General features: G+C 69.5%; 51 protein-coding genes and 1 tRNA gene (1 of these 52 cut by a window edge). 25 read left to right on the forward strand and 27 right to left on the reverse strand.

Annotated features, from left to right (window positions below; all coding sequences use genetic code 11):
- Window positions 1–34: 34 nt before the first annotated feature.
- Window positions 35–1,270 carry a hypothetical protein gene (locus C5B99_RS05515; protein WP_104240794.1) on the forward strand — a complete coding sequence of 412 codons (1,236 nt, stop codon included), beginning with the start codon at window positions 35–37 and terminating at the stop codon, window positions 1,268–1,270.
- Entirely contained in the window at window positions 1,267–4,017 is a 2,751-nt protein-coding gene (locus C5B99_RS05520; protein WP_104240795.1) for a fibronectin type III domain-containing protein, read from the forward strand. The genes C5B99_RS05515 and C5B99_RS05520 overlap by 4 nt, the downstream gene beginning before the upstream one ends.
- 943 nt (window positions 4,018–4,960) lie before the next feature.
- Here the strand turns inward: C5B99_RS05520 and C5B99_RS05530 are convergent.
- From C5B99_RS05530 to C5B99_RS05540, 3 genes are all read right to left on the reverse strand, one after another.
- On the reverse strand, window positions 4,961–5,608 hold the full coding sequence (locus C5B99_RS05530; protein ID WP_104240797.1) for a heme oxygenase (biliverdin-producing): 648 nt from the start codon (window positions 5,606–5,608) through the stop codon (window positions 4,961–4,963).
- Between the two features lie 117 nt (window positions 5,609–5,725).
- On the reverse strand, window positions 5,726–6,661 hold the full coding sequence (locus tag C5B99_RS05535; protein ID WP_104240798.1) for a patatin-like phospholipase family protein: 936 nt from the start codon (window positions 6,659–6,661) through the stop codon (window positions 5,726–5,728).
- 194 nt (window positions 6,662–6,855) lie between these two features.
- Window positions 6,856–7,140 (reverse strand): hypothetical protein, encoded by a 285-nt coding sequence (locus tag C5B99_RS05540; protein WP_104240799.1) that lies wholly within the window; start codon window positions 7,138–7,140, stop codon window positions 6,856–6,858.
- Between the two features lie 116 nt (window positions 7,141–7,256).
- Between C5B99_RS05540 and C5B99_RS05545 the strand changes: the two genes are divergently transcribed.
- A complete protein-coding gene (locus tag C5B99_RS05545; protein ID WP_146081319.1) occupies window positions 7,257–7,763 on the forward strand; it encodes a hypothetical protein in 507 nt (168 codons plus the stop codon).
- Window positions 7,764–7,785: 22 nt separating this feature from the next.
- Here the strand turns inward: C5B99_RS05545 and C5B99_RS05550 are convergent, their stop codons facing one another.
- The 12 genes from C5B99_RS05550 to C5B99_RS05605 all read right to left on the reverse strand — a co-directional run bounded on the left by C5B99_RS05550 (window position 7,786) and on the right by C5B99_RS05605 (window position 19,895).
- Entirely contained in the window at window positions 7,786–8,220 is a 435-nt protein-coding gene (locus C5B99_RS05550; RefSeq protein WP_104240801.1) for a hypothetical protein, read from the reverse strand.
- Window positions 8,217–8,624, reverse strand: a complete 408-nt coding sequence (locus tag C5B99_RS05555) for a hypothetical protein (protein WP_146081950.1) — start codon at window positions 8,622–8,624, stop codon at window positions 8,217–8,219. The genes C5B99_RS05550 and C5B99_RS05555 overlap by 4 nt, the downstream gene beginning before the upstream one ends.
- 39 nt (window positions 8,625–8,663) lie before the next feature.
- Window positions 8,664–9,011, reverse strand: coding sequence for a hypothetical protein (locus tag C5B99_RS05560; RefSeq protein ID WP_104240803.1), 348 nt, complete (start codon window positions 9,009–9,011; stop codon window positions 8,664–8,666).
- A gap of 191 nt (window positions 9,012–9,202) precedes the next feature.
- Window positions 9,203–9,721, reverse strand: coding sequence for a GNAT family N-acetyltransferase (locus C5B99_RS05565; RefSeq protein ID WP_104240804.1), 519 nt, complete (start codon window positions 9,719–9,721; stop codon window positions 9,203–9,205).
- A gap of 113 nt (window positions 9,722–9,834) precedes the next feature.
- Entirely contained in the window at window positions 9,835–10,932 is a 1,098-nt protein-coding gene (locus C5B99_RS05570; RefSeq protein WP_104240805.1) for a hypothetical protein, read from the reverse strand.
- Entirely contained in the window at window positions 10,929–11,255 is a 327-nt protein-coding gene (locus C5B99_RS05575; RefSeq protein WP_104240806.1) for a hypothetical protein, read from the reverse strand. The genes C5B99_RS05570 and C5B99_RS05575 overlap by 4 nt, the downstream gene beginning before the upstream one ends.
- A gap of 112 nt (window positions 11,256–11,367) precedes the next feature.
- The gene (locus C5B99_RS05580; RefSeq protein WP_104240807.1) at window positions 11,368–11,691 is read right to left on the reverse strand and encodes a hypothetical protein; all 324 of its coding nucleotides are present in this window, start codon (window positions 11,689–11,691) and stop codon (window positions 11,368–11,370) included.
- A gap of 178 nt (window positions 11,692–11,869) precedes the next feature.
- Window positions 11,870–13,960, reverse strand: coding sequence for a M3 family metallopeptidase (locus C5B99_RS05585; protein ID WP_104240808.1), 2,091 nt, complete (start codon window positions 13,958–13,960; stop codon window positions 11,870–11,872).
- A 220-nt stretch (window positions 13,961–14,180) separates the two neighbouring features.
- The gene (locus C5B99_RS05590; protein WP_104240809.1) at window positions 14,181–14,531 is read right to left on the reverse strand and encodes a hypothetical protein; all 351 of its coding nucleotides are present in this window, start codon (window positions 14,529–14,531) and stop codon (window positions 14,181–14,183) included.
- Window positions 14,532–14,533: 2 nt separating this feature from the next.
- Complete coding sequence (locus tag C5B99_RS05595) at window positions 14,534–15,061, reverse strand: hypothetical protein (protein WP_146080224.1); 528 nt, start codon at window positions 15,059–15,061, stop codon at window positions 14,534–14,536.
- A 67-nt stretch (window positions 15,062–15,128) separates the two neighbouring features.
- A complete protein-coding gene (valS, locus tag C5B99_RS05600) occupies window positions 15,129–17,756 on the reverse strand; it encodes a valine--tRNA ligase (protein WP_104240811.1) in 2,628 nt (875 codons plus the stop codon).
- Between the two features lie 264 nt (window positions 17,757–18,020).
- Window positions 18,021–19,895 (reverse strand): phosphoenolpyruvate carboxykinase (GTP), encoded by a 1,875-nt coding sequence (locus tag C5B99_RS05605; protein WP_104240910.1) that lies wholly within the window; start codon window positions 19,893–19,895, stop codon window positions 18,021–18,023.
- A 231-nt stretch (window positions 19,896–20,126) separates the two neighbouring features.
- Between C5B99_RS05605 and C5B99_RS05610 the strand changes: the two genes are divergently transcribed.
- Window positions 20,127–21,578: a helix-turn-helix transcriptional regulator gene (locus C5B99_RS05610; RefSeq protein WP_258063083.1), complete on the forward strand. Its 1,452-nt coding sequence runs from the start codon at window positions 20,127–20,129 to the stop codon at window positions 21,576–21,578.
- A 33-nt stretch (window positions 21,579–21,611) separates the two neighbouring features.
- Here the strand turns inward: C5B99_RS05610 and C5B99_RS05615 are convergent, their stop codons facing one another.
- Window positions 21,612–22,148: a metallophosphoesterase gene (locus C5B99_RS05615; protein WP_104240813.1), complete on the reverse strand. Its 537-nt coding sequence runs from the start codon at window positions 22,146–22,148 to the stop codon at window positions 21,612–21,614.
- Between the two features lie 129 nt (window positions 22,149–22,277).
- Between C5B99_RS05615 and C5B99_RS05620 the strand changes: the two genes are divergently transcribed.
- From C5B99_RS05620 to C5B99_RS05630, 3 genes are read left to right on the forward strand one after another with little or no spacing between them, the layout of a single operon-like run.
- Window positions 22,278–23,507, forward strand: a complete 1,230-nt coding sequence (locus C5B99_RS05620; protein WP_104240814.1) for a sensor histidine kinase — start codon at window positions 22,278–22,280, stop codon at window positions 23,505–23,507.
- Window positions 23,495–24,223: a response regulator transcription factor gene (locus C5B99_RS05625; protein WP_104240815.1), complete on the forward strand. Its 729-nt coding sequence runs from the start codon at window positions 23,495–23,497 to the stop codon at window positions 24,221–24,223. The genes C5B99_RS05620 and C5B99_RS05625 overlap by 13 nt, the downstream gene beginning before the upstream one ends.
- Entirely contained in the window at window positions 24,220–25,056 is an 837-nt protein-coding gene (locus C5B99_RS05630) for a hypothetical protein (protein ID WP_104240816.1), read from the forward strand. Before C5B99_RS05625 ends, C5B99_RS05630 begins: the two co-directional genes overlap by 4 nt.
- 30 nt (window positions 25,057–25,086) lie before the next feature.
- On the opposite strand, the gene nikE is transcribed toward C5B99_RS05630, so the two are convergent.
- From nikE to C5B99_RS05650, 4 genes are read right to left on the reverse strand one after another with little or no spacing between them, the layout of a single operon-like run.
- Window positions 25,087–26,706 carry an ABC transporter ATP-binding protein gene (gene nikE / locus C5B99_RS05635; RefSeq protein ID WP_104240817.1) on the reverse strand — a complete coding sequence of 540 codons (1,620 nt, stop codon included), beginning with the start codon at window positions 26,704–26,706 and terminating at the stop codon, window positions 25,087–25,089.
- Entirely contained in the window at window positions 26,703–27,599 is an 897-nt protein-coding gene (locus tag C5B99_RS05640; RefSeq protein ID WP_104240818.1) for an ABC transporter permease, read from the reverse strand. The genes nikE and C5B99_RS05640 overlap by 4 nt, the downstream gene beginning before the upstream one ends.
- Window positions 27,596–28,579, reverse strand: coding sequence for an ABC transporter permease (locus C5B99_RS05645; protein ID WP_104240819.1), 984 nt, complete (start codon window positions 28,577–28,579; stop codon window positions 27,596–27,598). The genes C5B99_RS05640 and C5B99_RS05645 overlap by 4 nt, the downstream gene beginning before the upstream one ends.
- Window positions 28,580–28,619: 40 nt before the next feature.
- Window positions 28,620–30,269 (reverse strand): ABC transporter substrate-binding protein, encoded by a 1,650-nt coding sequence (locus C5B99_RS05650; RefSeq protein ID WP_104240820.1) that lies wholly within the window; start codon window positions 30,267–30,269, stop codon window positions 28,620–28,622.
- Between the two features lie 49 nt (window positions 30,270–30,318).
- Between C5B99_RS05650 and C5B99_RS05655 the strand changes: the two genes are divergently transcribed.
- Both C5B99_RS05655 and C5B99_RS05660 read left to right on the forward strand, forming a co-directional pair.
- Complete coding sequence (locus tag C5B99_RS05655; RefSeq protein ID WP_104240821.1) at window positions 30,319–30,954, forward strand: TetR/AcrR family transcriptional regulator; 636 nt, start codon at window positions 30,319–30,321, stop codon at window positions 30,952–30,954.
- Between the two features lie 174 nt (window positions 30,955–31,128).
- Window positions 31,129–32,622 carry an HNH endonuclease signature motif containing protein gene (locus C5B99_RS05660; protein ID WP_104240822.1) on the forward strand — a complete coding sequence of 498 codons (1,494 nt, stop codon included), beginning with the start codon at window positions 31,129–31,131 and terminating at the stop codon, window positions 32,620–32,622.
- Between the two features lie 78 nt (window positions 32,623–32,700).
- Here C5B99_RS05660 and C5B99_RS05665 read toward each other — a convergent pair whose 3' ends face one another.
- Window positions 32,701–33,186, reverse strand: coding sequence for a hypothetical protein (locus C5B99_RS05665; protein WP_104240823.1), 486 nt, complete (start codon window positions 33,184–33,186; stop codon window positions 32,701–32,703).
- A 361-nt stretch (window positions 33,187–33,547) separates the two neighbouring features.
- Between C5B99_RS05665 and ileS the strand changes: the two genes are divergently transcribed.
- The 16 genes from ileS (at window position 33,548) to C5B99_RS05745 (ending at window position 50,105) form a co-directional block, all read left to right on the forward strand.
- On the forward strand, window positions 33,548–36,838 hold the full coding sequence (gene ileS, locus C5B99_RS05670) for an isoleucine--tRNA ligase (protein ID WP_104240824.1): 3,291 nt from the start codon (window positions 33,548–33,550) through the stop codon (window positions 36,836–36,838).
- The gene (locus tag C5B99_RS05675; protein ID WP_308471577.1) at window positions 36,835–38,397 is read left to right on the forward strand and encodes a folylpolyglutamate synthase/dihydrofolate synthase family protein; all 1,563 of its coding nucleotides are present in this window, start codon (window positions 36,835–36,837) and stop codon (window positions 38,395–38,397) included. The genes ileS and C5B99_RS05675 overlap by 4 nt, the downstream gene beginning before the upstream one ends.
- Window positions 38,394–38,846, forward strand: coding sequence for a DUF4233 domain-containing protein (locus C5B99_RS05680; protein ID WP_258063084.1), 453 nt, complete (start codon window positions 38,394–38,396; stop codon window positions 38,844–38,846). Before C5B99_RS05675 ends, C5B99_RS05680 begins: the two co-directional genes overlap by 4 nt.
- 74 nt (window positions 38,847–38,920) lie before the next feature.
- A complete protein-coding gene (ndk, locus tag C5B99_RS05685; protein WP_104240826.1) occupies window positions 38,921–39,343 on the forward strand; it encodes a nucleoside-diphosphate kinase in 423 nt (140 codons plus the stop codon).
- 105 nt (window positions 39,344–39,448) lie between these two features.
- Window positions 39,449–40,711: a M20 family metallopeptidase gene (locus tag C5B99_RS05690; RefSeq protein ID WP_104240827.1), complete on the forward strand. Its 1,263-nt coding sequence runs from the start codon at window positions 39,449–39,451 to the stop codon at window positions 40,709–40,711.
- Between the two features lie 287 nt (window positions 40,712–40,998).
- The gene (locus tag C5B99_RS19605; protein WP_308471578.1) at window positions 40,999–43,656 is read left to right on the forward strand and encodes an Rne/Rng family ribonuclease; all 2,658 of its coding nucleotides are present in this window, start codon (window positions 40,999–41,001) and stop codon (window positions 43,654–43,656) included.
- A 222-nt stretch (window positions 43,657–43,878) separates the two neighbouring features.
- A complete protein-coding gene (rplU, locus tag C5B99_RS05700; protein ID WP_068481311.1) occupies window positions 43,879–44,187 on the forward strand; it encodes a 50S ribosomal protein L21 in 309 nt (102 codons plus the stop codon).
- A gap of 18 nt (window positions 44,188–44,205) precedes the next feature.
- Window positions 44,206–44,460 (forward strand): 50S ribosomal protein L27, encoded by a 255-nt coding sequence (gene rpmA, locus C5B99_RS05705; RefSeq protein WP_068481308.1) that lies wholly within the window; start codon window positions 44,206–44,208, stop codon window positions 44,458–44,460.
- Window positions 44,461–44,565: 105 nt separating this feature from the next.
- Window positions 44,566–46,074, forward strand: a complete 1,509-nt coding sequence (gene obgE / locus C5B99_RS05710; protein ID WP_104240828.1) for a GTPase ObgE — start codon at window positions 44,566–44,568, stop codon at window positions 46,072–46,074.
- Window positions 46,075–46,102: 28 nt separating this feature from the next.
- Window positions 46,103–46,372 (forward strand): hypothetical protein, encoded by a 270-nt coding sequence (locus C5B99_RS05715; RefSeq protein ID WP_104240829.1) that lies wholly within the window; start codon window positions 46,103–46,105, stop codon window positions 46,370–46,372.
- Window positions 46,373–46,392: 20 nt separating this feature from the next.
- Window positions 46,393–47,022, forward strand: coding sequence for a nicotinate-nucleotide adenylyltransferase (nadD, locus tag C5B99_RS05720; protein WP_104240830.1), 630 nt, complete (start codon window positions 46,393–46,395; stop codon window positions 47,020–47,022).
- Window positions 47,019–47,849: a hypothetical protein gene (locus tag C5B99_RS05725; RefSeq protein ID WP_104240831.1), complete on the forward strand. Its 831-nt coding sequence runs from the start codon at window positions 47,019–47,021 to the stop codon at window positions 47,847–47,849. Before nadD ends, C5B99_RS05725 begins: the two co-directional genes overlap by 4 nt.
- 70 nt (window positions 47,850–47,919) lie before the next feature.
- On the forward strand, window positions 47,920–48,324 hold the full coding sequence (gene rsfS, locus C5B99_RS05730) for a ribosome silencing factor (protein WP_104240912.1): 405 nt from the start codon (window positions 47,920–47,922) through the stop codon (window positions 48,322–48,324).
- A gap of 5 nt (window positions 48,325–48,329) precedes the next feature.
- Window positions 48,330–49,115, forward strand: a complete 786-nt coding sequence (locus C5B99_RS05735; RefSeq protein ID WP_258063086.1) for a sulfite exporter TauE/SafE family protein — start codon at window positions 48,330–48,332, stop codon at window positions 49,113–49,115.
- Between the two features lie 76 nt (window positions 49,116–49,191).
- Window positions 49,192–49,267, forward strand: a tRNA-Ala gene (locus C5B99_RS05740).
- Between the two features lie 85 nt (window positions 49,268–49,352).
- Window positions 49,353–50,105 carry a DUF1345 domain-containing protein gene (locus C5B99_RS05745; RefSeq protein ID WP_181064949.1) on the forward strand — a complete coding sequence of 251 codons (753 nt, stop codon included), beginning with the start codon at window positions 49,353–49,355 and terminating at the stop codon, window positions 50,103–50,105.
- Between the two features lie 36 nt (window positions 50,106–50,141).
- On the opposite strand, the gene C5B99_RS05750 is transcribed toward C5B99_RS05745, so the two are convergent.
- The 6 genes from C5B99_RS05750 to C5B99_RS05775 form a co-directional block, all read right to left on the reverse strand.
- Entirely contained in the window at window positions 50,142–50,411 is a 270-nt protein-coding gene (locus C5B99_RS05750) for an acylphosphatase (RefSeq protein ID WP_160070539.1), read from the reverse strand.
- 140 nt (window positions 50,412–50,551) lie between these two features.
- A complete protein-coding gene (locus C5B99_RS05755; RefSeq protein ID WP_181064950.1) occupies window positions 50,552–51,316 on the reverse strand; it encodes a 4'-phosphopantetheinyl transferase superfamily protein in 765 nt (254 codons plus the stop codon).
- The gene (locus tag C5B99_RS05760; protein WP_104240835.1) at window positions 51,313–52,113 is read right to left on the reverse strand and encodes an ABC transporter permease; all 801 of its coding nucleotides are present in this window, start codon (window positions 52,111–52,113) and stop codon (window positions 51,313–51,315) included. Before C5B99_RS05760 ends, C5B99_RS05755 begins: the two co-directional genes overlap by 4 nt.
- Window positions 52,110–53,093: an ATP-binding cassette domain-containing protein gene (locus C5B99_RS05765; protein WP_104240836.1), complete on the reverse strand. Its 984-nt coding sequence runs from the start codon at window positions 53,091–53,093 to the stop codon at window positions 52,110–52,112. Before C5B99_RS05765 ends, C5B99_RS05760 begins: the two co-directional genes overlap by 4 nt.
- Entirely contained in the window at window positions 53,090–53,299 is a 210-nt protein-coding gene (locus tag C5B99_RS05770; RefSeq protein WP_104298996.1) for an MbtH family protein, read from the reverse strand. Before C5B99_RS05770 ends, C5B99_RS05765 begins: the two co-directional genes overlap by 4 nt.
- An 80-nt stretch (window positions 53,300–53,379) precedes the next feature.
- A protein-coding gene (locus C5B99_RS05775) for a non-ribosomal peptide synthetase (protein ID WP_104240837.1) crosses the window boundary here: on the reverse strand, window positions 53,380–56,737 show its final stretch. Its footprint extends 7,079 nt past the window's final position; 3,358 of the gene's 10,437 nt are visible here — the last part of the coding sequence; its start codon lies beyond the right edge, outside the window — the gene reads right to left on this strand; its stop codon occupies window positions 53,380–53,382.

Consider the following 56,737-nt stretch of genomic DNA (forward strand, 5'->3'; position numbering starts at 1 on the left):
CCCCCTCGACCCCCGCCGCAGAAGGGCAGAACGCATGACCGCCACCACCCCAACGGCCAGCCGCTTCTCCCGGGCGCGCTTGGCCGCCTCGATCGTCGCGGCCCTCGCCCTCGCCCTCGGTGCCCTGCTCGCCGGCGTCACCGCGTCGCCCGCACACGCCGCGGGCCAGGTGACCATCTCCGGACAGCCCGCGGCGGATGCGCAGAGCGAGATCCAGGTGTCGGGTTCCGGCTTCCAGTCGGTGCAGGGCGGGTTCGGCGGCATCTACGTGCTGTTCGGCTGGGTCGACGATCCGAACGGCGGCTCGTGGAAGCCGAGCGCCGGCGGCGTCACGGGGGAGGACTACCGGTACGTGTACGACGACGAGACGAACCCCGTCGGCTACCAGCTGTTCGCCGCCTTCCCTGGCGGGTCGACCTCCTACGCCGCGAACGGCGGCGAGGTCGCGGCCGACGGCACGTGGTCGGGAACGCTGCGCATTCCCGGCGCCGTCTTCCAGACGTACGACCGCGACCAGAATGCGACCTCGGTCGACTGCACCACCGTGCAATGCGGCATCATCACGATCGGGGCGCACGGCGTGAAGAACACGAACAACGAGTCGTTCACGCCGCTCACCTTCGCCGGCGGTGCGGCAGCCGTCGCCCCTCAGGCCGAGGCCAGCGCCCAGCAGCCGCAGGCGGCGGCCCCCGCGGCTCCCGCCGAGCAGCCTGGCGACGCGGCGCCTGTCGCGACCTCCGCCCCCGTCGGGATGACAACGCAGAGCACAGCCGCGTCGCAGGGCCTCGGCTCCGTCGGCGACGCGCTCGCCTGGCTCGTGGTGCTCGCGCCCGTCCTGCTGCTCGTCGGCCTCACGGTCGTCGCGCTCGCCGTCGGGATCGGCGCGTACCTCGCCGCGAAGAGCCTCCTCCTCGGCGTCAACCCGGCCGCACTCGAGAAGGTGCGCGGGCAGCGGGAGCGCAAGGCGCTGCAGGAGCGAGAGAAGCAGCGCAGGAAAACCGCGGCAGTCAGGCTCTCGCAAGAGCAGCGCGAGGCTCGCGCCCGGCGCAGGCTGGGCGCGGTCGGGGCCCAGCAGGCGCTCTCGCACGTTCCCGCCGGCCCCGCGCCGCTCGAGAACGACAAGCTCGTCGACTTCTTCGCCATGGACGCTCCCTCACCGCGCCACCCGAGTCCGCTCGACGACGCCCGCGGCGACGCGGGCGGCGAGGAGCGCGATGCGCCCACCCTCATCCTCTCGAGCGCGGCCGGACGCCGGGAGGACGCACGGTGACCTCAGCGACGCACCGCCTAGGCACCCCGCGCGGGCGCCGCCTGCCGGCCCCGGGGATCGGCACGCGCATCCTCGCCGGCATCGGCATCATGGGACTTCTCGCGGGAGTCGGGCTCCTGGCCGCGGACTCCGCCGAGGCGGCATCGACACCGGTCACGGGGGTCGGCCTCTCCTGGGCCATGAACGACGAAGCAGGCGGTGGCGCCTACTTCGGCGGGTGCAACTTCCTCTCCGCCGGAGCATCCGGCGACAACGGCAGCTCCGCGGTCTGGGCCGACGATCGCCTCTACTCGGCGAGCGACGGCAGCGTCACGATCACGAAGCCCGACGCCGCCGGCAACCAGGTGCCCGCCACGTGGGACTCCAGGTGCCTCGACGCAGGCGGGAGCAGAGTCGGCACGGGAGCCGGATCGACAAGCGCCAACCAGGTCAACCTCGCCGACGGCACCGGCACCGTCGACCTCGAAGCCGGCACGGCCAGCATCTCCTGGGACGGTGCCTTCACCGTGGTCTTCTACGGAGGCATGACGTACTGGTCGGTCGACGACCTCAGGCTCGACCTCACCGACGGCAGGGGCACGCTCACGGGCACCGCTGGCGGCTACGGCGCCGATATGGACGACCCGACGAAGTGGCAGAAACTCGACCCGCAGCGCGTCACGCTCGCCACGATCGACGCCACGCCGGCCCAGCTCACGGCATCCGGTGCCACCATCACCCCCGACTACCGGGGCGTGGATGCGGGTGCCGTCAGCACACCGCAGGCCCGCACGGGCGACGACTGGGGCTCCTGGCCGAAGGACTTCGTGGCGTTCCACGAAGCGAGCGGGCAGTCGAGCTACTGGTACTCCTCGGGCGGCATCGCCGACCCGAAGAAGGTCGCCGCGCCGCTCGAGCTGCGCTTCGACACCTCCCCGACGGCCACTCCCGCCTACGAGCGGGTGCCGCTCGGCTACGCCGAGGGCACCAAGGTGCGATTCGCCAACCTCGGCGAGGACATCTCCGGGGAGCCCGTGCTCCGCGCCGCGGACGGGAGCGAGCTGCAGCTGCTGCCGGGCACGACCGCGCAGATCACGGCCGGTGCCGGTCTTGGCACGTGGGACATCGCGGAACTGCCCGAGGGTGCGCACGTGTTCACCCTCGCCGTGCGCAACGGTGCAGCAGAGGCCCCGATCGACCTCGGCGCCGGCCACCAGCTCCGCATCACCGTCGTACCGCCGCTCGGGACGACGACGCAGCCAGGAGTGACGGTCAGCGACATCCAGGCCAGCTCATTCACGACCACCATCACCTGGCCTGCCGACGGCGGAGGCCCCCCGACGGGGTACCAGGTGCAGCTCACGCAGGGCGGCACCGCCGTCGGAGCGATCCTGCAGGTTCCAGCGGATGCGACTGGCCAGGGAACGACGATCGTTCCGGGGCTCACCGCCGACACCGAGTACGCGATCACCGTGACCCCGTACCTCGCGACCCAGGCTGGCGCATCCGCGACGCAGCAGCTCAGCACCGGATCGCGCCCCGAACCCACCATGCCGCCCGAGCAGACAACCACGCCCACGACGCCCCCGAGCACCGAGCCGACCGCACCCACCGACGGCGGCGGCGCATCCGCCGACGGCGCGACGTTCTACTGGGGCCTCAACAAGGAGGCAACAAGCGGCGCCTACGCCGGAGGATGCAACTTCCTCGCGGCAGGCGAGGCCGGAGACACGGGCTCATCGCGGGCCTGGAACGCGAGTGAGTACCGCTCCGCCGACGGCAACGTCACCATCATCAAGCCCAACGGCAACGGCTTCGAGCAGGCAAGCTGGGCGACGAAGTGCATCGACCGCACCGGCACCGCCGTCTCGACGGCACGGCTCGGCTCCCACACGGAATCCCAGGTGCGCATCACGGGCGGCGAGGCGACCCGTTCCGGCTCAGAGCTGACCGTGCAGTGGCGCGGCAGCTTCACCGTCGCCTTCTACGGCGGGCTCACCTATTGGACGGCAACCGACCCCGTGCTCAAGGTGGACGGGAGCGGCAAGGGCACCATCACCGCGACCGCGTCCGGCTACGGGGCGTCGATGACGGACGCCTCGAAGTGGATGCCGCTGGCCGAGCGCACCATCACCCTCGCCAACCTGACCGGCGTCGACACCAGTGGCGATGTCATCACGACCACCCCCGACTACGTGGGCGTCTCGTACAGCGGCACGGGCCAGTCGCAGGGAGTGGTCGGCGGGGGCGACTCGACCGCGACAGCACAGGCGGCACGCACGGCGCTGAACTCCAGCTACTGGGGCGCGTTCCCGTCGGACTTCGTCGACTTCCAGAAGGAGACCGGCCAGTTCTCGTACTGGTTCACCTCGAACGGCGCTCGCGACGCCTACAAGCCGACGATCCCGCTCACGGTGAGCCTCGCCGGCGACCACACGCCCACCGTGGGCGCGTACAGCGCGCCGGCCGCGCCGACGCTCACGCAGAACAACGCCTCGAGCGGGACGCGGGCTCCGAACGCGGCCGCACCCGCCCCCACCACGACGGCGCCTGCGGCCGGTGTCGCGACCGCCGGCGGGGGAGCCGCGCAGTCGGAGGCTGGCCCGGTCGCCACCGCGAGTGAGGCCTCGGGCCTGCAGATCGGGGAGATCACTGCGCCTATGGTGCTCGGCGGGGGAGCAGGCATGCTCGCCATCGCCGGTCTGAACTGGTCGATCTCGCTCCTCGTCCGACGAAGGCTCGGCCTCGACCCGAACCTCTTCGGGTAGGTGCGGCTTCCGACCCGTCGGAGCCGTCGTCCGCTCGCCCAAAGTGGAGTTGTGGTCGTCAAAGTGCGCTCGTAGCGACCGCAACTCAGCTCTCGGCCTTGTGCTGGGACGCGCGCCACGGTTGCGGGGAGTCGAGATGTCCGGAGGTTCGGAACGGTCATCCGCTCGCCCAAAGTGGAGTTGTGGTCGTCAAAGTGCGCTCGTAGCGACCACAACTCAGCTCTCGGCCTTGTGCTGGGACGCGCGCCACGTTTGCGGGGTTCGCCCGTGTCGTTTGTAGCTCTGCGCGCTGCTCTACTCGCTGCCTTGCTACCTCGACATAGTTGTGGCGGGATGCTGTTGCTCCGCTTCCCGACCTCACCTGGCCACAACTTTGCGCTCGTGTCGCTCGTGGGCGGCGCCGTCGAGTGCAGATGCAGGCGCGCAGGTCCGGTTGCAGGCGCGCCGCGGGCGAAGATGCGGGGAGCGGCGCAAACACGGGTCCGGGTGCGGGTGCGGGTGCAAGCACGGGTGCAGGTGCGGGCGCAAGTGCGGATGCGGATGTGGGCGCAGGTACGGGTGCGGGCGCAAGTGCGGATACGGGCGCAGATGCAGGGACAGCTGCGGGCGCGCGTGGCGCGTGGCGGGTGCGGGTAACAGGTGCAGGTCCAGGCTCAGGCTGCGGCGCAGTGTTGTGGCCCGGTGCTGGTGCCGCTCGTCCCGACCGCGTTTCGCCACAACTCTGCGCGCACTGGCCGGGTTTGGAGCCGCTCCCGTGAGGTGCGCGAGTCGGTGCGGAGGCCTGCGGGCACGCGAGAACGGCCCGCATCCGAGTGGATGCGGGCCGTGCGCACCTGCGCGTCTGCGCACCTGCGCGTCTGCGCACCTGCGCACCTGCGCGCGTCCGCACCTGCGCGTCTGCGCACCTGCGCGTCTGCGCGTCTGCGTCTGCGCGCGGTTGTCGCTAGAAGCGCGCGTCGAGTGCTTCGAAGATGCGCTCGTTGCAGGTGAAGCTCGCGTTGGCTTCGTCGAGGAGGCGCGCGATGGCCGCTTCGTCGAAGGCGAGGTCGTCGAGCTGGGTGCGGTAGGCGCGCTTGAACGGCACGATCGCGGGGATCTCGGTGAATTCGAAGAACGTCGCCTCATCCGCGGGGAGCCCGTAGGTGCGGTCGAGCATGACGCGCATTGCCTGGCCACCGGAGAGGTCGCCGAGGTAGCGCGTGTAGTGGTGTGCGAGGTAGCGGGCCGGGTCGTCGGCGGATGCGGTGATCCGTTCCGCGTAGTCGCGGGTGGCCGGGAGCTCACCGGGGAGCGGCTGCGTGAGCCGCGGAGCGAGCGCTTCCAGGTCGGCTGCGATCGAAGCGGCACGGTTCAGCTCAACTGCCGGGATGGCGCCGAGCTTGTTGCTCTCGCGCACGGGGACCGCCGCGCTCTCGAGTGCTTCGTACATGAAGCCGTACTGCTGCAGCAGCGCAGCCCAGGCGTCGATGCCGAGCTGGCCGCCCAGGAGGCGCTCGAGGAAGCGCGAGCGTTCGGCGCTTTCGTGGGCCTGCGAGGTGCGCTCGCGCAGGCGCGCGCTGATGGTCGTCGCGGTGTCGGTGACGATGGTCATGAGGGATCCCTTCGGGCGGGATCGGTGCGAGGGGATCGCACCGAAGACTGAATTCCCTCAGCTTAGGTGACCCTTACTTCTTCTGGGAATCCTCTGGGCGAAGATTTCACCCCATCGTTACACCCAGCTCGCAGCCACCTCCTCCGCACAGCGCTGCCCACGCGCGAATCCGGCGCGAGCGGCGGATGGTCGCAGCGAGAGGTCCATGGCGTTGGCCCCGAACAGGTGGTCGAGCTCGGCACCCGGGAAGATGGTCTCGACGGTGCTGCCGGTCGTGCGCAGCTCCTCGAGCTGCGCATCCAGCTGCAGGCCCCACTCGCGCGGTGTGAGGCTCTTCCCCGAGAACGGGGCAAGCACCAGGACACGGTCGAAGCCCATTGCGAGGTCGGCGTTCTCGTTTCGGCGGAAGCCGCCGTCGATGAGCCACCGATCGCCGACGCTGTACGGGAGGCCGCTCGATGTGCTCGCTGCGACGACGTCGACGAGGTCCGCACCGCTGTTCTGGTCGAACGTCACCGGGTCGCCGGTCGCGGCGTCGACGGCGGTGAGCAGCAGCTGCCTCGCAGGCCAGTCCAGCACTGGGAGGCGGGAGGCGACGATGCTGCGCCAGCGGTCCTGCCACGATCCGTCGGCAGCCGACAGCCGCTCGAGCGCGGATGCGCCGAGTCGTCGGCGCATGTCCGTCGCGTCCGCGGATCCGGCGATGAGCCGCTGCATCTGTTCGAGCTGGGCTGCGACCTGTTCGGATACTGCCCCCGGTGGGGGCGGGTGCCGGGGCCCGGACGGGAGGGGTCGCGCGGGCGCGGCGAGAATCGCCTCGAACAGGTCGGACGGTGTCGCCCCGGCGAGCTGAGCACCGGCGGTTGCCCCCGCCGAGGTGCCCACGACGAGGTCGGCGGACGCGACGTCGAGGCCCGCCGCGTCGAGGCCCGCGAGCACCCCGATGAGCCAGGCGTTGCCGGTTGAGCCGCCTCCGCCGAGCACAAGTGCGCGGCGGGGGCTGCGTGCGTCAGACGGCACGAGCAGGGGAGCGGAGGAGGAAGGAAGGTCCATGGAGGTTGCCTTTCACACGGTGCGTGACGGGCGCTCCCAGCGCGACCTGCTTAGTCGCGAGTTCGTGAGCTGCGGGGAGCACCCACTGTTGGTCCTGCGTTCATGGGTGTCACCTCCTGGCTTCGGATCACGATGGAGAACACCCTACGCCTGGCGGGGCGGATCGCGAATCAACCGAGAGCCGAGAGCCTGGCTCAGGCCTCGTTGATGCTGGCCACGAAGGCACGGGGAAGGCGGAGCTCGACTGCCAGCAGGTCGACGCTGACCCCTTCCTCGACGAGCGCTCGCAACCCCACCGTCAGCTCCTCGCGGCGCTGCGCGGGCAGGGCGTGACCCGTCGCCGGGAGAAGTGACTGCAGGTGAGTCAGACGGATGCGCTGATCCCCGGTCAGCGACGCCTGCTCACGCTCGCCTGTGCTGAACCGGAACTCCCAGTCCGGGACCGACGCTGCAGGCACTTGGTTGCCGTCGCTGAGCATGCCGCCGAGGATACCGGGCCGAGGCGCGAGGCGGCCAGGGAGTGCCGTCGGAGCGGTTCGAGGTGGCCGGCGGACGGGTTGCCGTTGCTCGACGTACGCTCGATCAGATGGATGCCATGCGTGAACCACTTGAAGCTGCCCTCGAACGACTGGCGCCGGGCAACGGCGATCCGCTTGCGCGCGTCACGGCGACGCGCGACGCGGCCAGATGGCTCGAGGAAGTCGGCCTCGTGGATGCTGTCGAGCGCGCTCGCGCCGCCGGTTCGACGTGGGCGCAGATCGGAGCGGCGCTCGGCGTCACGGGGGCGACCGCGACCACGAGATTCGGCGGCACCCCGGAGGAACGCGAGGCCAGGGCGCGGCAGTCGCGCGAGCGTGCGGCGCAGCGAAACAAGATCGCATCCGAGGCGATCGGCGCCACACCTCGCGGGGAGCTGCCTGGCATGTCGGTCGCCGACGCTGCCGAGAAGCTCGACGTGCAATTGGGGACGTTCCGGCGCCGCATCCAGGTTGCGCGGGAGAAGAACAGCGCAGCCTTCGCGGCCGCGATCACGGTGGTGCAGCTCTCACCCAAGCGCGAGGTCATGCGCGTCGTTGACCTCGCAGCGGCCGCGCAGATCTAGCGGCGCGCACCGCGGGGCTCGCTCACCCCAGGTATTCGCCCGCCTCGTACCTGACGTGCTGGATGACGACAGCGGCGCTGATCTCGAGCGCGACGAGGACCGTGATGATGCCGAGCGACCACCACACTGACTTGTGGGTGCAGGCGGCGGTGATGGCCGCCGCCGAAAGGCTGAAGAACCAGACCAGGAAGTGAGCGACACCGGCTATCCACGTCGTGAGGATGGCCTCCTCGTAGTGTCCCTTGGGTGTGGTCCAGGTGTCGCTCGCGTTGGCTTCGGGGCCGTAGTGGAGGACCTCGCCGACGCTGAGCGCGAGGAAGACGCCGATGACGAGCGTCGCCGCCGCCGCGAACAGGATGATGACGGTTGCGATGCTCCACCCGAGGATCGGGCGCCAGGCCGAGGGGCGAACTGGGCGATGCTCGGCCGTGTGCCAGGTGGGCACGTCGTCGCTCATCGCACCGCGAGGTCGAGTAGAGGCCAGCCGACGGGAACCACGATGACGATGACCGAGAGCAGGACGAGCATCCCGAACGTGCGGCCGAAGGCGCGCGGACCGATGCTGGCGAAACTGACGGCGGCCCCGAGGTATGCGATCCAGGCGATGCCGAGGGCGAGGATCGCGAGGTCGGTCATGGACTTCGCCTCGCCGTAGTTCAGCGCGGCGGACGAGCGCGGATCCCGATCAGTCTCCATCGCGGCACCGTAGACGAGCATCTCCGTGATCCCTTGGCCGAGTGCGAGCGCCAAGAACCCGAGAACGAACACCCCCGATACGGCGAGGGCAATGATCCTGGCTTCCCCGCGCGGCGCGCGTGCGCTTACCGCTGCGCTTTCCGGCTCGGATTCCACCATTGACATGGCACGAGCTTAGATCTCGTCTGCCCGGGACGCTGTGGCTCAGGGCAGCGATTCGCGGCCCTGCCGAGCGGATCGCCTCGCGTCGCGCATGCCGATCCGGCGGTTGTGCAGCGCTGCGACCCCGAGAGCCGGCACGAGCAGGACCACTCCCAGCAAGACGGCGGTCAGGAGGAATGTCAGGTCTGCGGCTCGCCCGAGCAGCTGCAGTCCACCAATGACGGCGAAGACCATGACCAGGCGGGGGAGGAACCACAGGCGCGGCAGCTTCGGCGGCCGGCCGAACAGCGGGATCCTCTGCCCCGGGTTGCTCCTGGACAGTCGGACGACGTCGACGGCGCACGCCGCCGATCCGATGGCCAGCAGCACGATGCCCCAGAAGAGTTCCATATGGCCCACACGAACACGTTGTTCTGGGTGACGCCTCACCGCGGCGGTGGGACTCGAGGACCTGGTCGCCCATGGAGGCGATGCGTCTAGGGCCTTGTCGTCTCGGTCATGATCTTCGTCACAGCGATGCTCTTCGTCGCCGCAGGCGTCATCGTCCTGGCGCTCGTGGCGAAGATCAGCACGAGCACCTCTCAGAGGCGAGGGAGCTCTGCCTCATAGAGGCTGGACGCCAGCTCGCGTGCACCGTCGGGTGAGATGACGGTGGCATCCCGGACGTGCCGAAACCCTCGCTGTTCGTAGTACGACCGCAGCGCGCGGTTCTCGGTTGCGCAGTCGAGTCGGAGGAGCGGAATACTGCCAGCCGTCGCCTGCGACCGCGCCCAATCGAGGACGCTCTCGCCGAGACCGACGCCCCGGTGCGTCTGCGCGACCGCCAAGCGGTGCACGTAGAGAGCCGCGCGCGCGGTGGTGCCCCAGATCGCGGTGTCGGAGTCGGAGAGGGTGACCGTCGCCACGGTGCGGTCCCCGTCCCTCACGACGAACAGGCGCCCGTGCGCCGCATCGGATTCCAGGAGCGACATCGGCACCTCGTCCTGCCACTGGTCGATGCCACGAGACGCCAACCAGGCACGCGCTTGGGCGATGAGATTCGCTACCGCGGCGACGTCAAGCTCGGACGCCGCTTCGACGCGAACGTGGTCTTCGATCATGATTCACCAACGTACGGCGCTGTTCGTGAGAGCCCTGGAAAGATGCTCGGCTTGTCCCGCACGAGCGAGCATCACTCCGGCTCGGCCCACAGGTTGAAGGTCAGGCGTTGTGACTACGCGGCGGTGTTGCGTGCCCATTCATCCTGTTCAGTCGGCCGGGACCACTCCTCGCGTGCCGCGGTAGCTTCGCGAGCGACGTCGCGCAGCCACAGCGTCGAGTCGGGCGCCCACCCTGCGATCACGGATGCGAACTCCGTATCGACGCGCACGAGCTGCGTTGCCGAGGAGTAGTAGCCCAGGGCCGTGAGGTGCACGGCGTCCCAGTCCTGCGCGACGCGCTCCCAGTGCGGAATGACCCAGCGACCGTTCCGCCCAGTCGTCCGGAACCAGTCGTGGCGCCGCGACGCCGTCACCTCGGCCGGGTAGTCGCGGCAGAGCCTCGCCCAGTCGTCAGCCGACTCGATCTCCAGCACGGACCCAACGCCGCTGACCGGAATGAAGGTCGCCGCCGTCCAGCCGAAGGAGTCCTCCATGAGCTCGAGCGCCGCCTCCACGGTTCCTCGGGTTTCGAGGATTGTCTGTGGCACCGACCACCAGGTTCCCGACCAGCGCGCGTGCGGATCCAATGGGCGGTCTCGCGCTGCCCGTTGCTCTTCGTCGGCCAGCTCCCGCGTCCACGTCCGGAGGGCGGCTGCCGGGTCGGTGGGGAGCGGTGCGGCGTTCTCCGCCGGGTTCCAGTCCACCGCCCACTGCTTCTTTCCCCGCGGGGAGGCGAGGCCCGGGAGCGCTGCGGCGACGAGTTCAGCGATCGGGTGGAGTGCGGCCCGGACTTCGGGCAACGCCGCAACCTCGTCGTTGCCGTCTGGTTCCTGCCAGTAGCGGGCCGAGTTGAGTGACGCGCGCAGGGCTTCCGTCACGCCCTCGGGATCGACCGTTGCCAGGTCGACGCCGCTGAGGCACGCGGCCAACTCCTCAGCAGTGGGGATCGGATCGTCCGTGGGCATGGGCGCGTGTCCGGTCAGGCTGTAGCGAACCCCCGGGTTGACGTCGACGTGACGCGCGAGTGGGAACAGGGCTGAGCCGACCGCTGGGCTGGAGTGCACGGCGTACTCGAGGCACAGCCTGCGCCCGCGGGGGCCGAGGAGCAGACGGGCGGCGACATCGCGCGCGGCTCCCGAGCATCCCATGGCCGGGACATCCGGACCGGTCACCGAAGTGCTCCGATCGATCGCTCGGTCACTCGGAAGGGGTCGTGGTTGAAGAAGCCGTTCCTGGCGTCCAAGAGGAGTCGCTGTTGCTCAGCGACCACGAAGCTGGATTCCGCGCCCCCGATGCCGACCGCGCTTCTGGTTCCGTGGTACCTCGCACCGACGCCGACTCTGTGCGAGCCAGGCTCAACGGTGATCTCGGTCGGCTGTCCCCAACGGGCCGGGTGGTCGACGTCGTCGACGCGGACGACGGGAACCGCGAAGAGAAGCAGGAACCAGGCACTGATCCAGTGGCTTCGCGGAACGACAACGACCGACGAACTCATGCATCCACCGTATCGGTCGAGGAATGAAGCCCCACCGGTTATAGCGTTGCTGGTGCAGCAATCCTGAATGTGTCTCTTCGGGAGTGCGACTCGGGCTCGCGCAGGTCTATTCCTACTGCGGGGCAGTTTCGAGCCGCTGACGATTGACCCGCCGGTTGTGGGCCACCGCCACGAAGAACCCGGGCAGGACAGCGACGGCTGCGAGCACCGCAGCCATGAACATCGGCAGCTCGGTGGCCCTCATGACGGTCAGGACGCCGTAGACGGTGGCGAACCCCATGATGACGCGCGCCACGTACCAGGCTCGGGGGAGCACCGGCGGGCGGCCGATCCACGGGATCCGGTGCTCAGGGTTCACGACCGCGTGGCGCCAGTTGTCGACGACCGCTGCCGTGCCGCCGACCACGATCAACGCGATACCCCAGAAGAGCTCCATGCCGTCCAGCCGAACATGCCGTTCTGGACGTCGGCTCAGCGCAGTCCGAGCGGGCCACGGTACCTGGACATCATTCGTGCCGAGGAACACCTCGTCATCTCGGACGACTGCGTCCCAAGCCCTCCAAAGCGTGCCGAAGTGACCGCAAGATGGAGGGGCCGAAGCCCCTCCATCGCAGCTACTGCAGTCCGCGGCGCTTGAGCAGCGGCTCGATGGGGGCCGGGCCGCCGAGGAGGTCGCTGACCAGCGACATCGCCTCGCGGGAGCCACCAGGCTCGAGGATGCTGCGACGGAAGCGCTCGCCCGCAGCTCGCAGGCCGCCGTCGAGCTCCGCCTGCTCCGCGAACCAGTCGACCGTCGCCGCGTCGAGCACCTCGCTCCAGATATAGCCGTAGTAGCCGGCGCTGTAGCCGCCGGCGAAGATGTGCTGGAAGTAGGGGAGCGTGTACCGCGGCGGCACGGCGGGAAGATCGAGCCCGTAGCGGCGCAGAACGGCTTGCTCGAATGCCTCGACGTCGGTCACCTCGGCCGCTTCCTCGGGCGACAGCGAGTGCCATTCGAGGTCGATGACCGACGCAGCCAGGTACTCGCTGGTGCCGAAGCCCTCGTTGAATGACGCCGAGTCGAGCAGGCGCTCGACGAGCTCCTCCGACAGCTGCTCACCCGTCTCGTGATGCTTCGCGTAGTTGCGCAGCACCTCGGGCCACAGCATCCACATCTCGTTCACCTGGCTCGGGAACTCGACGAAGTCGCGGGGCACATTCGTGCCACCCAGGCTCGGGTAGCCGACCAGCGCGAACAGGCCGTGCAGGGCGTGCCCGAACTCGTGGAAGAGCGTCTCCACCTCGTCGAAGGTGAGCAGCGTCGGCGAGCCCTCAACGGGCTTCGGCACGTTCAACGTGTTGAGCACGACCGTCGGCTCGCCGAGCAGGCGGTTCTGCTGGATGACCGAGTTCATCCACGCGCCACCCCGCTTCGAATCGCGCGTGTAGAGGTCGAGCGAGAACAGCCCGACCTCGGTGCCGTCCTCGTTGCCCACCTCGTACACGACCGCGTCCGCGTGGTGACCGCGCAGCTCGGGCCGCTCGGTGAACGTGACTCCGAAGAGGCGGTTCGCGGCGTAGAAGACGCCGTTCTCGAGCACCGCCTTCGCCTCGAAGAACGGGCGCATCTGCGACGTGTCGACGGCGTAGTCGCGGGCGCGCACCTTCTCGGTGTAGAACGCCCAGTCCCACGGCTCGAGCGCGAAGCTCGGCTCACCGGCCGCGGCCTGTTCGGCGTCGATGGTGGCCTGCAGCACGTCCTGCTCACGGCGCGCGTTGGCGGCGGCGGGAGTCGAGAGCTGCTCGAGGCGCGCTCGGATCGCGGATGCGCTCCCTGCGGTCGACTTCGCCGCGGCGGCCTCAGCGTGGTTCTCGAAGCCGAGCAGACGGGCCCGCTCGGCGCGCACGCGCACCATCTCGAGCGCCGTGGCCCTCGTGTCGTGGTCGCCACCGCGGCTGCCGCGCGCGGACGACGCCTCGAACAGCTTGCGTCGCGTCTCGCGGTTCGTGAGCGTCGAGAGCAGCGGGTGGCCCGTGAAGAGCACCAGCGAGATCAAGTACTTGCCGGTGAGCCCGCGAGCCTCCGCGGCAGCGGATGCGGCCGAGATGGCACTCTCGTCGAGCCCCGCGAGCTCTTCCGCGGAGTCGACGACCAGGGCGAGCGCGTTGCTGTCGGCCTGCAGCTTCTGGTCGAACTGCACCTCGAGCTCCGACAGGCGGCCGTTGAGCTCACGCAGGCGAGCCGACGACGCATCATCGAGGCCAGCACCCGCGAGGCTCGAGTTGCGGTGCAGCTTCTCGACCAGGAACGTCTGCTCGTCGGTGAGCCCCGCCTGCTCGCGGGTGTCGTGCACCGACTGGATGCGCGCGAACAGCGCCCGGTTCAGCGTGATGGAGTCTTCGTGCGCGGTCAGCCGAGGCCCGATCTCCGCCTCGATCTTGTCGATGCCCGGGGTCGCGTCGCCGGAGCTGAGCGTGAAGAAGACGGCGGCCGTGCGCTCGAGGAGCTGGCCGGATCGCTCGAGGGCCTCGACCGTGTTCGCGAACGTCGCAGGCTCGGGGTTCGCCGTGATCGCCTGGACCTCCGCGAGCTGCTGCGCCATGCCAGCTTCGAACGCCGGGAGGAAGTGCTCTTCGCGCACCTCTCCGAACGGCGGCAACTGGAAGGGAAGCGAGCTGGGGTTGGCGAACGGGTTCTCGGCGTCGAGCTGCACGGTCTGGGTCATGCTTCCAACCCTAGGCGCGACCACCGACACGGCACGCGCATCCGCTGTCCGCGCTCAGCGGACGCATCCGGTCGTCACCCCGTCCGCGAAACGCAGAGCGGAGTTGTGGTCGTTCTCACGCGATCGAGACGACCACAACTCAGCTGTCGACCCCCGGGCCGGGGTGGGGGCAGGGCCGGGCCCGGCAGCAGGGGCGACGCGCGCAGCGCGGCGACGCCGCTCAGGCGCGGGGCGCTGGCTCCGGGAAGAGGTCGTCGTCATCTTCGTCTTCGTCGAACACGTCGTGCTCGGGCGAGTCCCCGTCGGCGACGCCGACGCCAGCTCCGACCGGTTCCTCGGCGCCGCTCACCTGCACCGAGCCGTCAGCGCGGAGCGCGACCCGCGGCCCCTGTTCGAGCTCGGCGATGGGCCGCCCCTCGAGCCAAGTGAGCGTCCACCACAGCTTCGAGACGTCGCCGACCGTCGGGGAGAGGACGTGCTCCTGTGCGGAGCAGGCCTCGACGAACTCCGGGTACTTCTCGAGCGAGCGGGGCGGGCGGCTGCCCGCCCGCCACCGTTCGCCGATGAGCACGTCTAGCCTTCGTTCTGCTGGCGGGAGTCGACGGAGATCTCGAAGCGGACCTCGTCGCTGCGGCTGCCCATGCGCGCGGACTGCTGCAGGCCGACCTCGTCCTCGGCGTCGACCAGCCACGAGATGGCGTCGAAGCCACGCTTCGCGGCCGCGGCGAACACCGCGCCGAGGAGCTCCTCGTTGACGGCCGCCCGGTTCGAGTCGGCGCCCGAGTACTTCGCCTCGATGTTCAGCACCGTGCGAGCACCGCGGATGTCGAGGCGCTCACGGAACAGCACGTAGCCGCGGGGCTCGCCCTCGACGAACGCGATCATGCCCTCGAGGTTGCCCGTCTTGCTGGCGACGTGGCGCCACACGCCGAGCGCGCGCCCGTCGTTCGAGCTCTCGCCCAGCGCATCCACGTGCTGCGCGAACAGCGGCTGCCAGACGAAGTAGTCGGTCGGGCCCATGGCCCTGACCTCGATGCTGGGACGCGCCGCGGCGCGGTCCCGCGTTCGCTTGCGGGGCTTGGCCTTTTCAGGAACTGTCATGCCGGCCCTGACTCCTCTTCTGTCACTGACGTCGCTGCTGCACTCAGACTTGGGGGGAACCCCCAGCCTACGACGACGCCTCGGTCTGCGGGACGACGAGCAGCTCGATATCCCGGACCTCGAGCGCCTCGGCGACCTCGAAGTCGAGCTGCTCGATGCGACCGACGTGGCGGAGATCCGCGGAAGCGAGGCGAAGCAGCGCCACCGATTCCTCGGGCGCCGCGATGACCGCACTCGCCACCGGCGTCTTCTGGGAAGCCTTCGCCGCGGTCTTCGCGCCGCGGATGCTCGTGAGGGCCGTGCTCGTCAGTGCGAGGAGCGCGCCGTCCTGGTCGCCGGCCGCCGCGAGGTCCGCCGACGTCGGCCAAGCTGCCGTGTGCAGCTCGGAATCGTGCCACCACGACCACGACTCGGCGGTCGCGAACGGAATGAACGGGGCGAAGAGGCGCTGGATCACGTCGATCGCCGAGCGCATGGCGGTGACGGCCGAGGCCTGAGCCGCGGCGTCCTCGCCGGCGCCGTACGCGCGCTCCTTCACGAGCTCGAGGTAGTCGTCGCAGAACGTCCAGAAGAACGTCTCGGTGACCTCGAGCGCGCGAGCGTGGTTGTAGTCGGAGAACGCCTTCGTCGCCTCGCCGACGACTCGGTTCAGCTCAGCGAGCATCGAGCGGTCGAGCGGCTCCGTGACCTCGCCGACGTGGTCGCCGTAGCCCAGCACGAGCTTCGACGCGTTGAGCACCTTGATCGCGAGGCGGCGGCCGATCTTGATCTGCGTCGGGTTCTTCGGGTCGAACGCCGCGTCGGTGCCGAGGCGGCTGGAGGCCGCCCAGTAGCGGACGGCGTCGGAGCCGTGCGCCTGGAGCATGTCGGCGGGCGTCACGACGTTGCCCTTCGACTTCGACATCTTCTTGCGGTCGGGGTCGACGATGAAGCCGGAGATCGTGGCGTTCGACCAGGGGGCGACGCCGTGCTCGAGCTGCGCGCGCAGCACGGTCGAGAAGAGCCACGTGCGGATGATGTCCTGGCCCTGCGGGCGCAGGTCGTAGGGGAAGACGAGACCGAAGAGCTCCTCGTCGGACTCCCATCCGCCAGCGAGCTGCGGGGTGAGGGAGGAGGTCATCCAGGTGTCCATGACGTCGACCTCGCCGAGGAAGCCGCCAGCTTCGCCCCGCTGCGCCTCGGTGTAGCCGTTCGGGACATCGGAGGACGGGTCGACGGGCAACTGCGACGCATCCGGGGTGATGGGCGACTCGTACTGCACCTCGCCGTCGGCGTCGATGGGGTACCAGACGGGGATGGGCACGCCGAAGAAGCGCTGGCGCGAGATGAGCCAGTCGCCGGAGAGGCCCTCGACCCAGTTCTCGTAGCGCACGCGCATGAAGTCGGGCCAGAAGGAGATCTCGCGGCCGAGCTCGATGAGGCGGGCCTTGAGGTCGACGTCGGTCGCGCCGTTCTTCACGTACCACTGGCGGGTGGAGACGATCTCGAGCGGGCGGTCGCCCTTCTCGAAGAACTTCACGGGGTGCTGGATGGGCTTGGGGTCGCCGACCAGGTCGCCGGACGCCTGGAGGAGCTCGACGACGGCCTTCTTGGCGCTGAACACGGTCTTGCCGGCGAGCTCGGCGTACGCGGCCTTGCCCGCCTCGCTGGTGATGGCCTCTGGGGCGTCCGCGATGAGGCGGCCGTCCTTGCCGAGCACGGTGCGGTTCGGGAGCTTCAGCTCACGCCACCACACGACGTCGGTGACGTCGCCGAACGTGCAGATCATGGCGATTCCGCTGCCCTTGTCCTTCTGGGCGAGCGGATGCGCGAGAACGGGCACCTCGACACCGAACAGGGGCGTCGTGACGGTCGTGCCGAAGAACGGCTGGTAGCGCTCGTCGTCGGGGTGCGCGACCAGGGCCACACACGCCGGGAGGAGCTCGGGGCGCGTCGTCTCGATGAAGATCGGCTCGCCGCCCTCGCGGGCGAAGCCGATGCGGTGGTAGGCGCCCGGCTGCTCCCGGTCTTCGAGTTCGGCCTGCGCGACGGCCGTGCGGAAGGTGATGTCCCACAGCGTCGGCGCCTGGTCCTGGTAGGCCTCGCCGCGCTCGAGGTTGCGGAGGAACCCGAGCTGGCTCTTGCGGCGCGAGGAGTCGTCGATCGTGCGGTAGCTCTGCGTCCAGTCGACCGAGAGGCCGAGCTGGCGCCAGAGCTCCTCGAAGGCCTTCTCGTCCTCGATGGTGAGCTGCTCGCACAGTTCGATGAAGTTGCGGCGCGAGATGGGCTGCTGGTCGGCGGCCTTGATGCTCTTGCCGTCGCCACCCTCGTGCGGCGGCGTGAAGTCGGCCTCGTAGGGGAGCGACGGGTCGCAGCGCACGCCGTAGTAGTTCTGCACGCGTCGCTCGGTGGGGAGGCCGTTGTCGTCCCAGCCCATCGGGTAGAAGACGCGCTTGCCGCTCATGCGCTGGAAGCGCGCGACGACGTCGGTGTGCGTGTACGAGAAGACGTGGCCGACGTGGAGCGAGCCAGACGCCGTGGGGGGAGGCGTGTCGATCGAGTAGATGTCGCCTCGAGTCGCGCCTTCGCGGTTGAAGCGGTAGGTGCCGGAGTCCTCCCAGCGCTCACCCCACTTGACTTCGAGGCCCTCGAGGACGGGCTTGTCAGGAATGCCCTGAGTTGAGGAAGAAGAAGGAACTGAGGGCGAGCTGGACATGCACACTCCGTGTCGATGTTGGCGGCACCGAGTCTGGGGTGCCTGTTGTGAACCCATCCAGGGTAGCGGCTCCGGGGGTGTCGCGGGTTGCCGGGCGGGTCGCGTGCGAGGGCAAGGAAAAGCCCCTCAGGGGCGCATCCTTGAGGGGCTCAGCTGCGAACACAGGGGTTCGAGCTGCCAGGAGTTGTGCGCCCCTCCGCGCCACGCGCGCGCGGAGGGGCACAGCTTGCGGCGAGTGGTCGGAGTCCCGCTCGCCGCCGTCTTTCAGGCCCCGATGGGGGCCTTGGTCTGGGTGGATGCGGCAGCCGCGTCCAGCGCACCGTGCACGGCGTCGAGCTCGGTGTAGAGCGCCGCGGGGACCTTCTCGCCGATGCTGTCGAAGTACTCGCGGGTCACGCCGACCTCCACGAGCCACGACTCGGGGTCGACCGTGAAGATCTCCTCGAGTGCGGCGGGCTCGAAGCCCTCGAGGCCCGAGATGTCGATGTCGCTCGTCACGGGCAGCTGGCCGATAGGGCTCTCCAGCGAATCGGCACGGTTCTCGAGTCGGTCGACGATCCACTTCACGGCGCGCACGTTCTCGCCGAAGCCGGGCCACAGGAACTTGCCGTCCTGGTCCTTGCGGAACCAGTTGACCTGGAAGATGCGGGGTGCCTTGTCGCCGAGGTCGGCGCCGATGTTCAGCCAGTGTCCCCAGTAGTCGGCCATGTGGTAGCCGGCGAAGGGCTGCATGGCGAAGGGGTCGCGGCGCAGGATGCCGACTGGGCCCTCTGCGGCCGCGGTCTGCTCGCTGGCGAGCGTCGCGCCGAGGAAGCAGCCGTGCTGCCAGTCCTTCGACTCGAAGACCAGCGGGACGTTGCTCGCACGGCGGCCGCCGAAGAGGATCGCGTCGACGGGCACGCCGTCGGGAGCCTCCCAGGCGGGGGAGAGGGTCGGGCACTGCGAGGCGCGCACCGTGAAGCGGGCGTTCGGATGCGCGGCCTTCGTTCCGGACTCGGGAGTCCAGTCGTTGCCCTGCCAGTCGATGAGGTGCGCGGGCGCCTCGTCGGTCATGCCCTCCCACCAGACGTCGCCGTCGTCGGTCAGCGCGACGTTCGTGAAGATCGTGTTCGTCGTGATGGTCTCCATCGCGACGGGGTTGGTGTCGTAGCCCGTGCCCGGTGCGACGCCGAAGAACCCGAACTCTGGGTTGATGGCGTTGAGTCGACCGTCGGCCGCCTTGCGCATCCACACGATGTCGTCGCCGAGCGTCTCGACCTTCCAGCCATCGAGCTTGGGCTTCATCATCGCGAAGTTCGTCTTGCCGGTCGCGGAGGGGAATGCACCCGTGAGCGTGTAGGTCTTGCCCTCAGGGCTCGTGACCTGGATGAGGAGCATGTGCTCGGCCATCCAGCCCTCGTCGTGCCCCATGGCCGACGCGATGCGCAGCGCGAAGCACTTCTTGCCGAGGAGCGCGTTGCCGCCGTACCCGGAGCCGTAGGAGATGATCTCCCGCGTCTCGGGGAAGTGGGTGATGTACTTCGACTCGTTGTGCGGCCAGGCGACGTCGGGGCGGCTCGAGCCGTCCTCGAACTCGAGCGGGAAGCCGACGGTGTGCAGGGCCTTCACCCAGTCGCGTCCCGGCGTGAGGTGCTCGAGGGCGCCGTCGCCGGAGCGGGTCATGAGAGCCATCGACAGCACGACGTACGGGGAGTCCGTGATCTCGACGCCGTACTGCGTGATCGCCCCGCCGAGCGGGCCCATCGCGAAGGGAACGACGTACATGGGGCGGCCGCGCATGGAGCCGTCGAAGAGGCCGCTCAGCTCTGCTTTCATCTCGGCGGGCGCACGCCAGTTGTTCGTGGGGCCCGCGTCTTCCTCGTTCTCCGAGCAGATGTAGGTGCGGCTCTCGACGCGGGCGACATCGCCGGCGTCGGAGCGGGCGAGGTAGGAGCCAGGGCGGAGCTCTTCGTTGAGCTTGATGAGCGTGCCTGCTTCGACCATCTCGGCGGTGAGGGCGTCGATCTCGGACTGGGAGCCGTCGCACCAGACGATGCGGCTCGGCTTCGTCAGTGCGGCGATCTCGCGGACCCAGTCGTTGACTTCCGGGTTCGCTGCCCGCTGCGGGACGTCGAGGTGGTCATGTGCCTGTTCAGTCATTTCGATGCTGCTTTCACGGTTCTGCATGCGAGCTGTCTCCGTCTCGCATACGTGCATGGCGTCGTACACCCAGTGTTGACCTGCGCCGGACGCCCCGGGATGGAGATTGGCCGAGAAAAATGGCAAAATTTCACACATCAGCAATTCAGATGCCCGGAGGCACCCATGAGCGGACTCGGTCCTTTCCCCGCTGCGCAAAAATCGACAGAAACCACAGGGAAAGGCGGCGCAGTGGATTCCCTCCTGCTCGGGCGGCGCATCCGCTACTACCGCAAGGAGCGCTCGCTCACGCTCGAAGCGCTCGGCGAGAAGACCGGGCTGCTCGCCAGCCAGCTCTCGCTCATCGAGAACGGCAAGCGCGAGCCGAAGCTCTCCGTGCTGCAGCAGCTCGCCGAGGTGTTCGACGTCGACCTGAGCGAGATGCTCGCCAACACGCCGCCGGATGATCGCTCCCGCCTCGAGATCGAGCTCGAGCGCGCGCAGACCTCGACCGTCTACCAGGAGCTCGGGCTCCCGCGCATCCCCTCGACGAAGTCGCTCTCCGACGAGGTGCTGCGCGCCCTCACCGGCATGCACAGCGAGATCGTGCGCCGCCGGACCGAGGCGAGCGCGACGCCCGAGGAGGCGCGCCGCGCCAACACCGAGCTGCGGCTCGCGATGCGCGCCCACGACAACTACATGCCCGACCTCGACAAGCTCGCCGACGAGCTGCTCAGCAGAGTGGACCACACGCGCGGCGCCCTCATGCACCACTCGGTCGGCAAGATGGCCGACCACCTCGGGTTCCAGCTCATCTACGTCAACGACCTGCCCAGGTCCACGCGCTCCATCACCGACCTGGAGAACGGTCGCATCTACCTGCCGCCAGCCTCCATCCCCGGCGGGCACGGGCTGCGCGCGATGGCGCTGCAGGCGATGGCGCACCGGGTGCTCGGCCACCGCCGCCCCGAGGACTACGCCGACTTCCTGCGCCAGCGCCTCGAGATCAATTACTTCGCGGCGGCCTGCCTCATGCCGGAGGCGCGCTCGGTCGCGTTCCTCCGCGACGCGAAGGAGCGCCGCGACATGGCCGTCGAGGACTTCCGGGACGCGTTCGGCGTGACCCACGAAGCCGCCGCCCTGCGCATGACGAACCTGCTCACCTCGCACCTCGACATCAAGCTGCACTTCCTGCGCGTCGACGACAAGGGTTCCATCTCGAAGGCCTACGAGAACGACTCCCTCCCGCTCCCGCAGGACGTCACCGGCTCCGTCGAGGGCCAGTTCGTGTGCCGGAAGTTCTCGGCCGTGAGCGCCCTCGCCCGGACGAACCGGACCACGGAGACCTACCAGTACACCGACACCCCTGCCGGCACGTTCTGGTGCTCCACCCAGACGGGGCACGCCGACGCCGGCGAGTTCTCCATCACGATCGGCGTGCCGTTCGACGAGGCCCGCTGGTTCCGCGGGCGCGACACGAAGCAGCGCGCATCGTCGACCTGCCCCGACGGTGCGTGCTGCCGCACGCCGGGGGCTGAGCTCAGCGAGCGCTGGTCGGCGAAGGCCTGGCCGAGCGCCCGAGTGCACGCGCACGTGTTCTCGCCCCTCCCGACGGGCGACTTCCCCGGCGTCGACCAGCGCGAGGTGTTCGAGTTCCTCGAGCGCCACGACATCGACGCAGACACGGCGACCGCCGACGCGTAGCCGGGAGCCGGGCTGGGAGTCGGGACCCGGTGCTCAGTCAGCGCCGTCGGCGTCTGGAACCAGATCACCCGTGCGCGCGTCCCGAAGCTCCACCCGCGTGAGCTGCCCGGCATCCACCCGCACGGTCAGGTAGGTGACCCGCGGCTGTCGGCGACGGTCGGTGGGGGAGCCGGGATTGAGGAGGCGCAGCCCGGTGGGGGTGGTCGTGTCCCACGGGATGTGGCTGTGCCCGAAGACCAGCACGTCGGTGTCGGGGAAGAGCGTGTCCATGCGGCGCTCCCGCCCCGCCTTCTGCCCGGTCTCGTGGGTCATCGCGAAGCGGACGCCATCGAGTTCGACGCGGGCGACCTCCGGCAGGCGCTCTCGCAGCTCCGGGCCATCGTTGTTGCCCCATACGCCGACCATCCTGCGCGCCCGAGCCTGCAGCGCATCGAGCGTGTCGCCGTCGACCCAGTCACCGGCATGGAAGACCACGTCCGCGCGTTCGATCGCCCGCCAGAGCACCTCCGGGAGTGCCTGAGCGCGCTTCGGGAGGTGGGTGTCGGCGATGATCACGACGTCCAGAGTCATGCGTCCATGCTCGCAGCTGCGCCCGGATTCCTCCCTGTGCGGGCGGAGGGACATCTGGGGGAAAACCCCCGCTGAGGTGTGAGGGATGCTCCGTGTCGCGGCGAGGCGCGCGACCATAGCGTTGTGGACATGAAGAACAACGTCAAGCAGCTGAGTCTGACCTCGCTGCACCTCGCCGCCGGCGGCGTCATCGCGCCGCTCCTCCTCTCGCTCATGTTCGGCCTCCTCGGACTCGGCGTCGGACTGCTCTTCGTGCTGGGCTTCGGCGTCGTCGTCCTCGCTGGCCTCGCGTTCTCGTTCCGCGGCGTCTCCGCCTTCGAGCGGCGCCGGGTGGCGGCCCTCTACGACCGGCCACTCGACGACGCCGGGATGCGCCGCTCGCGTCGCCGCGACGGCTGGCGGTTCGTGCTCACGCCGCTCGTGCAGTTCGCCGACGGGGCGAACTGGAAGGCGATGCTGCACCTCGTGATCGTCGCGGTGCTCGGAACGCTCTCCCTCGGCGCCCTGCAGCTCGGCGTCTCCGGCGTCTTCGCGCTCTTCTCGCCGCTGCAGGACCGGGAGACCCTGACCGTCTGGGGCATGGACTTCGCCGTCACCCCGTTCATCGGCCTGCTCATCGGCATCGGCATGCTGCTGATCGCCATCGCCCTCATCGTCGCGTTCGCCTACGTGCAGCGCGCGGCGTCCATCAGCCTCCTCTCCCGCGACCGGGAGCAGCAGCTCGAGGAGGAGGTGCGCGACGCGGGGCGTCGCCGCACCGTCGCTGTTCGAGGCGCCGCGACGGAGCGCGACCGCATCGAGCGTGACCTGCACGACAGCGTGCAGCCGAGGCTCGTCTCGATCGGCATGACGCTCGGCATGGCCAAGCAGAAGCTGAACTCGGATCCCGCCAGGGCTGCCGAACTCATCGACGAGGCGCACGCCTCGACGAAGGACGCCGTCACCGAGCTGCGGCAGCTGGCCCGTGGGTTCCAGCCCGCCGTGCTCACCGACCGTGGCCTCGATGCCGCGCTCTCGGGGCTCGCTGCCCGCTCGCACATCCCCGTCGTACTCGACGCGCAGCTCCCCGGACGCTGCTCGAAGGATGCGGAGGCCGCCGTCTACTTCGCGGTCGCCGAGTCGCTCGGCAACGCGGCGAAGCACTCCGGTGCGTCGGAGATCTCGGTGCAGGTCCGCATGCGCGGCTCGATGCTCTGGGCCCGCATCCAGGACGACGGACATGGAGGGGCACGTCTCGTCCCTGGCGGCGGACTCGACGGGGTGACCGACCGCATCGAAGCGGCAGGCGGCGCGATCATGATCTCGAGCCCGCCGGAAGGCCCGACGACGATCGAGGTGAGCGTGCCATGCGCATCCTGATCTGCGAAGACTCCGCGCTCCTGCGGGAGGGCATCGCCCGCCTGCTCGAGGACGCCGGCCACACCATGGTGGGCATCCTCGCCGACGACGGCAGGCTCGACCGGCTCGTCGCCGAGACCGACCCGGAGCTCGTCATCCTCGACGTCCGCCTGCCGCCAGGGTTCACCGACGAGGGCATCCGGGCCGCGCTCCGGCTCCGGGCCACCGACCCGAGCCTCGCCGTGCTGGTCCTCTCGCAGTACGTGGAGGAGCGGTACGCGTCGGAGCTCATCTCGAGTTCGAGGGGCGGGCTCGGCTACCTCCTCAAGGACCGGGTCGCCGACGTCGAGCAGTTCCTCGCCGGCGTCGACAGCGTCACGGCCGGCGGCACGGTGCTCGACCCAGAGGTCGTCGCCCAGCTGCTCGCCAGGAAGACCAGGGATGCGCGTTTCGAGCGCCTCACGCCCCGCGAGTCCGAGGTGCTCGGGCTCATGGCCGAAGGCCGCTCCAACCACGCGATCGCCGAGGCGCTCCACGTCAGCTCGGGGAGCGTTGAGAAGCACATCTCGGCGGTCTTCCAGAAGCTCGAGCTCGACCAGGGCGACGGCGGCAACCGCAGGGTGCTCGCCGTGCTCGCCCACCTCGACGGGCAGGGGCATGCGCCCCGCCCGCAGCCACAGACACACCTCGATGGACAGGGCCTCACCGCCCGCGCCACGAACGGAGAACTCCGATGACCACGCCAACTCTCGAGCCCGACACCCGCCCAGATGCTGACGGCATCAGCCCGAAGCGATTCGGGTGGATCACCATCACGGTCGCGATCATCGGCGGCATGGTCGTCGCCGGAACCGTGACCAGCGGATTCTTCGCCAACCTCCGCGACGTCCTGCGCGAGGAGACCACGATCAGCCAGTCGATCGCCGGCGTCACCTCGCTGCGCGTCGACATCGACTCGGTCGGCATGGAGATCGAGTTCGGCGATGTCTCGCAGGCCGAGCTGCGTGTGCAGTCGAAGGGGTTCACGAAGGCCGACGCGTGGCAGCTCGTGACCGAGGGCGGCGAGCTCGTCGTCGAGCGGGTGGGCGGCAGCAGGAACGGCGACGGGTTCGGTGAGGAGGAGCTCTCGCTGACCCTCCCGGAGAGCCTGGAGGACGGGAAGCTGGACGCGCAGGTCAACGTCACCTCGGGGGCCGCGACCATCGACGGCGACTTCGGGGACCTGGTCATCGAGACGAACTCGGGTGCGAGCGACTTCGAGGGGTCGGCTGCCAACCTGAGCCTCACGACGGGGTCTGGCGCTTCCAACATCGACGCCGAGGTGCCGGGGGATGTGACGCTCGCCGCCAGCTCGGGGGCCCTCAATGCCATCTTCGGGGGAGCGGCCCCGAAGAGCACCGACATCTCCATCGAGTCGGGCTTCGGAAGCGTCTCGCTGCCGGACGGCACCTACAAGCTCGAGACGGGCTTGAACGAGTCGGGGATGGCGAACGTCAATGTCCGGCAGTCGGACTCCGCCAAGAACACGCTCTCGGTGTCCGTCGGCTCGGGGTTCCTGACGGTCGAGTAGGCGGTACCGGCGGCGATGCGCCCGGTCGACTCAGCGCACCTCGAGGCTCTTGTGGGCGTCGAGGAGCGCGCGGCTGGCCGGGTGCTTCGGTGTGGAGAACAGCTCGGACACGGATGCCGTCTCGACGATCTCGCCGTCGCTCATGACAGCGACCCGGTCGGCGAGCTGCGCGACGACGGCGAGGTCGTGCGAGATGAACACGCAGGCCAGGCCCAGCTCGTCGACGAGTCGTTCGAGGAGCGCGAGCACCTGCGCCTGCACGGTCACGTCGAGGGATGAGACGGGCTCGTCGCACAGCAGCACCTCGGGTTCGGGGGCGAGTGCGCGGGCGATGGCGAGGCGCTGGCGCTGGCCACCGCTCAGGTGGAGCGGGCGGAGACCGGCGATCGAGCCGTCGAGCCCGACTCGCTCGAGCGCCGCGTCGATGGCGGCTCGCCGCGTCCGGACGGACGTCGAGCGCCCAGCGGTGAGCGCGTCGGCGAGGATCTCGCCGACCGTGCGCCTGGGGTCGAAGCTCGAGAGCGCATCCTGGGGTACGGAGCCGAGCTTGGCTCGGCGGGAGCGGCGCAGGCGCTCGGGGGCGGGGCTCCAGGCATCGCCGAGGAACGACACGGTGCCCGCGTCCGGCCGCTCCAGACCGAGTGCGATGCGGGCCAGCGTCGACTTGCCCGAGCCCGAGCTGCCGACGATCCCGAGCGTCTCGCCGCTCGAGAGGGTGAAGGACGCCTCCCGCACGGCCTGGATGGGCGCGCTCCCCGCTCCCCGGAAGGTCTTCGAGACGCCGCGCACCTCCAGGAGCGGCCCAGGCGCATCCACTTCGGGCGTGGCCCTGAGCGAGTCGAGAGCCGCCTTCGGCTGCGCGGCGAGCAACTGGCGAGTGACCATGTGCTCGGGAGCGGTGAAGAGCCGCGCCGTCGGCGCCGTCTCGACGATGAGTCCTTCGCTCATGACGGCGACCCGGTCGGCGAGGCGCTGGACGACGCCCAGGTCGTGGGTGATGAAGAGCATCGTCATACCGTCGGCCTTGAGCGCGTCGAACAGCTCGATCAGCTGCGCCTGCACGGCCTGGTCGACGGAGCTCGTCGGCTCGTCGGCGATGAGCAGCTCGGGTTCCCCCGCCAGGGCGGCGGCGATGAGCACACGCTGTCGCTGGCCGCCGGAGAGCTGACCGCTGCGGCGGCGTGCGATCGACTCGGGATCCTCGAGTCCGGCCCGCCCGAGCAGTTCGAGGACGCGGCTGCGGCGAGCCTCGCGCCCGAGATCGGTGTGCAGCCGCAGCGCGTCGTCGACCTCGCGCCAGACGGGGCGGAGCGGGTCGAGCGCGACCAGCGCATCCTGGTGCACGAGCCCGACGCGACCGCCGCGGATCGACCTCCAGTCGCCGTCGCCGCTCGCCAGTGGCAGGTCGACGCCGCCGAGGCTGAGCGTGCTGGCCTCCACTCGGGCGCCGTCGCCGCTCAGCCCGAGCAGCGCCCTGGCGGTCACCGACTTGCCGGAGCCCGACTCGCCGACGAGCGCGAGGCACTCGCCGCGTCGAACGTCGAAGGAGACTCCGTGCACCGCCTCGAAGTCGCCGAAGGAGATACGCAGCTCTTCTGCCCGCACGGTCAGCGCTTCCCGCTGGGGTACCGGGCGCGACGCGTCGCTCATCCTGCCTGCCTCGTGCGCTGCTGCATGATGCGACCGAGCATCGTCGCCGTGACGGCCGCGCCCACGATCGCGGTGCCAGGGAAGATGGTGAGCCACCAGCTGCCGGTCGGCAGGTAGAGGCGGCCTGCGGAGAGCATCGATCCCCATTCCGGGCTGGGTGGCGGTTCGCCGAGGCCCAGGTAGCTGAGCGCAGCCGCCCACACGATGGCCTGGCCGAGGCCGAGCGTGGCGAGCGAGAAGAGGGGCCAGGCGACGTTCGGCAGCAGCGTCCTCGTGAAGCTGTGCCAGCGCGACCTGCCGAGCACGAGGTCCGCCTCCATGTAGGCGCTCGCCCGCACGCGCAGCACCTGAGAGCGGATGAGGCGCGCGTAGCCAGGGGCAGTGGAGAGGCCGACCGCGATGGTCGTCGTGACGACGCCAGGGCCCGCGAGCGTGATGAGCAGGAGCGCGAGGAGGATGCCGGGGAAGGCGAAGAAGACCTCGACGATCCTCGTCGTGCCGAAGTCGAGCCATCGGGGTCCGAGGCCCGCGGCGAGGCCGAGCACGGCCCCGAGGAGGAGGCCGATCACGGTTGCGAGGGCGCCGATCGTGAGCGACGACGAGGCGCCGTGCACGATGCGGGTGTAGACACCCCTGCCGGACTCGTCCGTGCCGAGCGGATGCGCGGAGACGGGAGGCGAGAACGCATCGGCGGGGTTCACGGCGAGCGGGTCGCCGGGGGCGAGGAGCTGCGGGAAGACCGCGGCGAGCAGGTAGATCGTTGCCACGGCGAGCCAGGCGCCGAGCCAGAGCCCGCGCCGCGAGCGGGAGCGGGAGCGGGTGCGGGTGCGGCCGTCGCGCTGTCCCGTCGTGCCCGCACGAGCATCCCGAACCGCGGCCGCGTCGAGACTCATGCGGTCACGCCCGCTCGGTCGCGGGAGCGCGGATCGATGACCGGCTCGATCAGGTCGGTGAGGACGGTCACGAGCATGTAGGCGGCCGCGACGACGACGAGGACGCCGATCACGTAGGGCACGTCCCTCGCACCGACCGCGGCGAGCAGAGAGCGGCCGAGTCCTGGCCTCGCGAAGATCGTCTCGACGACCACTGCGCCGGAGACGAGGGAGCCGAGAGCCCAGCCGCTGAGGCCGACTGCGGGGATCGCCGCGTGGCGCAGCACGTGCCGCCAGAAGATGCCGCTCGGCCCTTCGCCGCGCGCTCGCGCGGCCAGCACGAACGGCGACTCGAGGGCGTCGAGCATCTGCTCGCGCATGACCTGCCCCAGGTACCCGGCGAGGGGGAGCGCGAGGGTGACGCTCGGCAGGATGAGCCCGGAGAGCCCCGGACCCGAGACGGCGACGGGGAGCCCGAGCATTCCGGCGAAGATCAGCACGAGCACGGAGGCCAGCCAGAAGTGCGGCACCGCCGCCGCGACGACCTCGAGCGTCGATGCGATGCCCCACGCGATTCGGCTCCTCCCGGTCGACCACCAGGCCACGGTGAGCGCGATCGCCCAGGCGAGGAGGAGGGAGAGGCCCGCGAGGGCGAGCGTGCCGGGCAGCTGCTCGCCGATGAGCGACGCGACGCTCTCGCGCTGGGCGTAGCTGAAGCCGAGGTCTCCGGTCGCCGTGCGCCACAGCTGCGCGAGGTACTGGAGGAAGAGCGGCTGGTCGAGCCCGTTCTCGGCGCGGGCCTGCGCGACGGCCTCGGCGCTCGCGTTGGAGCCCGGCCCGCCGAGGATCGCGAGCACGGGGTCGCCAGGCACGGCGCGCACCGCGAAGAAGGTGACGGTCACGACGGCCCACAGCACGAACAGCGCGCCGCCGAGACGCAGGAGGATGCGCGGAATCAGCGGCAGCAGGCGTGCCGCGCGTGGTCGCGCATCCTTCGTCATCGCTCGATTGTCTCGTGTGCCGTGCTCAGTCGTGGCCCAGCTACTCGATGGTGACGTTCACGAGCGAGGGCACGTTGACGTTCGGCTGGAGGCGGAAGCCGTGCACGTTGGCTCCGTAGGCGAACTGCACCGTCTGGTCGTAGAGCGGGATGACGGTGCCGCTGTCGATGATGAGCTGCTGGGCCTCGCCGTAGAGCCGCTCGCGCTCGGCGTCGTCACTGGTCTTCACGGCCGCGTCGAGCGCCTCGTCGAGAGCGGGCAGCGAGAGGCCGGTGTTGTTGGCGTGGTAGCCGCTCGGGGCGGGGGTGATGCTGTCGGTCGAGTAGACGATGCGGAGCACGTCGGCGGAGTTCTTCGAGTACGGCGCGACGATGGCATCGAACTCCCACGTGCCGCTGCGCTCGTACCAGGTCGAGAGGTCGAGCAGCTCGAGCTGCACATCGAAGCCCACCTCGGAGCTCGTCGCTCCGATCTGCTCGAGTATGGAGATCTCGGCCGGGATCGACTGGTTCGTGGAGACCGGGAATGCGACCTCGAGGCGCTCGCCGTTCTTCGTGCGGACGCCGTCGGCGTCGCGCTCGGTCCAGCCGGCCTCGTCGAGCAGCGTGGATGCGCGTGCCGCGTCGAACCCGAAGGAGTCGGGGTGCGAGGTCGCGAAGGGTGTTGCGCTCGAGAGCACGGAGGTCGACCGGTCGAGGGTTCCGAAGTAGAGCGACTCGACCGCAGCGTCGATGTCGGCGGAGGCGGCGAACGCCTCGCGCACCTTGGGGTCGTCGAAGGGTGCACGCGTGGTGTTGAGCTCGATGCGGGCCGTCACACCGGGGCGGGCGCCGATGAGCGTCTCCTCCGTGCCGTTCGCCTGGAACTGCGAGAGCGCATCCGGCTGCACGGAGTCGATGATGTCGACCTGGTCGGACTGGAGTGCGGCGAGGCGGGTGGCGGCGTCCGGGATGAACTTCCACTCGATGGTGCCGACCGTCGCTCCGGGCTGGCCTTCGCTCGTCACGCCGTCCTCCGGCGCTGTCGTGTGGTTCTCGTTGCGCGTCAGCACGACCTGGGACTGCTTTTCCCACGACGCGACCTGGAAGGCGCCGGTGCCGATCGGGGCGAGGCAGTTCTCCTCGGTCCCGCGCTCGAGCCCGGCTGGTGACTCGATGGCCAGCCAGGTCTGTGCGAGCGACTCCAGGAGCGCGCTGTCCGGCTCGCTGAGGTCGAAGCGCACGGTGCGCGCGTCGACTGCGACCGCTTCGGAGACCTTCCCGAGGGCGAGGATGGCCGTCGAGGAGGCGGTCTCGGGGTTCTTGATGTGCTCGACGTTCGCCACGACGGCGTCCGCGTCGAACGGGGTGCCGTCGGTGAAGCTCACGCCCTCCTTGAGGGTGATCGTCCAGCTCAGCTGGTCGTCAGACGCTTCGGCTCCCGTTGCCAGCCATGGGATGATCTCCCCTGCGTCGTTCTTCGAGAAGAGCGACTCCAGGAACTGGTTCGCGAGGATCGCCTGGGGCCAGTTGCCGCCGACGTGCGGGTCGAGGCACGTGGGCTCAGCGTCTCCTGAGGCGTACCTGAGGGTTTGCGGCTGGTCCGACGAGGTCGCCTCGCTGGAGCATGCGGCAAGTGGCACGATGAGGGCTGCAACGAGGGCGAGGAGCGCGATGGGCTTCGCCGCGCGGCGGGTGGCTGATGCTGGCACTCGGAGAGTGTAACTGCTTATTTGAACACCATGCAGAAATGAGAAGATGATGACGGAGCACGAGGAACGGGTCGCGCGTCGAGGCCGACCCTCCGCGTCGAGTCGCGAGACGCTCGAAGAGGCCGCCCTCGAGCTGTTCCTCGAGCAGGGCTACGAGCAGACGAGCGCGAGCGACATCGCCCGCCGTGCCGGCGTCGCGAGAAGCTCGTTCTTCAACTACTTCGCTGCCAAAGCCGACGTGCTGTGGGTCGGTCTCGACCCGCTCCTCGCCGAGGTTCCTCTCCGGCTCGAGGCCGCGGCGACCGAGCTCGTCGCGCGCGGCGTTCCGAAGAGGGGAGACGGTCTCGAGACGCTCCGGAAGGTGCTCCTCGAGATCGCCGACACGGTGCAGCCCGAGACCGTCCGCTGGGCGGGCTCGCTGCGCAGTGTGGCAGGCACGAGTGCAGACCTCGCCGCGACGGGCACGAAGCGCGCGCTCGCCCAGCAGTCGGCGCTCACGGACTTCCTCGCCCGAGCAGAGCCTGGGCTGGGCCGGTTGCAGCGAACCGTCTGCGCAGGCTCGATCATCTCGGCGACCATCGCCGCGACCGTGTTCTGGATCGAGGAGGGGCCGACCCGAGGCAGCTTCTCGAGCGTCGTGGACGAGGCGAGCGCCCCGATCTTCCTGGCGTACTCGGCCGCGTAGGCCTGCGGTGCTGAAGGCGTTCGGCCTCGAGACGCCCGCTGCAGCCTGGTGTCCTCTGATCTGGAGCTTGGTGGTTCGATTCTGTCTTCGAAGACCATCGATAAATTCCTGGTCAACAGGCCCCAAGTGACGCTCTGAGTGCTAGGCTCGAGGTGATCCCGGGGGGAGGTCATCATGGTTCTTGGGCAGGCTGGCACGGGGCGCAACGAGGTGGCCTCCAGGCGGTCCTCGCCCGAGACCGCGACGGTCGACGCGCTCATCGCGGCCCCCGGCAACGCCCTGGTTTTGCTGGCGATGGAGATTCCCGTGGTGATCGCGGAGCTCGCGAGCCGGCGGCGCGCGCTGGACGCGGCGTTGGTCGAGGTTGCGGGGGAGGTGCTTCGACGTGACGAGGAGGGCTCGGCGCGCGACGAGCTCGTCCGGAGCATGGGCTTCGCCAACCTCGCGGAGATGCTCCAGCAGCTTCTGGGGGTCCCCTGCGCCGAGGCCGGGTCGCTGGTTCGCGTTGCGGAGACCACCCGTGCCCCGATGAGTCTGACGGGCGAGGATCTCGGGCCGGCACATCCGGCCGTTGCGACGGCGCTTGCAGCCGCGCAGATCTCGATCGCGCAGGCGTCCGCGATCGTGCAGGGATTGAAGCCCGTGAACGGCCGTGCCGAGCGAGCGCATCTCGACGCGGCTGAGGCAGAGCTTGTCGACTCGGCGCGGGGCGTGAACCCAGAAGATCTTGCCCCGGCAACTCCGGAACTGCTTCGGGTCCAGGCCGCGCAGTGGGTGGCGTTCCTCGACCCCGACGGCACGGAACCGCTCGCGGAGCGCGTTGCGCGCAAGCGGGGATTCTGGATGCGGGAGCGTTCGGATGGCACGGTCACGGGGCGATTCGTTGCGACTCCGGAGCAGGGGGAGCTGCTCCGGAAGGTGTGCGAGACGGTCACCTCGCCCCGCCGCAAGGTTGCCTTCGAAGATGCCCCGCCCATCGGGAGCGCTGGCGCTGACGGACGCGGTGCCGAGGGAATCGACGCGGCGGACGTGGACGTCTCGCATCCGGATGAGCAAATCCTCGACCGACGCACGCCAGCCCAGCAGCGCATGGACGCCGTGGAGTCGGTCTTCGCGCGATTCGCGGAAGCCCCGGACGCTCCCCGCGCGGGCGGAGAGGCGCCCACCGTGGTCATCACCACGACGGACGCTGGCCTGAAGGGAGAGGCCAAGCGCCCGCTCGACGTGCCGCACCTCGAGCGCACCGGAACGCCAGTGCCGCCGAGCCTGGTCGCGAAGACCCTCTGCGACGGGTTCGTGCAGGTGGCGCTCCTGGGTTCCAACGGAGAACCGTTGAGACTCGGCCGCCGTCAGCGGTTGTACAGTCGCGCGCAACGCAGAGCGCTCGCCTCCCGCGACGGGGGCTGCATCACGCCGGGCTGCTGGAAGCCGCCTGGCATGTGCGAAGCGCACCACACCACGCCGTGGGTTGAAGGCGGCGTCACGAACGTCGACGAGGGAGTGCTCCTCTGCAGCTTCCATCATCACCTGGCCCACAAGAACCAGCTCGAAATCGTGCGCGACCGGACGGGCAGGTGGCGAGCCCTCCGACCGGGCTGGGAGTATCGACTCTTCCGGCGCAGAACTCTGCGCGGCTCAGCACTGCAGGAGCCGCTTCACGGAAGCTGACTGCAGGTGAGACCGTCGCGCGGGACCGCAGTTCTCGCAAGGTTCCGGACAGCGCTGCTCGAGGGCCTTCCGGTTCCTCTAGCTCGTCTGCAGCTCGCAGTAAGCCGTCAGCGACGAGAGGGCCGACTCGACCTCGCCGAGCTGCGTCAGGATGCTCGCGGCGGCCGCGAAGCCACCCTCGCCGTTCGTGAGCTCCCCAGCTGTGGTCTGCAGCTCCGTCACCTCGGTGACGAGCGTGTCGACGTGCGTCTTGAGGTCGGGGTCCGTGACGCTCTGCTGCAGCGTCGTGAGGCTGGCGCCTACGGTCTCGAGCGTCGCGACAGCTCCGGGGATGTCACCGGGCACCTGGTCGGGGATGCCCTGGACGCTCGTGTTGATCGAATCGATCTCGGCCTGGACATCCGCGCAGGTTCCGCCGCCCTCGGCCGTCGTGGCCTCGGTCGTCGTCGCAGCCGAGGGAGACGGAGCCGCAGTCTCCCCTCCGCCGAGCGCTGAGCATCCGGTGAGCGCGATGGTCGCGAAGATGCCGGTCGCTGCGAGCTTCGAGAGGTGAGAGGTGAGCATGCGCTGAGTGCCGTCCGTCGATGAATCCAGAAGAAGCGAGCGTACACAGCCTTCCCCTGAGCCTGGCCTGTCCGTTTCGCGCAGCTTGCCCGGGCGCGTACGATGTTGGCAGCATGACTGTGATCCGCCCATCAGCGGGGAGTCCCCGGAAGAACGGTGAGCGAGCCTCTCGAGGAACGCAGGCCAAGTAGAACCGGTCGGGAGGGCCCGTCACAGCCCGGAACGAGTGGCGAGCGCCGCCGGACGTCCTTCCTTCAACGGAAGGCAGATCCGGGGGAGCGCGCAATCGGGGTGGTACCGCGCCGGAAGGCGTCCCTGAAGCAGACCAAGCACATCCACTTACTGCCAGGAGTTCCACCGCATGAGCTACCCGAAGGCCTCGTTCGGACCAGCCGCCGATCCCGCCAGCTCGACAAGAGACAGCGTCGCCGCCTCGCCGTCGTTCCCGCGCCTCGAAGAGCGCGTGCTCGACTTCTGGCGCGAAGACGGCACCTTCCAGGCTTCCATCGACCAGCGCGAGGGCGCCGAGGAGTGGGTCTTCTACGACGGCCCTCCCTTCGCGAACGGGCTCCCGCACTACGGGCACCTCCTCACCGGGTACGCGAAGGACGTCTTCCCCCGCTACTTCACGATGCGCGGCCGCCAGGTGCACCGCCGCTTCGGCTGGGACACGCACGGCCTGCCCGCCGAGCTCGAGGCCATGCGCCAGCTCGGCATCCAGTCGAAGGCCGAGATCGAGGCCATGGGCATCGACACGTTCAACGACGCCGCCCGCGAGTCGGTGCTCAAGTACACGCGGGAGTGGCAGGAGTACGTCACCCGCCAGGCCCGCTGGGTCGACTTCGAGAACGACTACAAGACGCTCGACATCTCGTACATGGAGTCGGTGCTCTGGGCCTTCAAGAAGCTCTACGACGACGGGCTCGCCTACGAGGGCTTCCGCGTGCTCCCGTACTGCTGGAACGACGAGACGCCCCTCTCCAACCACGAACTGCGCATGGACGACGACGTCTACCAGATGCGTCAGGACCAGACCGTCACCGTCACCTTCCCGCTCGAGGGGGAGCGAGCGGATGCGCTCGGCCTCGCCGGCGTGAAGGCGCTCGCCTGGACGACGACCCCGTGGACGCTCCCGACCAACCTGGCCCTCGCGGTCGGCCCGGACATCGACTACGCCGTCGTGCCAGCTGGCCCGCTCGGCGCGGCAGACGGCACGGCGACGGGCGCTGGCTCCTTCCTGCTCGCCAGTGCACGCGTCGCGGCCCATGCCAAGGAGCTCGGCTACGAGAGCGCGGAGGACGCGGTCGACGCGACCAGCCGCAGCCTCACGGGCGCCGAGCTGGCCGGCGTCCGCTACCAGCGCCTGTGGGACTTCTACGCCGACACCGAGACCTACGGCACGCAGAACGCGTGGCAGTTCCTGCTCGGCGACTACGTCACCACGAGCGACGGCACCGGCATCGTGCACCAGGCGCCCGCCTACGGTGAGGACGACAAGGTGCTCAGCGACGCCGCCGGCATCCCAACGATCCTCTCCGTCGACGAGGGCGGCAAGTTCCTCTCCGCCGTCGAGCCCGTCGCCGGCCTGCAGGTCTTCGACGCCAACAAGCCGCTCACGCAGCTCCTGCGGGCCGACGGCCGGCTGTTCAAGCAGGCCAGCTACGAGCACTCCTACCCGCACTGCTGGCGCTGCCGCAAGCCCCTCATCTACAAGGCCGTCTCGAGCTGGTTCGTGCGCGTCACGCAGTTCCGCGACGAGCTCGTCGAACTCAACCAGCAGATCGACTGGGTGCCGGACAACGTCAAGGACGGCCAGTTCGGCAAGTGGCTCGAAGGGGCCCGCGACTGGTCGATCAGCCGCAACCGGTACTGGGGCAGCCCCATCCCCGTGTGGAAGAGCGACAACCCCGACTACCCGCGCATCGACGTCTACGGCTCGCTCGACGACATCAAGCGCGACTTCGGGGTGCGCCCGACCGACCTCCACCGCCCGTTCATCGACGAGCTCACGCGCCCGAACCCGGACGACCCGAGCGGTGCATCCACGATGCGGCGCATCCCCGATGTCCTCGACGTGTGGTTCGACTCCGGCTCCATGCCGTACGCGCAGGTGCACTACCCGTTCGAGAACCGCGAGTGGTTCGACTCGCACTCGCCCGCGGACTTCATCGTCGAGTACATCGGGCAGACGCGCGGCTGGTTCTACGTCATGCACGTGCTCTCGACGGCGCTCTTCCACCGCCCCGCGTTCAAGCGGGTCGTGAGCCACGGCATCGTGCTCGGCAACGACGGTCGCAAGATGTCGAAGAGCCTCCGCAACTACCCGGACGTGCAGGAGGTGTTCGACCGAGACGGGTCGGATGCCATGCGCTGGTTCCTCATGGCGAGCCCCGTGCTGCGCGGCGGGAACCTCATCGTGACCGAGGAGACGATCCGCGAGGGCGTCCGCCAGTTCCTCCTGCCGCTGTGGTCGACGTATTACTTCTTCACGACCTACGCGAACACCGCGGTCGGCTCGACCCAGGCGTACGAGGCGACGTTCCGCACCGACTCGAGCGACGTGCTCGATCAGTACATCCTCGCCAAGCTGGGCGTGCTCGTCTCCGAGGTGCAGGCAGACCTCGAGGCACTCGACTCGACGACCGCCGCATCGCGCCTCCGCGACTTCGGGGACGTGCTCACCAACTGGTACGTGCGTCGCTCGCGCGACCGCTTCTGGCGAGGAGTGACCGACGACGCCACGAGCACCGAGGCGTTCGACACGCTCTACACCGTGCTCGAGACGCTCACGCGCGTCGCCGCGCCACTCACGCCGCTCATCTCCGAGACGGTGTGGCGCGGGCTCACGGGCGGCCGCAGCGTGCACCTCACCGACTGGCCGGACGCGTCGGCGTTCCCCAGCGATCAGGCGCTCGTCGACTCGATGGATGCGGTCCGCCGCGTCACGAGCTCGGCGCTGTCCCTGCGCAAGCAGGCCGGGCGCCGCGTGCGCCTCCCGCTCGCGAGCCTCACCGTCGTCGCGCCGAACACGGACGCGCTCGAGCCCTTCGCGAGCATCCTGCGTGACGAGCTCAACGTGAAGTCCGTGGAGTTCGAGCGCTTCGTCGCCGAGTCCGAGGCCAAGTACGGCATCGACCGCGTCCTGCAGGTCAACGCGCGCGCGGCTGGTCCGCGCCTCGGCAAGCAGGTGCAGCTGGCGATCAAGGCCTCGAAGTCCGGAGACTGGAGCGAGGTCGACGGCGTCGTCACGGCTGGCGGACTGCAGCTCGAGGCGGGTGAGTACGAGGTCAAGCTCGTCACCGCAGGCGAGAGCGACGACCGAGCCATCACCCTGCTGCCGAGCGGCGGCATCCTCGTGCTCGACACGAACGTGAGTCCGGAGCTCGCCGCGGAGGGCCTCGCTCGCGATGTCGTGCGTGCGGTCCAGGACGCGCGCAAGGAGGCAGGACTCGAGGTCTCCGACCGCATCCGCCTCGCCCTGCGCGCCGACGACGCGTCGGTCGCCGCCATCGAGGCGCATCGGGAGCTCATCTCGGGGGAGACCCTCGCGGTCGAGTTCCAGGTCACCGGCGGACTCGCGTCGCCGGCTGACGACGAGGTGAGCGCGGACACGTATGGTGCCCTTGAGATCGACGTGGAGGTAGTGGCGTGAGCGAACGCGACCAGCAGGATTCCGGCGACTGGGAAGACCAGTCCTCCGAATCGGAGGCCTCGGACGCATCCGGCGACTTCGAGCTCGAGCCGAGGGACATCGCCGAGACGTTCACGCCGGCGCTCTCCGACGATGAGGACGAGGTCCTGACGGAGCGCGAGGAAGACGAGCGAACGCTCCTCGAGGGCACCGACTGGGTCAGCGAAGGCGAGCGTGTCTTCGACGAGCTCATGGAGCGCGTGGGGGAGGCGGCCCCCGAGCCGCGACTCCACGCGACGCGGCGCGCCGTCGAGCTCCTCGGAGACGTGCACACGGCGTACCCGGTCATCCACATCACGGGCACCAACGGCAAGAGCTCGACCGCGCGCATCATCGAGACCGTGCTGCGCGCCCACGGCCTGCGCACGGGCCTCCTCACGAGTCCGCACCTCGAGCGCATCAACGAGCGCATCGCCGTCGACGGAAGTCCCATCAGCGACGAGAGACTCGTCGCGAACTGGGAGGACATCACGCCCTTCCTCTCGATCGTCGATGCGGAGCTCGAGGCGGCGGGAGAGCCGCGCCTCACGTTCTTCGAGGCCCTCACGGTGCTCGCCTACGCCTGCTTCGCCGACGCTCCCGTGGATGTCGCTGTGGTCGAGGTGGGCATGGGAGGCGAGTGGGACTCCACGAACGTCGCCGATGGCGAGGTCGCCGTCTTCACGCCCATCGCGCTCGACCACACGCAGCGACTCGGCAGGACGCTCTCGGAGATCGCGCGCACCAAGGCCGGCATCATCAAGCCCGCCGCGCGCGTCGTCACCGCAGAGCAGCAGCCCGAGGTCCTCGCGGAGATCACGCGTGCCGCAGAGATGTCCGAGGCGCACATGTACGCCGAGCCGAAGGACTTCTCCGTCGTCAGCAACCAGCTGGCCGTCGGCGGACGCCTCGTGACGGTTCGCGGCGTCGCTGGCACGTACGAGGACCTCCTCCTGCCGCTGGACGGCGAGTACCAGGCGCACAACGCCGCCGTCGCGCTCGCTGCCGTCGAGGCGTTCTTCGGCGCGAACCGGAGCCTGCGCGATGAGCTCGTCGAGGCGGCGTTCGGCGAGGTGAAGTCGCCGGGTCGCCTCGAGCGCATCGGCGTCACCCCGCCCATGCTCATCGACGCCGCCCACAACCCGCACGGCGCCGAGGCGCTCGCGAGGGCCGTGACCGAGTCGTTCGACTTCTCGCGCGTCGTCGTGGTGCTCGGAGTCCTGGCGGACAAGGACGCGGCCGGCATCGTCCGCGCCCTGCAGCCCATCGCGGAGCGCTTCGTCGTCACCCAGTCCGACTCGGTGCGCGCCATCGACGCCGAGGAGCTCGGCGACATCGTGCGCGAGGTCACCGGCGGCGAGCCCGAGGTGCTCGAGCGAGCGGAGGATGCCATCGAGCGCGCCCGCGAGATCGCCCTCGATCTCCTCGCCGAGGGCGCAGATGATGGCAGGAACGCCGCCGTGCTCATCACGGGCTCCGTCACGCTCATCGGCACCGCGCTCACCCTCTCGCGCGACGAAGGCTGGGCGCAGGAGTCGTGAGTCGGCGCAACAGCGGCCGGCTGCCCCGTCAGCGCAGCATCCGCGAGGTCATCGGCTCCATCTTCCTGGGCTTCGAGCTCTTCGTCGTCTTCCTCGGCACGCTGCTCGTGTTCGGGATGCGCGTGCTCGAGCCCGTTCCGGCGTTTGCGCTCGGCCTCACCTTCGCCGTCCTCATCGTCGTGACGATCGGGCTGCTCAGGTACGAGTGGGGGATCTGGCTCGGGTGGGCCGTGCAGATCCTGCTCGTCGCCGCCGGTTTCCTCCACCCCGGTATGTTCGTGGTCGGGGCGCTGTTCCTCGCATCCTGGACGTACTTCATGTGGAAGGGCGGCCAGATCGACCGGCAGCGCGCTCCGATCATCGCCGAGTACAACCGTCGCCTCGCGGCGGGTGAGATCGGCGTCGATGGGATGCCCATCACGGAGCAGAACGACCCACCGAGCAGCTGACCAGCTGCCCTGCACGCATTCACCGAACGACCTGGCCCCTCGCAGGGCCGACCACCACGACCAATGGAGGAACCATGGCAACCATCGAAGAGACGCTCGTCCTCGTCAAGCCGGACGGTGTTCAGCGCGGCCTCACGGGCGAAGTGCTTCGCCGCATCGAGACGAAGGGCTACTCGCTCGTCGACCTCCGCCTCGTCCACGCAGACCGTGCGCTCCTCTCGGAGCACTACGCGGAGCACGAGGGCAAGCCGTTCTACGAGGGCCTCCTCGAGTTCATGCAGTCGGGGCCGACCGTCGCGATCCGCGTCGCGGGCCACCGCGTCATCGAGGGCTTCCGATCGCTCGCCGGCACGACCGACCCCACGACTGCCGCGCCCGGCACGATCCGAGGCGACCTCGGTCGTGACTGGGATGCCGGCGTGCTCCTCAACATCGTGCACGGCTCCGACTCCGTCGAGTCCGCCGAGCGCGAGCTCGGCATCTGGTTCGCGGCCTGACCGACTCGAGAGGTGGACGACTCGGTCGGGCTTCGGCCGAGTCGTAGGCTTCGCGGTAGGCGGGCCGTCAGGTGCGAGAACATTGATTCGGGGGCGAGTTGCGAGATGAAGGCTGGGAGATCGTCGTCGACGGAGCACAGTGAGCGGCTCGACGAGCTGGCCTCGGCGTGGCGGGCTGCGCTGCGCGAGGAGCTGCCGGCGGCCGTCCGGTTGCGTCAGGAGCTCCACGCCGACCCCCGGCTCTCCGGTGAGGAGAACGACACCGCTGCCCGCCTCGAGGCCGAGCTCGGCGACCGGGTCACGATGCACCGCATCGCCGACTCCGGACGCATCGGGCGCCTCGGCCCCGCGACCGGGGGTGCCGTCGGGGTGCGCGCCGAGCTAGATGCGCTGCCGCTGACCGAGCTCACCGGGGTGCCGTTCGCCTCGTCGAACGGCGCGATGCACGCCTGCGGGCACGACGTCCACCAAGCGGCGCTCGTCGCCTTCATCCGGGCCGCGGACCACCTCGACCTCCCCGTCGGACTCGTGCCGATCCTGCAGCCACGGGAGGAGACCTACCCTTCGGGCGCGCATCAGATCGTGCAGGAGGGCGGCCTCGAGCGCTTCCAGGTCGAGCACGTCATCGGCGCGCACGTCCACCCGGGCGTCCCTCGAGGGGCGATCGCGATCGGCGGTGGCTACATTAACGCGGCTGCCGACGAGATCGAGATCTCGCTGCAGGGACGAGGCGGCCACGGCGCGTACCCGCACCAGGCGGCCGACCCTGTCGCGGCCGTCGCCCAGATCGCGCTCGGACTCCCCGAGGTCGTCCGTCGCACGATCTCGCCCATGAATCCCGCCGTGATCAGCGTCGGGACGCTCACCGCAGGCGAGGGTGCTGCGAACGTGCTGCCCTCGAGCGCCCGGCTGCTCGCGTCGATGCGCACGACGGCGCCGAAAGACCGCGAGCTCCTGTTCGCGGCCGTGCAGCACCTCGCGGTGCGCACTGCTGAGGCGTACGGCACGGAGGCGATCGTGCACATGCACCAGAACATGCCCGTCCTCATCAACGACACCCACCTCGCGTCCGATGCCGACGACTGGCTCGCGCGCCTCGGCGTCGACGGGGCGGAGCCCATGCGCTCGCTCGGCGGCGACGACTTCTCGTACTACTGCGACGAGGTTCCCTCGATCATGTGCTTCGCCGGCGTCGAGACGGCAGGTCTGCCTGGGCCCGGAGGCGCCTACGCCCCGACGCTCCACCACCCGCGCTTCCTTCCGACGGAGGATGCGGTCGGGCTCGTGGCGAGCGCGTTCCTCGCCGGGTACTGCGCGGCCGCCGAGCGCATCCTCGGCATCGCACACCACAGGCGGGTCCTGCCCTGACGGTGGGCGCACAGCCGAAATCGGGTCTGGATGCGGTGGCCGTGCGATACTGGAAAGGTCGACCGGGCAGAGTCCCACGGCACCCGAAGTTTTTCAGGCACGAGCCACGAGCAGAGCAACGCTCCGTCGCACGGGCCGCAGGCAGGATCGCCGCAACCGCGGCACACTACGTACAACCTTTCCGCCGAACGGGCGGAGACCATTTTCGATGAGGATGCATGGCATCTTCATCGCCCGGAGGGGTGGGCGCACGCTTTGCGCCACGCCGGAGTAGGAGCACACCAGAAATGGTGACCACAAACGAATCAGACCAGAACACCACCGATGAGCAGTTCGACGCAGAGGCGGGCCAGGAGTCCGCGACTGCGGCAGGGGTAGGCGCAGTGGAGCACGAGTCGACCGAGGAGTCTGCGTCGTCGGTCCCGTCCGTCATCTCCTCCACGACGCTCTTCTTCCTGCAGCCGGATCTGCCCCCGGTGCTGGAACGCAGCCCACGCGAAGACCGCGGCCGCGGTCGCCGTCAGGACGACGAGCCGTACGAGCGCCAGGAGCGCGGCGACCGGAACGATCGCTACGACAGGCAGGATCGCAACGACCGCTCCGAGCGTGGCGAGCGTTCGGACCGTGGCGAGCGTGACCGCGCTGACCGCAACGACCGCGCTGACCGCGGCGAGCGGTCGAGGGAGTCGTCGCGCGACGACCGCCGACAGGCCCCGGCAGAGCGCCAGCAGTCGACGACGCGTCGTCGTCAGTCCCGCGAGGAGCAGCCGGTCGAAGAGCCCGTGCTCATCACGGAGCCGCAGAAGATCAAGGGGTCCACGCGTCTCGAGGCGAAGCGTCAGCGCCGCCGCGAGGGCCGCGAGAGCGGGCGTCGCCGCCAGGTCATCACCGAATCCGAGTTCCTCGCTCGTCGCGAGGCGGTCGACCGCGTCATGCTCGTCCGCGCCAAGGACGACCGCGTCCAGATCGGCGTGCTCGAGGACAAGGTGCTCGTCGAGCACTACGTCGCGCGTTCGCAGGAGTCGTCGCTCATCGGCAATGTGTACCTCGGTCGCGTGCAGAACGTGCTCCCGAGCATGGAGGCCGCCTTCATCGACATCGGGCGCGGCCGCAACGCCGTGCTCTACTCCGGTGAGGTCGACTGGGCCGCTGCGGAGGTCGGCGGCAAGTCGCGTCGCATCGAGAACGCCCTCAAGCCGGGCGACCGCGTGCTCGTCCAGGTCACGAAGGACCCGATCGGCCACAAGGGCGCCCGCCTCACGAGCCAGGTGTCGCTGCCTGGTCGCTACCTGGTCTACGTGCCGGGGAACTCCATGAACGGCATCTCCCGCAAGCTCCCGGACACGGAGCGCGCACGCCTCAAGAAGATCCTCAAGGAGACGCTGCCGGCAGGCGTCGGCGTCATCGTGCGCACGGCTGCCGAGGGCGCGACCCAGGATCAGCTCGAGCTCGACGTCAACCGACTCACCGCGCAGTGGGCCGACATCTCCTCGCGCATCGAGGCGGGACCCGCTCCGGCGCTCCTGCACTCCGAGCCCGACCTCCTCGTCAAGATCATCCGCGACGTCTTCAACGAGGACTTCCACAAGATCGTGATCCAGGGCAGCGAAGAGCTCGAGACCATCACGAACTACCTGCACCAGGTCGCCCCTGACCTCGTCGACCGCGTCGAGGCGTTCCAGGGCGGCGACGTCTTCGCCGAGTACCGCGCGACCGAGCACATCGAGAAGGCGCTGGACCGGAAGGTCTGGCTGCCGTCCGGCGGCTCGCTGGTGATCGACCGCACGGAGGCCATGACGGTCGTCGACGTCAACACGGGGAAGTTCGTCGGCTCCGGCGGCAACCTCGAGGAGACGGTCACCAAGAACAACCTGGAGGCGGCCGAAGAGGTCGTCCGCCAGCTGCGTCTTCGCGACATCGGCGGCATCATCGTCGTCGACTTCATCGACATGGTGCTCGAATCGAACCGCGACCTCGTCATGCGTCGCCTCATCGAATGCCTGAGCCGTGACCGCACGAAGCACCAGGTCGCAGAGGTGACGAGCCTCGGGCTCGTGCAGATGACCCGCAAGAAGCTCGGTCTCGGCCTGCTCGAGACGTTCAGCGAGCCGTGCGAGTCCTGCGCTGGCCGTGGTGTCATCGTCTTCCACGACCCGGTGCTCAAGCACCGTGGGGGAGCGCCTGACAGCAGCGCGAACGCGAAGAGCAGCCGCAAGGGCCGCGGTGGTCAGCAGCGTGAGCAGCAGGCTCCTCGTGCCGTCGCAGCTCCGGCCGCGACGTCGACGCACGGCATCACCGAGGAGGCGCGGGGCGCTCTCTCGAAGATCGCGGCGTCGACGCTCACCGGGCAGAAGCAGGGCGAACCTTCGGAAGAGCAGCAGCCCGTCGTGCAGGCGAGCGCCCAGGCGCCGGTCGCCGACGAGCGTGGCGGCGACGAGCAGTCCGGGCAGCAGGGTGAGTCGCGTCGTTCGCGTCGCGGCCGCAGGCGCGCCAAGACGGATGCTCAGGCTCCGGCGACGTCGGAGGCTCCGGAGCAGGCGCCGAGCGAGCCGGTGACGCTCGACCGCAATGCGGTGCAGCAGTCGGATGGCGACGACCGGAAGGCGCGCGCCAGCGAGAACCTCTTCGACTTCGACTCGGCCCAGAGCGCCGAGCCGGCACAGACCAAGCGCGAGGCCGACCCGGCAGCGCTTCGTGAACTCGACTCGCTGCTGGATGCGCTGGTCACCCCAGAGGGTGAGCAGCAGCCGGCAGCGGGCGAAACGACCGAGGCCCCCGCCGCGGTCGAGGTGACGACGCCCGCCGCCGCCCCTGAGAAGGTTCAGGAAGCGCCGACGGCGTCTGCGCCGAAGGCAGCGCAACCGGCGACGGTTGAGCCGCCCAAGGGTGCTTCGGGGCGTCCGCGCCGCCGCCGCATCACGACGCCGCCGCTCTCTGCCGAGTAAGATGACAGAGTAGGGCGACCGGACGCGAAAGCGTCGAGTGGGTGGGTGCGCTTGCGCGCACCGACCCTGCCGGGTAAAGTGGTTCGCTGTTGCACGTTTGCATTCGTGCTGGCATTCCCTCGCCCGGTTGCAGGGCAGAGTCAGCTCGCCGCAGCGAGCAGGGCTTCCAGAGTTTGAAGACACAGCGTCCGACCTTGTCGGGCTCGGAGAAAAGGTACTGAAGTGGTATTCGCAGTTGTGCGCGCCGGTGGACGGCAGGAGAAGGTAGAGGTGGGCACTGTGCTCACCACGAACCGTGTTGTTGCCGACAAGAAGGGCAACGTCACGCTTCCGGCTGTGCTGCTCGTCGACGGTGAGACCATCACGAGTGACGCAGAGAAGCTCGCTAAGGTCACGGTGACTGCAGAGGTCCTCAACGACCTCCGCGGCCCGAAGATCGTCATCCAGAAGTACAAGAACAAGACCGGTTACAAGAAGCGTCAGGGCCACCGTCAGGAGCTCACGCGCATCAAGATCACCGACATCAAGTAAGTCGAGGAGCAGACTTCAATGGCACACAAAAAGGGAGCGAGCTCGACTCGCAACGGCCGTGACTCGAACGCTCAGCGCCTCGGCGTGAAGCGTTTCGCGGGCCAGACCGTCAGCGCGGGCGAGATCCTCGTCCGTCAGCGCGGCACGCACTTCCACCCCGGCGCCCTCGTGGGCCGCGGTGGCGACGACACGCTGTTCGCCCTCTCGGCAGGCATCGTCGAGTTCGGTGCGAAGGGCCGCCGCAAGGTGGTCAACATCGTCGCTGGCGAATAGCAGCAAGCACAGTCCCTGAATCCAGGGCGGTGTCAGGATGAGGGGCGGGCCACGGTCCGCCCCTCATCCGTATTTTCACGACTTATCGTTCTACAGGAGCTCTTCATGGCCACCTTCGTCGACCAGGTGACGCTGTATCTGCGCGCTGGAGAGGGTGGCAACGGCTGCGTCTCCGTCAAGCGCGAGAAGTTCAAGCCACTCGCCGGCCCCGACGGCGGTGATGGCGGCAACGGCGGCAGCATCACGTTCTACGCCGACCCGCAGGAGACGACGCTGCTGTCGTACCACCACAAGCCGCATCGCTCGAGCGACAAGGGCGGCTTCGGGATGGGCGATTGGCGCAACGGGTACACCGGTCAGCCGCTCGATCTGCCGGTTCCCATCGGAACGGTCGTCCGCGACGCGGACGGCGTCGAACTCGCTGACCTCTCCGAGCCCGGCATGCGCTACGTCGCTGCCGAGGGCGGACAGGGCGGTCTCGGCAACGCGTCGCTCGCCAACACGAAGCGCAAGGCGCCGGGCTTCGCTCTGCTCGGCACGCCAGGCGAGGAGCTGCAGGTGCAGCTCGAGCTCAAGATCGTCGCGGATGTGGCCTTCGTCGGCTACCCGTCTGCTGGCAAGTCGAGCCTCATCGCGGCGATGTCCGCGGCCAAGCCGAAGATCGCCGACTACCCCTTCACCACGCTCCACCCGAACCTCGGCGTCGTGCAGGCGGCCCAGTACCGCTACACGGTCGCCGACGTTCCCGGCCTCATCGAGGGCGCGAGCGAGGGCAAGGGCCTCGGCCTCGACTTCCTGCGGCACGTCGAGCGGTGCTCCGCGCTGCTGCACGTGCTCGACTGCGGAACGCTCGACCCGGGCCGCGACCCGATCAGCGACCTCGATGTCATCCTCGAGGAGCTCGGCAACTACCCGGTGCCGGAGGGGCAGACGCCGCTCCTGGAGCGTCCGCAGTTCGTCGCGCTCAACAAGATCGACCTGCACGATGGGCGTGAGCTCGCCGAATTCGTGCGCCCCGAGCTGGAGGAGCGCGGCTACCGTGTCTTCGAGATCTCGACGGTGAGCCACGAGGGCCTCAAGGAACTCTCCTTCGCGCTCGGCGAGCTCATCGACCGTGACAGGGAGGCCAAGCTCGCCGAGCTGGCCATCAAGCCGCGCATCGTGCTGCGTCCGCGCCCCGTCGACGAGAAGCCGTTCGAGATCCGCGTCGAAGGCGGAACGCACGGCAACACCTACCGGATCCTCGGTGAGAAGCCGCAGCGTTGGGTTGCGCAGACGGACTTCGCGAACGACGAGGCCATCGGCTACCTCGCGGACCGCCTCAACAAGATCGGTGTCGAGGAAGCCCTCTTCAAGGCCGGTGCAGTCGCCGGTTCCGCCGTCATCATCGGGCCTGGCGCGCAGGGCATCGTCTTCGACTGGGAGCCGACGCTCACGAGCGCGGCAGAGCTCACGGTCTCGCCGCGTGGCACGGACAGTCGCCTCGAGGAGAACAGCCGCACCACCACGCGTGAGCGGCGCGAGGGCTATTACGAGCGCATGGACGGCAAGGCCGCGGCGCGTGCCGAACTCGAGCGCGAGCGCGAGGGCGGCGTGTGGAAGGTCGACGAGTGACCCCGCGAACATTGGTAGGGTGGGACGCATGATCGAGCTGATTCCCGCTGCGCTTGCTGATGCCGTGCTGGCCCAATCCGTGCTGGCCGAAGAAGGGCACCACATCGTCAACGAGCTGGTGATGCCCCCGATCATGTTCGGTGTCGTCACACTCGTCGCCTTCGTTGCCCTCATCGTCGTCACGTACGCGTTCCGCAACACGTGGCACAGCAACCCGGTCGACTCCAAGGTCGTTCCCTACGAGCCGTTCAACCACGCTGGCGTCATCGAGGCCGGCTCGGAGCACTCGAAGCACTAGCGCGGAGACGCGCCCGCCTTATGCCTCACACCGTCGAGCCTTCCCCGGTTCCCGAGCGCCGCAGAGTCGGCGTCATGGGTGGAACCTTCGACCCGATCCACCACGGGCACCTCGTGGCGGCGAGCGAGGCGGCGGCGCACTTCGATCTCGATGAGGTGCTCTTCGTGCCGACAGGAAAGCCGTCGCACAAGTCGCACGTCACCCCGGTCGAGCACCGCTACCTGATGACGGTCATCGCGACGGCCTCGAACCCCCGGTTCAAGGTGAGTCGTGTCGACGTCGACCGCGACGGCCCCACGTACACGATCGACACCCTGCGCGACGTCCAGCGACTCCGCCCGGATGCAGACCTGTACTTCATCACGGGTGCGGATGCCATCGCGCAGATCCTTGGGTGGAAGAACTCGCTCGAGCTGTTCGAACTCGCCCAGTTCGTCGCGGTCTCGCGACCGGGGCACGAGATGCGCACCGACGGCATCCCCGCCGACAAGGTGACGGCGCTCAAGATCCCAGCCCTGGCGATCTCCTCGACGGACATCAGGGCGAGGGCCTACGAGGAGAAGCCGGTCTGGTACCTGGTGCCAGACGGTGTCGTGCAGTACATGGCCAAGCACAGGCTGTACACGGCAGAAGAGATTGATGCCATATGAGTGACGCCCCACTGACTCGCCGCGAGCTTCGCGAGCTCGAACGTCGCCGCGAGAAGGGCGAGCAGCCCGAGCTCCCGACGATGGCGCCGATGGTCTCCGTGGAGGCTGAGGCGGGATCCGAAGAAGCCGCTCCTGTCGTTCCAGCCGCTCCGGCCCCTCGTGCTGAATCGGCGCAGCCGGCTCAGCTCGCATCCGGCGTCGCGCTCGAGGCTCCGCTCCAGGTGGACGGCCTCTCGCCGACGCCGATCGACGTGCCGGCGACGCTCGAGTCCACTGAGGCTTCTGAGACCCCGGACGTCGCTGAGGTCGAGGAGGTCGCTGAGGCCCCCGAGTTGCCCGGCGACTCGTTCAATCGCAGCCCGGCGGCCGTCGAGCAGGAGGCGCAGGAGGACGGCACGAGCGGCGACTACTTCCGACGCCTCGTCATGGCCAGCCACTCCACGGACGAGACGCCGACGGGCATGATCGTCATGCCGGAGATGAGCTCGCCCGATATCACCGGCGCCCTCAGCGGCGCGGGTGATCTCATGATCACGGGCAAGATGCAGGTCTCCCGCGAGCTCTCCAACTTCGGCACGCTGACGACGGGGCTCGACTCGCCGGAGATCGACCACGCTGACGAGGGCGACGAGCAGCTGCACTCGAGCGCCGTCGAGGAGCACAGTCCGGTCGCGGCCAGCCGCGCGGTGCGCGAGCCTGGAATGCCGCTCGCACCCCGCCGTGGGCACGGCGTGCGGCTGTCGATCTGGGCGGTCGTGAGTGGCCTCGCCGTCGCTGTGGCTGGCGTTGTCGCAGTGATCCTGGGTATTGTTCAGGGTTGGTTCTGATCAGCTGGCGAGCGCATCGCCTCTCGGACACCACGTTGAGCTCATCTGGGCTCTCAATGAAAGGGACCGAATGACCGCGAGTACGCGAGCAATCGAACTGGCAGACATCGCAGCGAAGGCTGCCGACAAGAGACTCGGCTTCGACATCGTCGCCCTGGATGTCTCGAACAACATGCCGCTCACGGACATCTTCCTCCTCGTCTCCGGTCGCAACGAGCGCATGGTGCTCTCCATCGCCGATGAGATCGAAGACGCGATGCGCGACATCGGGCAGCGCACGCTGCGCCGAGAGGGCCGTCGCGAGGGTCGCTGGGTGCTCCTCGACTTCAACGACATCGTCGTGCACGTCTTCCACGAGGAGGAGCGCACGTTCTACGGGCTCGAGCGCCTGTGGAACGACGCACCCGTCGTGAAGCTCGATCTCGGCGAGGGCGACGTAGCCGCCGAGCAGCCGAACCAGGCCGAGCAGAGCTGAGCGGCGTGACGCCCCGCAGGTCGAAGGGCGGATGGGCCTGGCTCATCCTCACCGGCTTGCTCGCGGGCTTCCTCTCGGGGCTCTTCGGGGTCGGCGGGGGCATCCTCATCGTGCCCGCACTCGTCTATCTGGTGCGGCTCGACACCCGCCTGGCCGCTGGCACCTCGCTGCTCGCCATCCTGCCGTCGGCGATCGTCGGGGTGGTGACGTACGCGGTCGGCGGCAACGTCGACCTGCTCCTGGCGGGGCTGCTGGCCGTCGGCGCGATCGCGGGTGCCCCGCTCGGGTCATGGCTGCTGGAGAAGATCTCGAAGCGCACGCTGCAGTGGGCGTTCATCGCGTTCATCGGGGTCGTCATCGTCTCGCTCTTCCTCGTCGTGCCGTCGAGGGACGCCGCAGTGCACATCGATCTGCTCGGCGGCGCGCTGCTGGTGTTCCTGGGCCTCTGCACGGGCGTGCTGTCCGGCCTGCTCGGCATCGGCGGGGGAGTCGTGGTCGTGCCGATGCTGGTCGTGCTCTTCGGCTCGAGCGACCTGCTCGCGAAGGGCAGCTCCCTGCTCATGATGATTCCGACGGCGCTGTCCGGCACGATCAGCAACCTGCGCCGCAAGAACGTGGATGTGGGTGCCGGCCTCGCGGTCGGCGGCGCCGCCTGCCTCACGACGAGCCTCGGGGGCTTGAGCGCCGCCGCCATCTCGCCCTCGCTCGCGAATCTGCTCTTCGCGGCCTTCCTCGTCGTCATCGCGGTGCGCATGGGTGTGGATGCCTGGCCCCGTCGCACCGCTCGGTAGCGACACGCGCTGGCCGCCTCGATTTGGTGCGTCCCAGCTTCTGAGCTATTATTTTCGAGTTCCCGGAAACGGGTGCGGGTCTGTGGCGCAGCTGGTAGCGCACCTGCATGGCATGCAGGGGGTCAGGGGTTCGAATCCCCTCAGATCCACCACGAAGCCCCGGTCAGCTGAAGCTGACCGGGGCTTTTTCGTCTGAGCTGCCGCTCGGTTCCCCGCGCGATGCGGGAGGATGTCCGCATGGCGAGACGCATCATGGGCGACACTGCACGGGCCAACTGGAGCGCGCTCATCGCGGTGCCGTTCGCAGCGGCCTTCTACCTGTTCGTGGCGAGACGCCTCGGCGTCGAGATCGGCGACACGGTTCGCTACCTCGTGAGCATCTTCATCGTGTTCTGGCCGCTGTTCGGAACGGTGTACCTGGTCTGGACGCACCTCGCCTATCGCGACGCGGACGCGGTGCAGCTGCGGGTCGCCTCGAGGCGAGAGCGCATCACGAAGCGCCGCTGGTGGCATCGGCTCGTCGGCTACGGGGGAGCGACGGACTGGACGATGGCGGGCGCCATGGTCGCGGTCGCCCTCACGGTCGCTATCGCGCAGGAACCCGCCTTCCGCGACCAGACCATCTTCGTGGTGCTCGGGCTCGCCACGGTCGCGGCCTCGTGGGCGCTCATGGTCTACGCGTTCGCGTTGGAGTACCTCCGCCTCGACGCCGTCCCTGATGCTGAGGCGGGACATGGGGGAGCGGACGAGCGCGAGCGGGAAGCCGCGCGCCGGTCGCAGATCGTGTTCCCGTTCGAGGAGGAGCCTCGCTTCGGCGACTACCTGACGCTCGCGGTCCTGATGTCGACGATGGCGGCGACGGCGTCGGCTGAGATCACGTCGCGCCGCGGCTGGCGCATCGCCCGGACCAACGTGGTGCTGGCGTTCGCGTTCAACTCGGTCATCGTCGCCATGATGGTCTCGGTGCTCTTCGGCGGGCTCACGACCTAGGGGGAGGTCAACGCGGGGAGGCTAACGTCGGGACGCTCAGCGCACGACGCGGAAGCCCTCGGTTCCCTTTGGGGTCCGCTCGGAGACGCGAGATGCGGTGACTTCGGCATACGGGGGCCCTTTGCTCATCCACGCGAGGAGCGCATCCACCTGGTGCTCCTCTCCTTCGAGCTCGGCTTCGACCCGGCCGTCGTGGAGGTTGCGGACCCAGCCGCTCACACCCAGCCGCTGCGCCTCCTGCGCCGTGGTGAAGCGGTAGCCGACACCCTGGACAGTCCCGGCCACGATGACGTTGACTCTCCGCATAGCCACATTGTGCTTTCCACGCCTGGAATCCGGGAAGATGCCGGCCCGTGTGGGGTGAGAAGCACAGCCTTTTCCCATCTGGTGGGCTCGGCCCATCTGGTGGGTTCGGCCCATCTGGCGGGCTCGGGGAGCTTCCGCGGTCAGGTCAGGTGCGAGAGCTCGCCCACGTCGTAGCCGGTGTCCGGGAGGCAGCCGAGCTCGGTCAGCAGCTCGGGCATGCTCCAGAGCCGTACCTCCTGGGGGCGGGTGGTGGCGATCGATGCCTCCGCGCTGCCGCCGATCGCGAGTTGGCGCACACTCACGGAAGACGGACCAGATGCGGGACTCGGCGCACCGTGGACGATGCGCCAGGAGGGGTGCCCATCGAGCGGATGCTCCTCGACGCGCAGCGAGGACGGCTCGTCTCGGAGGCCACGGCCGGAGACCTTCAGCGCGGCCTCCTTCGCCGTCCAGAGGGCGATGCGAGCGGCGACGCCCACCCGCTGCGTCGACGCGGGCATCCGGAGCCGCTCTGCTGGGTGCAGGGCGTACGCGTCGAACTCGGACCACAGCTGTGTCGGCACGGTCTCGATGTCGACGCCGATCGCGTCCGCCGGGTCGGCGATCGCGACGAGCACCCGGCCGTTCGTCGTCGAGGAGCTCAGCGAGAGGTCGCTGCTCGTCGGCTGCCCGTGGCGTCCGCCGCAGTCTGCGCAGCGGCGGGCGATGTCGAGCTCGCCGGCCAGCTCGAGCGGGACCCCGCGGCCCCACGCCGCCAGCAGCCGGAGGGCGGAGCGCCCCGCCAGCGTGCGGCGACGCAGCTCCTCGGTGCTCCGAGCGCCGGCGGCGGCGAGGTCGTCGGCGCTCGCGCACTGCGACGCGGCGTCGAGGACCTCGTCGATGCCAGCGGCGAGCACGGCGATCATCGGCGGCTGATGCGGCGGTACTGCCACACGGCGATCGGCGCGAAGATCGCGATGATCGCGACGCTGCACAGGAACGCGTACAGGACGGCGTTCTCGGCGGGCCATCCTCCGGCAGCCGTGAAGCCGCTCGGGGCCGCGTTGCCGAAGAGCTCCCTGACGGCGCTTGCGACCGCCGTGACCGGGTTCCACTCCGCGAACGCGCGAAGGGGGCCGGGGAGCATGTCCGCCGAGACGAAGGCACCGGAGATGAAGCAGACGGGGAACAGCCACAGGAGGCCGAGGCTCTGCGCGACCTCGACGCTCTTCGCGGTGAGCGCGATGGTCGCGCCGATCCAGGAGGTCGCGAAGGCGAAGAGCAGCAGCAGCGCGAAGGCGGCGAGCACTTCGAGCGGGCCGGATTCGACGCGCCAGCCGATCGCGAGTCCGCACGTCAGGATCACGGCGATGGAGATGATGCTCGTGACGAGATCGGAGCTCGTCCGTCCGAGGATGACGCCGACGCGCGACATGGGGAGCGTGCGGAGCCGATCGATGAGGCCGGACTGCAGGTCCTTCGCGAGGTAGACGGCGGTGAACGAGGAGTTGAAGGTCAGGGTCTGGGCGAGAATGCCGCCGATCAGGAACTGCCGGTAGTCGGCGCCGCCCAACGCGCCGCCGAAGACGAAGGCGAGGATGAGGACGAAGATGATGGGCTGCGCGATGCCGGTCACGAGGGCGCCAGGCGTGCGCTGCACGTTGAGCACGTTCCTGCGGGCGACGATGCTGCCGTCGCGGAAGGCCGCGGTGATTGCGCTCATGCGGTGACCGCCTCTCGCTCGTCGTCGGTGTGCAGCTCGGCGGACGCGTCGTCGGGTCGCTGCCCCGTGATCTGGAGGAAGACCTCGTCGAGGGTCGGCTGCCGCAGCGCCGCCTCGATCGTGCCGATCCCGGCCTCCGAGAGGCCGGCGAGCACGGCCGCGAGATCACGGCTGCCGTTCGGTGCCTTGGCGGTGATGCGCACGGCGCGGTCGTCGAGGGACGCCTCGCGTCCGATCGCGGCGACGATCTGGAGGGCCCTGTGGCCGTCCTCCGCCCGCTCGAGCACAAGATCGATCGCGGCTCCTCCTGCCCGCGCCTTGAGGGCCGACGCGGTGCCCTCTGCCACGATCCGGCCCGAGTCGATGACCGAGATGGCATCGGCCAGCTGGTCGGCCTCCTCCAGGTACTGGGTTGTCAGGAGCACCGTCGTGCCTGCCGTCGCGAGCGTCTGGATCGCATCCCAGGTATCGCGACGCCCGCGCGGGTCGAGTCCCGTCGTCGGCTCGTCGAGGATCACGACGGGCGGCCTGGCGACGATGGCGCCGGCAAGGTCGAGGCGGCGGCGCATGCCGCCCGAGTAGTCGCCCGCGCGCTTCTTGGGGTGCAGGTCGTCGAGGCGGAAGTCGCGGAGCAGCTCGTTCGCGCGTGCCTTCGCGTCTCGGCGCCGCATGCCGTAGAGCTGGCCGACCATCGTCAGGTTCTCGACTCCGGTGAGCTTCTCGTCGACGGCCGCGTACTGGCCGGAGACGCCGATGCTGCGGCGCACGTCCTGAGCCTCGCGCCGGACGGAGTGGCCGGCGACCTGCACGTCGCCGGCATCCGGGTCGAGGAGGGTCGTGACGACTCGGACGGTGGTGGTCTTGCCCGCCCCGTTCGGGCCGAGGAGTGCGTGGACGGAGCCTGCTGGGATCTCGAGGTCGACGCCGTCGAGCGCGGTGAAGTCGCCGAAGCGCTTCCTGAGCCCGCGGATCGAGATCACGAGACCGCCAGGTCGCGCTCGCGGACGGGCGTGATGTCTCGCCAGTTCTCGGTCACGTAGTCGAGGCAGGCCTGCTTGGGGGCTGGGCCGTAGACGACGACCCAGCCTGCGGGCACGTCGGCGAAGTCGGGCCAGAGGGAGTGCTGCTGCAGCTCGTTGACGAGGACTCGGAACTCTGCGGAGATGTCATCGAACGGATTGGTCATGATGTTCCCTTCTCTGTTCACGCGGGGGTTCGTGAGTGAGGTGGCGCGAATGGTTCTCCAGGTGCTTCGGAGCAGGCTCGCTATCGGTTGGCAAGCTGTGCATGTGAATCGGACATGAGCGTGTCGAGCACTGGGGCGATCACGCGGAGGGAGGCGTCGTCGAGCAGCGCCGAGTGGCGAGCCTGGACTCCGCTCGAGGTGACCCGACCCGTGGCGTGCGCCGCCCAGGCCTGTGGGGCTGGCCGGTCTGCCGGCACGTCGACGCGCGCCTCGAACACGTGCAGCCCGCCCTCGAAGGTGGGGATCGGGGTCGTGTCGAGGAGCGCCCCGACGCGGAGGAAGCCGCGCACCATGCGGTCGATGCTCCGTGCCGGGATGTCCGCGAGGGGGTTGCCCGCCTCTGCCAGGACTGCGCGCACCGCTTCGGCGTCGAGCTCGCCTGCCGGGGCCGCCACCTCGTTGGCGTCGAGGAACGCGCGCCACATGCGGTCGCCGCCGTCGACTCCGGCGACGGAAGAATGCTCCGTCGGGTAGGCGTCGATGATGGCGAGGAGCTCGACCTCGTCGCCGCCTCGCTGGAGGTGGGCGGCGAGGTGGTGCGCCAGGCGTCCGCCGAAGGACCACCCGATGATCCGATACGGGCCCTCGGGCTGCACGCTCTTCATGGCCTTCACGTACGCGTCGAGCAGCTCCTCGAGCGAGCTGTGCTCGAATTCGTGATCGACATCGGGCGCGATGCCGGGCAGCTGCAGTCCGTAGAGCGGCCGGCTGCCCTCGAGGTGCGCGAGGAGCCCCGCGAACTTCCAGGAGATTCCGCTCGCTGGGTGGACCGCGAAGAGCGGCTCCTGGCCGGCGGTGGAGCCGTCCGCGTCGCGCGCTGGGCGCAGCGGCAGGATCATCCGGAGGCTCTCCGCGATGTCGCCGCCACCGTCGCTTGCGAGGGCGGCGAGGCCCTCGACCGACGGCGCCTGGAAGATGGCTTGCACGGGCAGCTCGGTGCCGAGCGCGTCGTTGATGGCCCGGATGGTCGGCTGCGCGACGAACGAGTGGCCTCCGAGCGCGAAGAACGAGTCGTCGGCGCGGACGTCGTCGACGCCGAGCGTCTCGGCGAAGGCCGCTGCCACGGCCAGCTCGGCGCGTGTGCTCGGGGCGCGCCCGGTGCCTCCGCTCGCCTGCTGTTCCGGGAGGGCGTCTCGGTCGAGCTTGCCGTTCGGGGTGAGCGGGATGCGCGCGATGACCCTGATGCCGACCGGATGCATGTAGTCGGGCACCCGTCCGCGAACGGCCGCGAGCACCTGATCGGCCAGCTGTTCCCGCGCCGTGTCGTCCGACTCGGCGGGCAGCTCGCTCGGCACGATCCAGGCGCCGAGCACAGTCTGTCCGGCCGACTCGACGGGAAGGACCACGGCACTGGCGACGCCGGGCTGCTCGGAGATGACGCGGGTCAGCTCCTCGGGTTCCACGCGGTGTCCGCGGATCTTGAGCTGCGCATCGGTGCGGCCGAGCGAGACGACGCGGCTGGGCTCGTCAGGCATCGCGTCCCGCACGACCACGAGGTCGCCGGTGCGGTACATGCGGCTGCCGTCGCGGGCGAAGGGGTCGGCGACGAAGCGCTCGGCGGTGGCTGCTGAGCGGCCCGTGTAGCCGTCGGCGAGCTGGGGCCCGGAGAGCCAGAGCTCGCCGATGCTGCCAGCTGGTGCCGGTCGGAGGCGGGCATCGAGCACGTGGCCGACGACGTCCCGAGTCGTGGATCCGAGCGTGGGCTCCTTCGTGTCCTCGATGCTGGCGAGCATCGAGTCGACGCCGACCTCGGTCGGGCCGTACAGGTTCCAGGCACGGGTGCTGGTCCGGCGACGCAGCCAGGTCCAGAGCTCGCCGCTGATCGCTTCGCCGCCGAGGAGGAGCGTGAAGCTGTCCTCGGCTGAGAGGGAGTCGAGCCAGTGCTCGAGGCCCGTCTGCGCGGTGAGCGCCTCGACGTAGCTCGGCGTCGTCTCCCATGCCCTGATCTGCCGGTCGGCGAACAGCTGGACGAGCGCCTCCGGGTCGCGGCGCACGTCGTCTGCGATGACGTGCAGCTCGTGGCCGCTCGCGAGCCACAGGATGGGGTCCATGGCCGCGTCGAAGCCGACGCCGGTGGTGTGCGCGACGCGGATGCGGCGCTCGGCGGCGTCCGGCAGCAGGGTCGAGCGGTGGCTGCGCAGGAGGCTCGCGAGAGCGCGGTGGGGCACCTGGACTCCCTTGGGGACCCCGGTCGTTCCCGAGGTGAAGATGAGGTAGGCGGGGGCGTCGAGCTGCGCGGTGCGCACCTCGGAGCCGCCGGCCTCACCCGCCTCGCCGGCGGCGCCGGCGGCGCCTTCGGCGAGGATCTCGTCGAGTCCTCCGTCGATGACCAGCGCGGGACGGGCCGCATCGAGCATCGCGTCGACGCGCTCGTTCGGGTACTCGGGGTCGATGGGCATCGCGACGGCACCGGCCCGCCAGATTCCGAGGAGAGCGGCGACGGTGTCGATCGACCGTGGCAGGCGGTAGGCGACGACGCCGCCCCGTGTCACGCCGCTGCGACGCAGCGCCAGGGACACCTGCTCGGTCCGCTCGGCGAGGGTCCGGAAATCGACCGCACCGTCCGGGGCGACGACGGCCGGTGCGTCCGGGGTGCGCTCCGCCGCGGCATCGAAGGCCTCGAGCACGGAGCGGAGGTCCGCGTCCGCAGCCACGTCGCCGTCAGGCCGCCAGGCAGGCAGCCGTTCCGGGGTGCCAGGGATGGTGATCGACGCGAGCGGCGCTTCCGGGGTCTCGGTCGCGACCGTGAGGAAGGCGAGGAGTCGCTCGACGAGGCCGTTGGCCGCTGCCTCGCTGAACAGCGCGGAGTTGTACTCGAGCACTCCTGGCACGTCGGAGCCGGCCTCGGCCGGGCGCAGCGTGAAGGACAGGTCGAACTTCGCGCCTCCCGTGCTCTCCGGGGCCACGGGCGAGACATCGACGCCGGGGAGCGCAAGCGGCAGATCGCTCTGCTCTTCCACGGCCAGCATCGTCTGGAATAGGGGGTGGCGTCCGAGCACGCGTTCCGGCGCGACGGCCTCGACGATGCGCTCGAACGGCACCTGCTCGTGGTCGATGCCGAAGAGCGCTGACGCTCGTGCGGCCTCGACGGCGCCTGCCAGGGTGGCGTCGTCTCCGAGCTGGATCCTGAGGGGCAGCGTGTTGACGAAGAACCCGATCAGGTCGCTCAGGTCAGCATCCTGGCGCCCCGCCGACGGGGCCCCGATCACGAGGTCCGTGCCCGAGCCCGTGCGCATGAGGAAGCCGGCGAGCGCGCCGAGCCAGCCGTGGAAGCCGCTCGCGGACGTCCCGGCGGCGACGGAGCCGAGACCGGTGGCGACGTTCGCGGGGACCGTGAAGGCCAGCTGACGCGCCGGCTGGGCGCTCCCGGCTTCGCGG

It is taken from the genome of Pseudoclavibacter sp. Z016, from assembly GCF_002931215.1.
GTDB lineage: Bacteria > Actinomycetota > Actinomycetes > Actinomycetales > Microbacteriaceae > Pseudoclavibacter.

Bases quoted from the DNA above. Each gene is read 5' to 3' on its own strand.
- C5B99_RS05515 (WP_104240794.1), top strand. From the start codon at position 35: ATGACCGCCACCACCCCAACGGCCAGCCGCTTCTCCCGGGCGCGCTTG.
- C5B99_RS05530 (WP_104240797.1), bottom strand. From the start codon at position 5,608: ATGACCATCGTCACCGACACCGCGACGACCATCAGCGCGCGCCTGCGC.
- C5B99_RS05535 (WP_104240798.1), bottom strand. From the start codon at position 6,661: ATGGACCTTCCTTCCTCCTCCGCTCCCCTGCTCGTGCCGTCTGACGCA.
- C5B99_RS05540 (WP_104240799.1), bottom strand. From the start codon at position 7,140: ATGCTCAGCGACGGCAACCAAGTGCCTGCAGCGTCGGTCCCGGACTGG.
- C5B99_RS05545 (WP_146081319.1), top strand. From the start codon at position 7,257: ATGCGTGAACCACTTGAAGCTGCCCTCGAACGACTGGCGCCGGGCAAC.
- C5B99_RS05550 (WP_104240801.1), bottom strand. From the start codon at position 8,220: ATGAGCGACGACGTGCCCACCTGGCACACGGCCGAGCATCGCCCAGTT.
- C5B99_RS05555 (WP_146081950.1), bottom strand. From the start codon at position 8,624: ATGTCAATGGTGGAATCCGAGCCGGAAAGCGCAGCGGTAAGCGCACGC.
- C5B99_RS05560 (WP_104240803.1), bottom strand. From the start codon at position 9,011: ATGGAACTCTTCTGGGGCATCGTGCTGCTGGCCATCGGATCGGCGGCG.
- C5B99_RS05565 (WP_104240804.1), bottom strand. From the start codon at position 9,721: ATGATCGAAGACCACGTTCGCGTCGAAGCGGCGTCCGAGCTTGACGTC.
- C5B99_RS05575 (WP_104240806.1), bottom strand. From the start codon at position 11,255: ATGAGTTCGTCGGTCGTTGTCGTTCCGCGAAGCCACTGGATCAGTGCC.
- C5B99_RS05580 (WP_104240807.1), bottom strand. From the start codon at position 11,691: ATGGAGCTCTTCTGGGGTATCGCGTTGATCGTGGTCGGCGGCACGGCA.
- C5B99_RS05585 (WP_104240808.1), bottom strand. From the start codon at position 13,960: ATGACCCAGACCGTGCAGCTCGACGCCGAGAACCCGTTCGCCAACCCC.
- C5B99_RS05595 (WP_146080224.1), bottom strand. From the start codon at position 15,061: ATGACAGTTCCTGAAAAGGCCAAGCCCCGCAAGCGAACGCGGGACCGC.
- valS (WP_104240811.1), bottom strand. From the start codon at position 17,756: ATGTCCAGCTCGCCCTCAGTTCCTTCTTCTTCCTCAACTCAGGGCATT.
- C5B99_RS05605 (WP_104240910.1), bottom strand. From the start codon at position 19,895: ATGACTGAACAGGCACATGACCACCTCGACGTCCCGCAGCGGGCAGCG.
- C5B99_RS05615 (WP_104240813.1), bottom strand. From the start codon at position 22,148: ATGACTCTGGACGTCGTGATCATCGCCGACACCCACCTCCCGAAGCGC.
- C5B99_RS05620 (WP_104240814.1), top strand. From the start codon at position 22,278: ATGAAGAACAACGTCAAGCAGCTGAGTCTGACCTCGCTGCACCTCGCC.
- C5B99_RS05625 (WP_104240815.1), top strand. From the start codon at position 23,495: ATGCGCATCCTGATCTGCGAAGACTCCGCGCTCCTGCGGGAGGGCATC.
- C5B99_RS05630 (WP_104240816.1), top strand. From the start codon at position 24,220: ATGACCACGCCAACTCTCGAGCCCGACACCCGCCCAGATGCTGACGGC.
- nikE (WP_104240817.1), bottom strand. From the start codon at position 26,706: ATGAGCGACGCGTCGCGCCCGGTACCCCAGCGGGAAGCGCTGACCGTG.
- C5B99_RS05640 (WP_104240818.1), bottom strand. From the start codon at position 27,599: ATGAGTCTCGACGCGGCCGCGGTTCGGGATGCTCGTGCGGGCACGACG.
- C5B99_RS05645 (WP_104240819.1), bottom strand. From the start codon at position 28,579: ATGACGAAGGATGCGCGACCACGCGCGGCACGCCTGCTGCCGCTGATT.
- C5B99_RS05655 (WP_104240821.1), top strand. From the start codon at position 30,319: ATGACGGAGCACGAGGAACGGGTCGCGCGTCGAGGCCGACCCTCCGCG.
- C5B99_RS05660 (WP_104240822.1), top strand. From the start codon at position 31,129: ATGGTTCTTGGGCAGGCTGGCACGGGGCGCAACGAGGTGGCCTCCAGG.
- C5B99_RS05665 (WP_104240823.1), bottom strand. From the start codon at position 33,186: ATGCTCACCTCTCACCTCTCGAAGCTCGCAGCGACCGGCATCTTCGCG.
- ileS (WP_104240824.1), top strand. From the start codon at position 33,548: ATGAGCTACCCGAAGGCCTCGTTCGGACCAGCCGCCGATCCCGCCAGC.
- ndk (WP_104240826.1), top strand. From the start codon at position 38,921: ATGGCAACCATCGAAGAGACGCTCGTCCTCGTCAAGCCGGACGGTGTT.
- C5B99_RS05690 (WP_104240827.1), top strand. From the start codon at position 39,449: ATGAAGGCTGGGAGATCGTCGTCGACGGAGCACAGTGAGCGGCTCGAC.
- C5B99_RS19605 (WP_308471578.1), top strand. From the start codon at position 40,999: ATGGTGACCACAAACGAATCAGACCAGAACACCACCGATGAGCAGTTC.
- rpmA (WP_068481308.1), top strand. From the start codon at position 44,206: ATGGCACACAAAAAGGGAGCGAGCTCGACTCGCAACGGCCGTGACTCG.
- obgE (WP_104240828.1), top strand. From the start codon at position 44,566: ATGGCCACCTTCGTCGACCAGGTGACGCTGTATCTGCGCGCTGGAGAG.
- C5B99_RS05715 (WP_104240829.1), top strand. From the start codon at position 46,103: ATGATCGAGCTGATTCCCGCTGCGCTTGCTGATGCCGTGCTGGCCCAA.
- nadD (WP_104240830.1), top strand. From the start codon at position 46,393: ATGCCTCACACCGTCGAGCCTTCCCCGGTTCCCGAGCGCCGCAGAGTC.
- C5B99_RS05725 (WP_104240831.1), top strand. From the start codon at position 47,019: ATGAGTGACGCCCCACTGACTCGCCGCGAGCTTCGCGAGCTCGAACGT.
- rsfS (WP_104240912.1), top strand. From the start codon at position 47,920: ATGACCGCGAGTACGCGAGCAATCGAACTGGCAGACATCGCAGCGAAG.
- C5B99_RS05745 (WP_181064949.1), top strand. From the start codon at position 49,353: ATGGCGAGACGCATCATGGGCGACACTGCACGGGCCAACTGGAGCGCG.
- C5B99_RS05750 (WP_160070539.1), bottom strand. From the start codon at position 50,411: ATGCGGAGAGTCAACGTCATCGTGGCCGGGACTGTCCAGGGTGTCGGC.
- C5B99_RS05755 (WP_181064950.1), bottom strand. From the start codon at position 51,316: ATGATCGCCGTGCTCGCCGCTGGCATCGACGAGGTCCTCGACGCCGCG.
- C5B99_RS05760 (WP_104240835.1), bottom strand. From the start codon at position 52,113: ATGAGCGCAATCACCGCGGCCTTCCGCGACGGCAGCATCGTCGCCCGC.
- C5B99_RS05770 (WP_104298996.1), bottom strand. From the start codon at position 53,299: ATGACCAATCCGTTCGATGACATCTCCGCAGAGTTCCGAGTCCTCGTC.